At 43.6% G+C, this 57671-nt stretch carries 42 protein-coding genes; 16 read left to right on the forward strand and 26 right to left on the reverse strand.

Annotation, left to right across the window (positions count from 1 at the left end; genetic code table 11):
• Positions 1-130 precede the first annotated feature (130 nt).
• Positions 131-871: a MerR family transcriptional regulator gene (locus tag PCY07_RS05880; protein WP_301355963.1), complete on the reverse strand. Its 741-nt coding sequence runs from the start codon at positions 869-871 to the stop codon at positions 131-133.
• 126 nt (positions 872-997) lie between these two features.
• Positions 998-1942 (reverse strand): mannose-6-phosphate isomerase, class I, encoded by a 945-nt coding sequence (manA, locus tag PCY07_RS05885; RefSeq protein WP_301355961.1) that lies wholly within the window; start codon positions 1940-1942, stop codon positions 998-1000.
• A gap of 115 nt (positions 1943-2057) precedes the next feature.
• On the opposite strand from manA, the gene queG reads away from it, so the two are divergent.
• Positions 2058-3197, forward strand: coding sequence for a tRNA epoxyqueuosine(34) reductase QueG (gene queG, locus PCY07_RS05890; RefSeq protein WP_301355959.1), 1140 nt, complete (start codon positions 2058-2060; stop codon positions 3195-3197).
• Between the two features lie 21 nt (positions 3198-3218).
• On the opposite strand, the gene PCY07_RS05895 is transcribed toward queG, so the two are convergent.
• The 8 genes from PCY07_RS05895 to PCY07_RS05930 form a co-directional block, all read right to left on the reverse strand.
• Positions 3219-3845 (reverse strand): GNAT family N-acetyltransferase, encoded by a 627-nt coding sequence (locus PCY07_RS05895; RefSeq protein ID WP_301355956.1) that lies wholly within the window; start codon positions 3843-3845, stop codon positions 3219-3221.
• 83 nt (positions 3846-3928) lie between these two features.
• Positions 3929-4444 carry a phosphatase PAP2 family protein gene (locus PCY07_RS05900; protein WP_041818498.1) on the reverse strand — a complete coding sequence of 172 codons (516 nt, stop codon included), beginning with the start codon at positions 4442-4444 and terminating at the stop codon, positions 3929-3931.
• 251 nt (positions 4445-4695) lie between these two features.
• Positions 4696-6456, reverse strand: a complete 1761-nt coding sequence (locus PCY07_RS05905) for an ABC transporter ATP-binding protein (RefSeq protein ID WP_301355954.1) — start codon at positions 6454-6456, stop codon at positions 4696-4698.
• Positions 6449-8251 carry an ABC transporter ATP-binding protein gene (locus PCY07_RS05910; RefSeq protein ID WP_301355951.1) on the reverse strand — a complete coding sequence of 601 codons (1803 nt, stop codon included), beginning with the start codon at positions 8249-8251 and terminating at the stop codon, positions 6449-6451. Before PCY07_RS05910 ends, PCY07_RS05905 begins: the two co-directional genes overlap by 8 nt.
• Positions 8248-8694: a MarR family transcriptional regulator gene (locus PCY07_RS05915; protein ID WP_301355949.1), complete on the reverse strand. Its 447-nt coding sequence runs from the start codon at positions 8692-8694 to the stop codon at positions 8248-8250. The genes PCY07_RS05910 and PCY07_RS05915 overlap by 4 nt, the downstream gene beginning before the upstream one ends.
• Before the next feature lie 135 nt (positions 8695-8829).
• Positions 8830-9240 carry a peptide deformylase gene (locus tag PCY07_RS05920; protein WP_301355948.1) on the reverse strand — a complete coding sequence of 137 codons (411 nt, stop codon included), beginning with the start codon at positions 9238-9240 and terminating at the stop codon, positions 8830-8832.
• Positions 9241-9487: 247 nt separating this feature from the next.
• A complete protein-coding gene (gene scrK / locus PCY07_RS05925) occupies positions 9488-10387 on the reverse strand; it encodes a fructokinase ScrK (protein WP_003016958.1) in 900 nt (299 codons plus the stop codon).
• 160 nt (positions 10388-10547) lie between these two features.
• The gene (locus tag PCY07_RS05930; RefSeq protein WP_301355946.1) at positions 10548-12440 is read right to left on the reverse strand and encodes a sucrose-specific PTS transporter subunit IIBC; all 1893 of its coding nucleotides are present in this window, start codon (positions 12438-12440) and stop codon (positions 10548-10550) included.
• Between the two features lie 378 nt (positions 12441-12818).
• Between PCY07_RS05930 and PCY07_RS05935 the strand changes: the two genes are divergently transcribed.
• Together PCY07_RS05935 and PCY07_RS05940 are read left to right on the forward strand one after the other, a co-directional pair.
• Positions 12819-14273, forward strand: coding sequence for a sucrose-6-phosphate hydrolase (locus PCY07_RS05935; RefSeq protein ID WP_301355943.1), 1455 nt, complete (start codon positions 12819-12821; stop codon positions 14271-14273).
• A complete protein-coding gene (locus PCY07_RS05940; protein ID WP_003016955.1) occupies positions 14254-15219 on the forward strand; it encodes a LacI family DNA-binding transcriptional regulator in 966 nt (321 codons plus the stop codon). Before PCY07_RS05935 ends, PCY07_RS05940 begins: the two co-directional genes overlap by 20 nt.
• A 350-nt stretch (positions 15220-15569) precedes the next feature.
• Here PCY07_RS05940 and nusB read toward each other — a convergent pair whose 3' ends face one another.
• The 5 genes from nusB to uvrA all read right to left on the reverse strand — a co-directional run bounded on the left by nusB (position 15570) and on the right by uvrA (position 21160).
• Positions 15570-16001 (reverse strand): transcription antitermination factor NusB, encoded by a 432-nt coding sequence (nusB, locus tag PCY07_RS05945; protein ID WP_175742651.1) that lies wholly within the window; start codon positions 15999-16001, stop codon positions 15570-15572.
• Positions 15994-16383 (reverse strand): Asp23/Gls24 family envelope stress response protein, encoded by a 390-nt coding sequence (locus PCY07_RS05950; protein WP_003005404.1) that lies wholly within the window; start codon positions 16381-16383, stop codon positions 15994-15996. The genes nusB and PCY07_RS05950 overlap by 8 nt, the downstream gene beginning before the upstream one ends.
• A gap of 36 nt (positions 16384-16419) precedes the next feature.
• Entirely contained in the window at positions 16420-16980 is a 561-nt protein-coding gene (gene efp, locus PCY07_RS05955; protein WP_003005479.1) for an elongation factor P, read from the reverse strand.
• Positions 16981-17270: 290 nt separating this feature from the next.
• Positions 17271-18338 carry a Xaa-Pro peptidase family protein gene (locus PCY07_RS05960; protein ID WP_301355940.1) on the reverse strand — a complete coding sequence of 356 codons (1068 nt, stop codon included), beginning with the start codon at positions 18336-18338 and terminating at the stop codon, positions 17271-17273.
• Positions 18335-21160, reverse strand: coding sequence for an excinuclease ABC subunit UvrA (gene uvrA / locus PCY07_RS05965; RefSeq protein WP_301355938.1), 2826 nt, complete (start codon positions 21158-21160; stop codon positions 18335-18337). Before uvrA ends, PCY07_RS05960 begins: the two co-directional genes overlap by 4 nt.
• Positions 21161-21281: 121 nt before the next feature.
• Here uvrA and PCY07_RS05970 point away from each other — a divergent pair, with 121 nt between their 5' ends.
• Both PCY07_RS05970 and PCY07_RS05975 read left to right on the forward strand, forming a co-directional pair.
• Positions 21282-22226, forward strand: coding sequence for a magnesium transporter CorA family protein (locus PCY07_RS05970; RefSeq protein WP_003005422.1), 945 nt, complete (start codon positions 21282-21284; stop codon positions 22224-22226).
• A gap of 27 nt (positions 22227-22253) precedes the next feature.
• The gene (locus PCY07_RS05975) at positions 22254-22931 is read left to right on the forward strand and encodes a DUF1129 family protein (protein ID WP_223344914.1); all 678 of its coding nucleotides are present in this window, start codon (positions 22254-22256) and stop codon (positions 22929-22931) included.
• A gap of 34 nt (positions 22932-22965) precedes the next feature.
• On the opposite strand, the gene PCY07_RS05980 is transcribed toward PCY07_RS05975, so the two are convergent.
• From PCY07_RS05980 to rpsF, 4 genes are all read right to left on the reverse strand, one after another.
• Positions 22966-23487, reverse strand: coding sequence for a GNAT family N-acetyltransferase (locus PCY07_RS05980; RefSeq protein WP_156671817.1), 522 nt, complete (start codon positions 23485-23487; stop codon positions 22966-22968).
• Between the two features lie 279 nt (positions 23488-23766).
• Positions 23767-24006: a 30S ribosomal protein S18 gene (gene rpsR / locus PCY07_RS05985; RefSeq protein ID WP_000068664.1), complete on the reverse strand. Its 240-nt coding sequence runs from the start codon at positions 24004-24006 to the stop codon at positions 23767-23769.
• A gap of 41 nt (positions 24007-24047) precedes the next feature.
• Complete coding sequence (locus PCY07_RS05990) at positions 24048-24545, reverse strand: single-stranded DNA-binding protein (RefSeq protein WP_003008622.1); 498 nt, start codon at positions 24543-24545, stop codon at positions 24048-24050.
• A 20-nt stretch (positions 24546-24565) separates the two neighbouring features.
• Positions 24566-24856, reverse strand: a complete 291-nt coding sequence (gene rpsF / locus PCY07_RS05995) for a 30S ribosomal protein S6 (protein WP_003005040.1) — start codon at positions 24854-24856, stop codon at positions 24566-24568.
• A 303-nt stretch (positions 24857-25159) separates the two neighbouring features.
• Here rpsF and PCY07_RS06000 point away from each other — a divergent pair, with 303 nt between their 5' ends.
• The 3 genes from PCY07_RS06000 to PCY07_RS06010 are packed head-to-tail and all read left to right on the forward strand — an operon-like array spanning position 25160 to position 27489.
• On the forward strand, positions 25160-26212 hold the full coding sequence (locus PCY07_RS06000) for a bifunctional glycosyltransferase family 2/GtrA family protein (protein ID WP_049498524.1): 1053 nt from the start codon (positions 25160-25162) through the stop codon (positions 26210-26212).
• Positions 26199-27101 (forward strand): phosphodiester glycosidase family protein, encoded by a 903-nt coding sequence (locus PCY07_RS06005; protein ID WP_031576920.1) that lies wholly within the window; start codon positions 26199-26201, stop codon positions 27099-27101. The genes PCY07_RS06000 and PCY07_RS06005 overlap by 14 nt, the downstream gene beginning before the upstream one ends.
• Positions 27082-27489, forward strand: a complete 408-nt coding sequence (locus PCY07_RS06010) for a hypothetical protein (RefSeq protein WP_301355965.1) — start codon at positions 27082-27084, stop codon at positions 27487-27489. Before PCY07_RS06005 ends, PCY07_RS06010 begins: the two co-directional genes overlap by 20 nt.
• A 64-nt stretch (positions 27490-27553) precedes the next feature.
• Here the strand turns inward: PCY07_RS06010 and PCY07_RS06015 are convergent, their stop codons facing one another.
• From PCY07_RS06015 to hutI, 5 genes are all read right to left on the reverse strand, one after another.
• Complete coding sequence (locus tag PCY07_RS06015; protein ID WP_301355933.1) at positions 27554-32044, reverse strand: SGO_0316/SGO_0317 family LPXTG-anchored serine peptidase; 4491 nt, start codon at positions 32042-32044, stop codon at positions 27554-27556.
• A gap of 85 nt (positions 32045-32129) precedes the next feature.
• On the reverse strand, positions 32130-36518 hold the full coding sequence (locus tag PCY07_RS06020) for an SGO_0316/SGO_0317 family LPXTG-anchored serine peptidase (protein ID WP_301355932.1): 4389 nt from the start codon (positions 36516-36518) through the stop codon (positions 32130-32132).
• Positions 36519-36763: 245 nt separating this feature from the next.
• Complete coding sequence (locus tag PCY07_RS06025) at positions 36764-38857, reverse strand: 5'-nucleotidase C-terminal domain-containing protein (RefSeq protein ID WP_301355930.1); 2094 nt, start codon at positions 38855-38857, stop codon at positions 36764-36766.
• A 391-nt stretch (positions 38858-39248) separates the two neighbouring features.
• On the reverse strand, positions 39249-41633 hold the full coding sequence (locus PCY07_RS06030) for a phosphoketolase (RefSeq protein WP_301355927.1): 2385 nt from the start codon (positions 41631-41633) through the stop codon (positions 39249-39251).
• Between the two features lie 290 nt (positions 41634-41923).
• Complete coding sequence (gene hutI, locus PCY07_RS06035) at positions 41924-43171, reverse strand: imidazolonepropionase (RefSeq protein WP_195227466.1); 1248 nt, start codon at positions 43169-43171, stop codon at positions 41924-41926.
• Positions 43172-43370: 199 nt separating this feature from the next.
• On the opposite strand from hutI, the gene PCY07_RS06040 reads away from it, so the two are divergent.
• The 8 genes from PCY07_RS06040 to hutG all read left to right on the forward strand — a co-directional run bounded on the left by PCY07_RS06040 (position 43371) and on the right by hutG (position 53522).
• On the forward strand, positions 43371-45401 hold the full coding sequence (locus PCY07_RS06040; RefSeq protein WP_003005205.1) for a urocanate hydratase: 2031 nt from the start codon (positions 43371-43373) through the stop codon (positions 45399-45401).
• Between the two features lie 83 nt (positions 45402-45484).
• Complete coding sequence (ftcD, locus tag PCY07_RS06045) at positions 45485-46384, forward strand: glutamate formimidoyltransferase (RefSeq protein WP_003008641.1); 900 nt, start codon at positions 45485-45487, stop codon at positions 46382-46384.
• Positions 46385-46395: 11 nt separating this feature from the next.
• Positions 46396-47025: a cyclodeaminase/cyclohydrolase family protein gene (locus tag PCY07_RS06050; protein WP_301355922.1), complete on the forward strand. Its 630-nt coding sequence runs from the start codon at positions 46396-46398 to the stop codon at positions 47023-47025.
• A 31-nt stretch (positions 47026-47056) separates the two neighbouring features.
• Positions 47057-48730, forward strand: a complete 1674-nt coding sequence (locus PCY07_RS06055) for a formate--tetrahydrofolate ligase (RefSeq protein ID WP_301355920.1) — start codon at positions 47057-47059, stop codon at positions 48728-48730.
• 15 nt (positions 48731-48745) lie between these two features.
• Entirely contained in the window at positions 48746-49324 is a 579-nt protein-coding gene (locus PCY07_RS06060) for a HutD family protein (protein ID WP_049483794.1), read from the forward strand.
• Between the two features lie 21 nt (positions 49325-49345).
• Positions 49346-50689: an APC family permease gene (locus PCY07_RS06065; protein ID WP_049474092.1), complete on the forward strand. Its 1344-nt coding sequence runs from the start codon at positions 49346-49348 to the stop codon at positions 50687-50689.
• 215 nt (positions 50690-50904) lie between these two features.
• A complete protein-coding gene (gene hutH / locus PCY07_RS06070) occupies positions 50905-52446 on the forward strand; it encodes a histidine ammonia-lyase (RefSeq protein WP_301355915.1) in 1542 nt (513 codons plus the stop codon).
• Between the two features lie 83 nt (positions 52447-52529).
• A complete protein-coding gene (gene hutG / locus PCY07_RS06075; RefSeq protein ID WP_014713826.1) occupies positions 52530-53522 on the forward strand; it encodes a formimidoylglutamase in 993 nt (330 codons plus the stop codon).
• 142 nt (positions 53523-53664) lie between these two features.
• Here the strand turns inward: hutG and PCY07_RS06080 are convergent, their stop codons facing one another.
• Together PCY07_RS06080 and metF are read right to left on the reverse strand one after the other, a co-directional pair.
• The gene (locus PCY07_RS06080) at positions 53665-56601 is read right to left on the reverse strand and encodes an AAA family ATPase (protein WP_301355913.1); all 2937 of its coding nucleotides are present in this window, start codon (positions 56599-56601) and stop codon (positions 53665-53667) included.
• 132 nt (positions 56602-56733) lie between these two features.
• Positions 56734-57609, reverse strand: coding sequence for a methylenetetrahydrofolate reductase [NAD(P)H] (metF, locus tag PCY07_RS06085; protein WP_061604487.1), 876 nt, complete (start codon positions 57607-57609; stop codon positions 56734-56736).
• Positions 57610-57671: the final 62 nt, after the last annotated feature.

A 57671-nucleotide genomic window follows, 5' to 3' on the forward strand; every position in this document is an offset into this window, starting at 1 on the left:
AGACGCAGTGGTTGAGTGGGCTCTACTACGCTGATTTCATCAGCTTTTACAGCCCTACTCAACTGTGCGGAGGTGGGACGACGAAATCGAATTCTAACGAATTACCGATTTCTGTCCCACTCTCACTTTTTTATTTTGCTTGATTTTCGACATAAAAGGCAATAACATCCGAAGTGTACTGGGCTGTGCCAGCTCCAAACTTGTCGATGTTTTCCTTGAATTCTGGATTATAGACATAGCCTTTGCCGATATGGCCAAAAACCTCTATAGAGCAGTCAAATCCATACGTTCGAATCGCGTCTAAAAGTTTGGCTGCTTCTTCTTGGTTTTCCGATGCTGTTACTGGCAAACCTGCTTGGAGGTTTTTCGCCAAGGCTTGAAAGACTTGATTAAAGGCTCTTGTCGCCTCATCTTCACGCCCCTTTTGGCGCTCGAGAGCCTGGTCCATGACTTCTTGACCATATTTCTCTACTGCTTCTTGGTGGTATTTTTGATTGTCTTGATAGCTAAATCCAGTGAATTTTTCCTCAATGGTCATTTTTCTTTCTCCTTTTTGTTCTTGAATGGTATTTTGCAAGGTAGAAATCAAGGTATCCAGACGTTGTCTTTCTTGAGTCAAATAGTCCAACTGTTTGGTCAAATGGGGCAATAAGTTAGATTTTTCTTCGGCTAAGAGTTCTGCTATTTGGTCTAAGGAAAATCCTAGATACTTGTAGTAGAGAATCACCTGTAATCGTTCTAAATCTTCTTGACTGTATGTCCTATAGCCATTTTCAGATTTGCCAGGAACGAGAAGTCCTATCTTGTCATAGTGGTGCAAGGTCTTGACAGAGACACCTGACAGCTCTGCAGCTTCTTTGATATGGTACATGATTTCCTCCTTACAAGGATAGTATAATCCCTCCCCTTAGGTCAGAGTCAAGGCTTAACATAAAAAAAGTTTTCAGATAAAAAAGGCTTGAGTTATTCCACAGCTTTTAACTCAAACCCTTTCTTTTTATGGATGACTCACGATCAATTCTAAACCTTGCCCTTCCAAAGTCCAGGATTCAACATCGCTCGGTAAGATAAAGTGGCTTCCTTTTTGAATAGGATAATCCTTTCCATCTACAGTCAATTTCCCTTCTCCGGCTAAGACGCTCAATAAGCTGTAATCGGCAGTCTTTTCGAAATCAGCTTTTCCAGTAAGTTCCCACTTATAAACGGTGAAGAAATCACTTGCAACCAAGGTGGTCATTCGAAGATCATCGACAACAACTGTATCTGGATGACTATTTGCCGGCTCACCGATGTTTAGCACATCAATCGATTTTTCCAAGTGAAGTTCCCGCAAGTTTCCTTGGTCATCCTTGCGATCAAAATCATAAACCCGGTAGGTGGTGTCACTCGACTGTTGGGTTTCAAGAATCAAAATTCCAGAACCAATGGCGTGCATGGTCCCACTTGGCACATAGAAGAAATCTCCAGCCTTGACAGGAACTTTGGTCAGCAAGGCATCCCAGTTTTTATCTTCGATTTGCTGGCGGAGTTCTTCTTTTGACTTGGCATTGTGTCCATAGATAATCTCAGATCCTTCATCAGCCGCAATCACGTACCAACACTCAGTTTTTCCAAGTTCTCCTTCATGCTCCATTGCATAGGTATCATCTGGGTGCACCTGTACACTGAGCCAATCGTTGGCATCCAAAATCTTTGTTAATAAAGGAAAGACAGGCTCTTTACGATTACCGAATAATTCCCGATGCTCTTGATAGAGCTGATCCAATCCCATTCCTTCGTATGGACCATTGGCTACTTTAGAAACTCCATGCGGATGGGCTGAAATCGCCCAAAATTCACCGACATGGTCGCTCGGAATTTCGTAACCAAATTCTTCTTTCAGACGAGTTCCTCCCCAAATTTTTTCCTGCATGACTGAATGTAAAAATAATGGTTGTCCCATAATATCCTCCTCGTATTTCATGTTTCTATTATACAAAAAAAAGAAAATTTTTGAAAGCCCTTTCTATTGTTTTCCTCTCTCGCCAGAAACTTCATTTTTGTGTATAATGAAAAGGATGACACTAAAAGAAAATATTATCCAACTGGCGCATTCCATTGGGATTTCAAAAATTGGATTTACAACCGCTGATGACTTCGCTTATTTGGAAAAATCGCTCCGCTTGGCCGTTGAGGAAGGACGGAACTCTGGATTCGAGCATAAGAATATTGAAGAGCGCATCCAACCCAAATTAAGTCTCTCCTCCGCCAAGACCATCATCTCAATCGCTGTCGCCTACCCCCACAAACTTAAGCAACAACCTCAAAAAACAGCCTATAAAAGAGGAAAATTCACTCCCAACAGCTGGGGATTAGACTACCATTATGTCCTTCAAGACAAGCTCAACCGTTTAGCTGCTGGGATTGAAGAAATGACGCAAGATTTTGAATACAAGGGCATGGTCGATACTGGAGCACTGGTTGATACGGCTGTCGCCCAACGAGCTGGTATTGGCTTTATCGGAAAAAATGGCTTGGTCATTTCAAAAGAATACGGTTCTTACATGTTTCTGGGGGAATTGATTACCAATCTCGAAATTGAACCAGATCAGCCTGTCGACTATGGTTGTGGAGACTGTCGACGTTGTTTAGATGCATGCCCAACCTCCTGTTTAATCGGAGATGGCTCTATGAATGCCAAACGCTGTTTGTCCTTCCAAACTCAGGACAAGGGCATGATGGACCTAGAATTTCGTAAGAAAATTAAAACGGTCATCTATGGATGTGACATCTGTCAGATTAGCTGCCCTTATAACAAAGGCCTAGATAATCCCCTGGCAACAGAAATCGATCCTGATCTGGCTCATCCAGAGTTGATTCCCTTTATAGAACTGTCCAACGGTCAATTTAAAGAAAAATTCGGACATGTTGCTGGAAGCTGGCGAGGCAAGAATATCCTCCAGCGCAATGCCATCATTGCACTAGCCAATGCCAATGACCGCTCAGCCATCCCTAAACTCCTGAACATCATCGAGACCTCGCAAAATCAGATCCATATTGCAACGGCTATCTGGTCTTTAGGGCAACTGCTCCGTGAAGTCACACCGGACCTTGTTGAGCTCTTACGGAATATCAAAAATCCGACCGATGCTATCATAGAAGAACGAACAGCTTTCTTTGAAAAATTCGGCATTCAAGCAGATTCACAGCTACAATGAAAAAACACTAAGATTGTAACCTTAGTGTTTTTTTAGTTCCTTCAAAAAATACCAACTTCCCATTTCTACTTGGTTAAAGCTAATCTCACTTGAATAGATTTCCTTGTAACCATTTTTCGTGTAAAAATAGACATTTCCTTTGGTATTGGTATAAAAGGCCAGTTTTTCCCCTTGGACCCCTTCCAAGAAAGGTTCAATTCCTTCTGTCATAAAGCGACTGCCATAGCCTTGACGTTGGTGTTTAGGGGCAACTGCGAGAAGCATCAAATACCAATCAAAGTCTACATTTTGCTCCAATTCCTTATCCGTGTCCTCCATAAATTTAAAGTAGGCCAGCATATTTTTCAAGGAAATAAACTTGAGTAAACCAAAGCCGCCATTTAAGAGATAGGCCCGAAAAGGAATCGGTCCTTTTTGCAACAAGGCAACTGCATAAATTTCATTATTTTTTTCTGCCACAAGGCACATATGGTGCTTGAGAAAAACCTTCACCAAGATGCGCATCATTTTCTCAACAAAAGCAGGGTATTGTTTCGGATCTCGAACTAAGTCTTTGATCACTCTTAAAAATAGGTACTCTTCAAAGGCGGCACTAGCCACTTGAACTACCCGATCCAGATCTGCTTTTTCGGCTTTTCTGTACTTCATCGCCTCTCCTCTTCTATGTTATCTTACTAGTATACAATACCAGCTGCCATTATACAAAGGTCATTTTTAAGCAATTTGTTCATTTAAACCAGCCAAAAAAGTCCTCCCCAGGCGAGTCCCAGTCCCCAAGCGACGAGGACATCCTTGGGATAATGAACCCCTCCAAGAACTCGGACAAGGGCTAATAGAAGAGATAGAAGCATGGAGCACATTCCTAGCGGAAGAGACAACTGACAGACACACATGGAGATAATGGTCGCCGAAAAAACATGTCGGCTAGGAAAGGAATGACCGGATGAATTTTTTTCTAATAAGGGTTGAATGTCCCATTTCTCATAAGGTCTCGGAACATTGACCCAATGACGAAAGAGGCTAAATAAGACAAAACCCGACGCAGGAATCCAGATGAAAGACCAGATTCCTCCCATTGAAGTTTTCTTTAAAAACAGCCAACAAAAGACCAGGACGTAGATGCCTGGCATGGCAAACGTCAAAATTCGATTCATCCTTTGAAGGACCTGTACAAGATATGGTTCTCTCGAAAAGGGCAGGGTTAGCCAACGATAAAATTTCGGATAATCTCGAAGGTTCGTTTTCATATTGGTCCCCCTGTCTTTTATCATTTTTGCGTACTACTAGTATACGCGATCCTTAGAAAACCTGTCAAGCAAGGCTTCTTTTTTCTTATTTCTAGCTTTTTTCTCACTATCAGGCATCTGAAGTCAATCTTATTCTCAACAAGATTCGTCTTTTCCATTCCTTCTTCCAGCATAAAAATAGGATAGAAGCACTCAGAATTGCCTTCTATCCTATTTTTCACTTTGCATGTTACGCCCTTTGTATCTTGTTGTTACGCCACTTCTTCTGTGAATTGGCTATTATAGAGATCAGCATAGAAGCCATTTTGGCTCATGAGTTCTTGGTGGTTACCCTGCTCGATAATATTTCCATCTTTCATCACGAGAATCAAATCCGCATTACGGATAGTGGACAAGCGATGGGCAATAACAAAGGAGGTTCGGCCTTCCATGAGTTTGTCCATAGCTTTTTGAATCAACTCTTCCGTACGGGTATCGACAGAAGAGGTTGCTTCATCCAAGATGAGGAGTGGGGCATCCTTCAAGAGGGCACGCGCAATGGTCAAAAGTTGCTTTTGACCAACGGACAAGGTCACTGAATCATCTAATACAGTATCATAGCCATTCGGCAAGGTCCGAATAAAGTGATGGACCCCAACCGCTCGAGTTGCCGCTTCGACCGCTTCATCTGAAATATCAGTTTGATTGAATACCAGATTCTCCCGAATGGTCCCCTCAAAGAGCCAGGTATCTTGTAAGACCATAGAGAAAGCATCATGAACTTCTTCACGGCTCATGGCCTTAGTATCCACACCATCGATGGCAATTTTACCAGCTTGAATGTCATAAAAGCGCATCAAGAGATTGACCATAGTGGTCTTACCAGCACCTGTCGGACCAACAATAGCCACTTTTTGCCCCGGTTTGGCTTCAGCAGTAAAGTCATGGATAATAGTCTTATCTGGTGAATAACCAAAGCGCACATGCTCAAAGGTGACATGACCTTTTGGCGCTTCCAATTGGCGTGTTTTTTGGGATTCATCTTCCATTTCTTCTTCGTCTAAGAATTCAAAGACACGCCCCATAGCAGCACTGGCTGATTGCAATTGGGTAATTCCTTGCGCCATTTGACCAATTGGTTGGGTAAAGATGCGGACATAGGTCATAAAGGCCACAATGGTCCCGATGGTAATATCCCCATTAATGGTGAGGACAGCCCCAACGATACAGACCATGACATATCCGAAATTCCCTACAAACTGCATCAAGGGCATCATGATACCAGAGAAGAATTGGGATTTCCACATGCTATGGTACAAATCTTGGTTGATAGCATCAAAATGATCTTTGGCCTGATGACGGCCATTATAGGAAATGACCACATTGTGTCCACTATAGATTTCTTCAACATAGCCTGAAACTTTGGCAAGATTATCTTGCTGCTGTTTAAACAAAGGCTGACTCTTGACCATAATGATGCTAGAAAGAGCAAAGCCTGCAAAGACGGAAAGGATAGCAGTCAAAGCTAGATGCCAGTCCGTCTTAAACATCATAAAGATGGAGCCAATCAATAAGACAATAGAAGAGACCATTTGAACCAAACTTTGGTTAAAGGATTGGGTCATGAGATCCACGTCATTGGTCACACGAGACAAAGTATCTCCTTGTTCATGGCTATCAAAATATTGGAGGGGTACACGATTGATCTTTTCAGCGATGGCATTGCGCAAGCGTTCCGCGAAGCGCTGAATCATGGTTGAGATAATGAAACTACTGCTGTAGGACACCAGTGCTCCAACTCCATAAAGAATGGCTAAGGTCAGGGCAATTGAAGTGATCTTGTCAATATCAATGGCGCCTCCCATCCCTTTTGTGATAGTATCCGTGATTTCTTTTAACTTATCCGGTCCAATAACCGTGATAATACTCGATACGACCGAAAAGAGGATAGCAATTCCAAAAAATAGGTGGAAGCCCTTCAAATAAGGAGAAAGTTGTCTCCAAAGGGACGATTCTTGTTTTGTTTTATGCATGTTCCAACTCCTCCTTAGACAATTGTGAATAGGCAATTTCTTGGTAGACTTCATTGGTCGCAAGCAATTCCTTGTGGGTACCTTGACCGACGACCTTCCCTTGATCCAAGACCAAAATCAAATCCGCATCCATAATGGTCGAAATCCGTTGGGCAACGATCAATTTGGTCGTATCTGCCAACTCTTCTTTTAGGGCTTGTCGCAAGATACGATCCGTTTTATAATCCAGGGCTGAGAAGGAATCATCAAAGATGAGGATCTCGGGCTTGCGTGCAAGGGCACGCGCAATGGCCAAACGTTGACGTTGTCCTCCAGAGAAGTTGCTTCCTCCTTGCGCTACTTCTGTATCCAAGTCCTTCTCTTTTGCGGCAACAAACTCTTTGGCTTGGGCCAATTCAAGAGCTTTCCAAATAGCTTCATCCTCTAATTTTCCTTGACTACTTTCTCCAAATTCCATATTGGAGCGAATAGTGCCACTGAAGAGCACTGCTTTTTGGGGAATGTAGCCGACTTTATTGTTCAATTCTTGGTGGCTATAGCCCTTGACATTGACGCCATCCACTAAGATCTTTCCTTCTGTCGCATCGTAAAAACGTGGGATTAAATTGACCAAAGTGGATTTACCAGAACCAGTTGATCCGATGAAGGCAACAGTTTGTCCTTTCTGAGCTGAGAAGGTCACGTGTTCAATCACAGCACGAGAAGTCCGTCCATAGCGAAAGGAAACATCTTGAAATTCTACACTTCCTTTTTCTCCAGACTCAGTATTGGACTCAGATGGAAAATCAACAGACGGCTCTAGAGCCAAGACCTGATTAATCCGTTTTGCGGATACCAAAGCACGAGGAAGAATAATCAAGATGGCCACCATCATCATAAAGCCAATGACAACCTGCATGGCGTAAGAGGAGAAGGTGATCATATCGGAGAAGACCTTGGTCCGATCCGCTAATGCAGGACTGGTGAAGATCTTTGTAGGATCTTTTGGCATGGCGATATCATTGATCAAGTGCGCCCCAATCCAGTAGATAGCAAGGGTCAACCCACTTGATACCACTGTCATGACAGGGTTCATCAAAGACATCAAACGGTAAACAAAGAGATTTAGACGGGTTAAGCCCTTGTTTTCAGCCTGGAATTTTTCATTTTGATAAGCTTCCGCATTGTAAGCACGGACCACGCGCACTCCTGTCAAACTCTCCCGTGTCGTTGCATTCAAGGCATCGGTCAAGCCCTGAACCTTTTGCTGGCGCGGAAAGGCAATCAGAACCAGAACAGAAAGCAGAATCAAGACCATCAAGACTGCTATCCCAACAGACGTTGTCCAAGCATCGCTCTTGCCCCAAATCTTGGTCAAAGCCCAAATTGCCATAATGGGACCACGCGTCACGACTTGCATCCCCATGACGATCATGATTTGTAACTGGGTCAAATCATTGGTCGTCCGAGTCAAAAGAGAGGGAACGGAGAATTTCTTGATCTCGGCATCAGAGTAATCCATCACTTGATGAAAAATCTCTCCTCGAAGTCGCGTCGTAAAGCTGGCAGCGACTCTTGAAGCTAAAAAGCCCACAAAAACTGCCATCAAAAAGCTTCCAAAAGAGAAGAGCAACATCTTGCTTCCCGGATCCATGATATCCGAAACCTTGGTCCCCTCCTTGGCTAAGAGGGTCGTGATATCGGATAAGTATTCAGGAGTCTTTAAATCCATCCAAACAGCCAGACAGATAAAGACCGTACTAAGGGCAATCATGCCCCATTCTTTGGCGGTTAACCGCCGAAACATATTGATCATTCCTCGCTCCTTTTTTTCATATTCTCATAAAATTGATGCATGACCTTGAAAAAGATGGCCAATTCTTCTTCTGATACACCAGCCATCATCTTCTGGTCCACTTCCTCAAAGAATTGTTTCATGTCACTCAACTTGTTTTTCACACTGTCTGTTAGGTAGACATACTTGGCCCGTTTATCGGTCGGACTAGGCTCTAAATAAATAAAGCCATTTTTCTCCATCCGCTTGATCAGGTTACTCGTCACGGATTTTGCGATATGAAGTTCCTGCTCAACATCCCGAATCAAGGTCACTTTTCCCTCCTTTTCACGATGAGATAAGAAGCTCAATACCTGACCTTGGGGTCCTGCACTAAATTCAAGCCCCTGCTTCTTGGCCTCTCTTTCTACCATGAGGTGAATGAGATGGCCGATCTTTTTAAATTCTTGTAACGGTTTGTCCATCATTCCTCCAAATAGTTCTCTTAAGAACTTTAAAGTTACTATGAGAACTATTTTAACACGAAAAAGATCCCTGTCAAGAAAAAAGTTTCCATAAAAACTAAAAAAATGGAGCCGAATCGACTCCATCCTTCATCTTTAGATAATAATGCCTTCTAGATGATCCATTTCATGCTGACAGATCTGGGCTGGAAAGCCTGACAAATGAATTGTTTTTGCTTTCCAAGTCACATCTCGATAGGCCACTGAAATCTCCTCATAACGAGTGGTCGGCCGACTCCCTACCAAGGACAAGCATCCTTCCTCTGTTTGATAAGGCTTTTTCTTTTCAAGGAGAACCGGATTAAACAGGACCAGATTTTCATTGCCCATTCGGATGATAATCGCCCGTTTTTTCACCCCGATCATATTAGCCGCTAAACCAACACACTCAAGGAGATGAGCATTTAAGGTGTCCTGCAAATCCAAAGCCAAAGTGCGATCCTCAGGTGTCGCTTCTTCTGACTTTTGACCCAAGAATAAGACATCTTTTACAATATTCTTTTTCATTCCTTCCTCACTTCTTGATAGATAGACGAAAGAAGAGAGTGGGACAGAAATCGGTAATTCGTTTGAATTCGATTTCGTCGTCCCAACTCCGCACAGTTGAGTAGGGCTGTAAAAGCTGATGAAATCAGCGTAGTAGAGCCCACTCAACCACTGCGTCTTACTCGACAATCCAAAAATAATTGAGAGGCTAGGACTTTTGTCCCAGCCTCCTTGCTCTTGTTTCTAACCTCTAAGAGACAATTGCTTCTTATTTTTTAAGCTTCTCGCTCACTTCTTTTGCAAGGACAAAGTTCCCCAAGGTCGCTGAACCATTGCCGGCAACTGCAGGTGTCACAATATAATCTCTCACATCAGGTACAGGGAGGTAACCGTTTAAGAGGGCGGTAAATTTCGTGCGAACACGATCTAACATATGTTGTTGAGCCATGACTCCTCCTCCAAAGACAATGACGTCTGGGCGGAAGGTAACTGTCGCATTCACTGCTGCTTGTGCGATGTAGTAGGCTTGAATGTCCCATACATTGCTATTGAGTTCAATGTTTTCCCCACGAATACCCGTACGAGCTTCCAGACTAGGACCCGCCGCAAAGCCTTCTAAACAGCCATTGTGGAAAGGACAAACACCCTTGAATTCTTTTTCCACATCCATTGGGTGTTGAGCCACATAGTAGTGTCCCATTTCTGGGTGTCCAGCTCCCCCGATAAACTCACCACGTTGGATGACACCAGCTCCGATTCCTGTTCCGATTGTATAGTAAACCAAGTTTTCGATATGACCACCCGCGTTATTGCGTGCGACCACTTCTCCATAGGCAGAACTATTCACATCTGTCGTGAAATAGATAGGTACATTCAAGGCACGACGGAAAGCCCCAACGATATCTACATTGGCCCAATTTGGTTTTGGAGTCGTTGTGATGAAACCATAAGTGTTTGAATTTGGATCGATATCAATTGGTCCAAATGATCCAATCGCAAGCCCAACTAAATCCTCAAATTTTGAGAAAAATTCAATACACTTATCAATAGTCTCAATTGGCTTGGTTGTTGGAAATTGTACTTTTTCCACAACATTATAGTTTTCATCACCAACTGCACAAACAAATTTTGTACCGCCAGCTTCCAAACTTCCATATAATTTTGTCATGTTGGCTCCTTTTTTATTATGAAAAATATCCTGTATTTATTATAGCATATTTTGTGGTCAATCTTTTTCTCTTCTCTAAAGAAAAAACACACCTTTTTTTGAGAAATAAAATTCAAGGACTGGAGATGATAGACCAGTCCTTGAGAACTTATTGTTTCGATTAAGCTTTGACTTCGATGATCGCATCACCCTTCGCAACAGATCCAGTTGCAACAGGTGTGACAGAAGCAAAGTCAGCTGTGTTAGTGACGATCACCATAGTTGTGTCTTCAAGACCAGCTGCGGCAATTTTCGCTGCATCAAATGTACCAAGGACATCACCAGCTTTGACTTTATCGCCTTGAGCTACTTTTTGATCAAATCCTTCACCATTCATTGATACTGTATCAATCCCAACGTGGATCAAGATTTCAGCACCATTAGCTGTTTTCAAACCGTAAGCATGTCCAGTCGCAAAAGCAATAGTTACTTCAGCATCTGCTGGTGCATAGACAACGCCTTCAGTTGGTTTGATGGCAATCCCTTTTCCCATCGCTCCACTTGAGAAGACAGGATCATTCACATCAGCAAGCGCTACAGCACTACCAACGATAGGTGAGATGATCGTTTCATCTTGAAGAGATGCAGGAACATTTCCAGTTGTTTCTTCTTCAACCAGACGTTCAGTTGTCGCATTTTCAGAAGCAACCACAGGAGCTTCATCTTCATAACCAAACATGTAAGTCAATGCAAATCCAAGCGCAAATGAAACTGCTACCATAAGCAAATATTGAGCAAGTTGACCATTACCAATATAAAGCATTGTACCAGGAATGATAGTGATACCATTACCTGTTCCAGCAAGTCCAAGGAGAGATGCCAATCCACCACCGATTGCACCTGCGATCAATGAAAGGAAGAATGGTTTACGGAAACGCAAGTTAACCCCGAAGATAGCAGGCTCAGTGATACCGAGGAAGGCAGAAAGTGCTGCTGGGAAAGCTAAAGCTTTCAATTTTGCATTTTTAGTTTTCACAGCTACTGCAACTGTCGCAGCACCTTGGGCTGTCATTGCTGCAGTAATGATCGCATTAAACGGATTAGCATGATCGGCTGCTAACAATTGAACTTCAAGCAAGTTAAAGATATGGTGGACACCAGATACGACAATCAATTGGTGAACTCCACCAATAAGCAATCCACCAAGACCAAATGGCAAGCTAAGAATTGCTTTTGTACCAATTAAGATATACGTTTCAACTACGTGGAAAACTGGCCCAATAACGAATAATCCAAGAATTGACATCACGAAGAGTGTCACGAATGGAGTAACCAAAAGATCTAATACATCCGGAACTACTTTTCGAAGTGATTTTTCAAATTTTGCTCCAAGAACCCCGATAATAAAGGCTGGAAGAACAGACCCTTGCAAACCTACAACCGGAACGAAGCCAAAGAATTTCATGGCAGTCACTTCACCACCACTAGCAACAGCCCAAGCATTTGGAAGTGAACCTGAAACAAGCATCATACCAAGTACAATACCCACTGCCGGATTTCCACCAAATACACGGAAAGTTGACCAAACAACAAGACCTGGCAAGATAATAAAGGCTGTATCTGTTAAGATTTGGGTGTAAGTTGTGATATCTTCTGGTAGAGTCACACCAAGGGCATTCACTAAACCACGAACACCCATGAAAAGACCAGTCGCTACAATAACTGGAATAATTGGTACAAAGACATCACCGAAAGTACGGATCGCGCGTTGGAACCAATTTCCTTGTTTAGCTGCTTCAGCTTTCATCTCAGCCTTAGTTGAGGTTGGTAATCCAAGAGCTACTACTTCATCGTAGATCTTGTTTACAGTACCAGTACCAAAGATGATTTGGTATTGACCTGAGTTAAAGAAAGCACCTTGTACTTTTTCGATATTCTCAACAACATCTTTGTTGATTTTTGATTCATCTTTTACCATCACGCGAAGACGAGTCGCACAGTGAGCAACACTGCTAACGTTCTCAACCCCACCGATTGCATCGATGACCTGCTTTGCAATTTCTGTATTTGACATTTTGCAAAAATCTCCTTGTTTTTTGTAATGTAAACGGTTAAACCGTTTCTACGTTTTCAATTGTACCACGTATTGAAAATATGTCAACCGTTTTGCAGGATTTTTTTGAAACTTTTTAAACTATTTTGACAGCTTTTGATAGGATGTAAGAATTTTCATTCACATAATCGCTTTAGTAGCGCTGTCAAAGGGTGCTTCCTAGTTTTTTTGTTTTCAAAAACTTTCATATTTTCATTCGTTTTCATTTTTAATCCTCTTTAAAACTCCTTCTTGCAGGTGTCAAGCGTTTGACATTTTTAGCTGTTTTTTCCATTTATCACTTGCATTTTTAATGGGAAATCTGTACTATGGAAGTAAGAAAAAATTCGGAGGAATAAAATGGAATGGACAACTGAACGTCGTTACCGACGTTACGAAGACTGGACAAGGGAGGAAAAGCAAGCCATCCAAGATCTTATGGCGAAATCTCCTTGGCATACACACTATCATGTTGAGCCAAAAGCTGGTCTCTTAAATGATCCTAACGGTTTTTCCTACTTTGATGGAAAATGGATCTTGTTTTACCAAAATTTCCCATTTGGTGCAGCCCATGGGTTAAAATCATGGGTACAAACAGAAAGTGAAGACTTGGTTCATTTCAAAGAAACTGGGGTAACGCTTCTTCCAGACACAGATCTGGATAGCCACGGAGCTTATTCTGGTTCTGCTATGCAGTTTGATGACAAACTTTTCTTATTCTATACTGGAAATGTTCGTGATGCTGAATGGGTCCGTCATCCCTACCAAGTCGGTGCTTTGATGGACAAAGAAGGAAAGATTGAAAAAATTGACAAAATCTTGATTGATCAACCGGCTGACTCCACTGATCACTTCCGTGACCCACAGATTTTTATCTTTAAAGATCAATACTACGCCATCGTTGGCGGGCAAGACCTTGAGAAGAAAGGATTCATCCGTCTCTACAAGGCTGTAGATAATGACTATACCAACTGGGTTGCAGTCGGTGACTTGGATTTTGCAAATGACCGGACAGCTTATATGATGGAGTGTCCCAACCTCGTCTTTGTTGGAGACCAACCCGTTCTCCTCTACTGTCCTCAAGGATTGGACAAATCAGTCCTCGATTATGACAATATCTATCCAAATATGTACAAGATTGGGGCAAGCTTTGACCCAGAAAAGGCCAAAATGGTCGATGTATCTGAATTACATAATCTTGACTACGGTTTTGAAGCCTATGCCACTCAAGGATTCAATGCACCTGATGGGCGTGCCTATGCTGTTAGCTGGTTAGGTCTTCCTGACGTTTCTTATCCAACCGATTCCTATGACTACCAAGGTGCTCTTTCGCTGGTCAAAGAATTAACCATCAAAGATGGCAAGCTCTACCAATACCCAGTTGAAGCAATCAAGGACTTGCGCGCTGAGAGTGAGGAATTTGCCAACAAGGCACAAACCAAGAACTGCTATGAATTGGAATTGCAGTTTGAAAAAGATAGCCTGAACGAAATCGTCCTCTTTGCAGATGCAGAAGGAAAGGGCTTAGTTCTCACATTTGATCTAGCTAAAGGATTGGTCACAGTGGATCGTAGCCAGGCAGGCGAGCAATATGCCCAAGACTTCGGTACGAGCCGTAGTTGCACGATCGCTAACCAAGCGACAACTGCTAATATTTTCATTGACAATTCGATTTTTGAAATCTTTATCAATAAAGGAGAAAAAGTATTTTCTGGTCGGGTCTACCCACATGCAGATCAAAATGGAATCTTGATCAAGTCTGGAACCCTTACTGGAACTTACTACGAACTTGATTATGGTCGCAAAGCTAACTGATGTCGCCAAACTTGCTGGCGTCAGCCCTACTACTGTCTCACGGGTGATCAATAACAAAGGGTACCTGTCTGAAAAAACGATCCAAAAAGTCCAAGAAGCCATGAGAGAATTGGGCTATAAACCCAATAATGTCGCACGTAGCTTGCAAGGAAAGTCAGCCAAGTTAGTTGGCCTAATCTTTCCCAACATCAGTCATGTTTTCTACGCTGAATTGATCGATAAATTAGAACACCAACTTTTTAAACATGGCTATAAGACCATCATCTGCAATAGTGAACATAACTCTGAAAAAGAGCGCGAATATATTGAAATGTTGGAAGCGAATCAAGTAGATGGTATCATTTCAGGAAGTCACAACTTAGGAATCGATGATTATAACCGGGTGACCGCTCCCATCATTGCCTTTGACCGCAACCTCTCCCCAGAAATCCCTGTTGTCTCTTCAGATAACTACGCCGGCGGGGTCCTAGCTGCAGAAACCTTAGCTAAAACAGGTTCCCAAAACATCATCATGATCACAGGAAATGATAATTCGAATTCCCCGACAGGTTTGCGTCATGCTGGCTTTGCTTCCGTCCTTCCTGATGCTCCAATCATTAATGTTTCCAGTGATTTTTCTCCTATTCGCAAAGAAATGGAAATCAAACAGATCTTAACCCACCAAAAACCAGATGCTATTTTTGCATCAGATGATTTGACGGCTATCTTGATCATGAAAGTTGCAAAAGAGTTAGAACTCCAGATTCCTCAAGATCTTAAAGTAATCGGCTATGATGGCACTCAATTTATCGAAAATTATACTCCTGAACTGACAACCATCCAACAACCTCTTAAAGATATTGCGATCCTCATGGTTGATCTTTTACTTCAAAAAATTGAAGGAAAAAAAGTAACGACAACGGGTTATTTCTTACCTGTTAGCCTCCATTCTGGAAAAAGTGTCTAAAACAACCCCTACAGTTCTATACTGTAGGGGGTATTATTCGTCAAAAAAAGGCTGGGCAAAAACTGTCTAGCCTTTTATATTTAATAGAAATAACTGTATGACGCAGTGGTTGATTGCTCAAAGCACTGCTTTGAGGTGGTGGATAGGACTTGCGAAGCAAGTTTCCTAAGTATTTGTTCGCCTTTTAAGCTCCAAAGATGACCTAATGAGGGAAACAAAGTTTCCTTTATCCACAACCTTCAACAGTCTCCCAGACTGTTGAAGCTATGCGTGGGTGGGAAAATTGAAAAGGTTTGGGGAACCTTTTCAACCTTATTTAATTTTAAGAGTTCTTTCCCACTCCCTTTTCATTATTCTTCTGTCACAAATTGACTGAGGACACCATTGACAAATCGTGAAGAGATTTCATCTGAAAAGGCTTTGGCCAATTCAACTGCCTCATTGACTGCGACGATCTGTGGTGTATCAAACTCTGTTATTTCATAAATTCCAAGACGAAGGATGTTTTTCTCTACCAAGGTCAAGCGCTCTACTGTCCAACCTGCTTTTAAATGTTGACCGATTTGTTGGTCCAATTGATCTTTAGACTGATAAACACCAGTCACGAGGTTCATAAGAAAGGCAGGAAGATCAACTTCTTTGTCTTCTGCAATATCCTTGTCATGTAAATAAGCAAAGCGACAAGCTTCAACAATGTCTCCATCGTATTCCAAGGCCATCAAGGCTTGAAAAGCACGCTCGCGCAGCTCTCGACGTGATTCTAATAAAATTTCATCAGTCATTGAGAAAGTCCTCGTTAAACAAGTCTTTCAAGTCTGGTTTTGGAGATTTTTCGGTTGCGATCCCAACAACGTGAATGTTGACAGCATCCAAGGTTACATCTGCCATATCATAAACCGCAGACTTGACCGCTTTTTGAATCGCTACCGCGACAGATGGTACAGCCACTCCGTATTCTAAATAGAGATAGATGTCTACTGAAACTTGACCATCTTCCTCGGTATGAAGGTATACGCCACGTCCAAGCGAACGTTTTGATAAGCTATCTGAAACACTTTTATTTTCAAGTGAATAGACACCCTCTACTTTTGCTGTCGCAATCGCAATAATTTTTTCTAATACACGTGGTGCAATAACGATGTCACCAAATTGTTCAGTTGCCATAGAAGTTCCTTTCTATTTGACACCCTGAGATGTCTCTTATGCACGAGAAACGTAAGTTCCTTCAGTAGTGTTAATGACCAATTTTTGTCCAGCTTCGATGAAGTCAGGAACGTTTACGACCAAACCAGTTTCCATTGTAGCAGGTTTACCAGAACCAGTCACTGTAGCACCTTTGATAGATGGTTGAGTTTCTGCAACAGTCAATTCAACCGTTGTAGGAACTGTTACACCGATTACTTCGCTTCCGTAGAATTGAATTTTTACTTCTGAGTTTTCAAGGATGTAAAGCAATTCTTGTTCTACGTTCACAACTGGAATTTCATATTGGTCATATGTTTCAGTGTTCATGAAGTAGGCTGTATCATCCATTTTGTACAAGTATTGAGCTGGAACTGTTTCGATAATCGCTTGTTCAAATTTTTCTTCTGGACGGTAGCTTGTATCAAATGTTGAACCAGTACGGACATCACGCAATTTCATACGCATGATAGTGTTTCCTTTACCTGGTTTGTGGTGGCTAGCTTCCAAAACGCGGATCAATTTTCCGTCAGCTGTTTCAAAAGTCATACCAGCTTTCAATTTACTTGCTTCGATCATGTTTTATTACCTCTTTTTTAAAAATAGATTACTCTTTATTGTAACACACTATTTGATTTTTCTCAAACAGCAATCTTCTCTTTTTGAGAAGAAAGGATTGCTATGGACTGCCCCTGATCCATCCACATCCAAATTACCCTTTACTTCTTTCGTGTTTTGTTATTGTAGATCCTATACCAAAATGGATAGGACTCCAAATAAGATGTCTGGGAGAAGAATTACTCTACAATTCATTTCATAGTCTTCTCTTCACATCTCTGTCTAAACAGAAGTTAAGAAAAACGTATATCTTAAAGGACAATCAATTCTTTAGGAGCAAGGGTCAAGACTTCACAACCTGTTTCTGTGATCAAGAGGTCATCTTCGATCCGCACACCAGAGAGGCCTTCGATATAAATACCTGGCTCATCTGTTAAAACCATCCCTGCTTGAATAGCTTCTTTAGACGTTTGGCTGAAGTATGGCTCTTCGTGGATATCTAGCCCAATTCCATGACCGATTCCATGAGTAAAGTATTGGCCATAGCCGGCTGCTTCGATCACATCACGTGGGATTTTATCAAAATCACGGAAGCCAAGTCCATCTTTAGCAGCAGCAATCAAGGCTTGATTGGCTTTCAAAACTGTTTCGTAAATTTCTCTTTCCTTGTCGCTGACATGTCCTGCATAGATAGTCCGTGTCATATCACTGACATAGTGGTCATACAAGCAACCAAAATCAAGGGTCAAGGCATCTCCTGCTGAAATGACCCGATCACTTGGAGTCGCGTGAGGCATCGCAGAGCGTTCACCAGCTGCTGAAATAATATCAAAAGATACACCAGAAGCTCCCAACTCCCGCATTCTAAAATCGAGGAAAGTCGCTGCTTCCAACTCTGTCGTTTGCCCTACCTTGATATAATCCAAAATATCGTGGAAGGCTTGGTCAGAGATGCTACAAGCTTTTTTAATGGCCGCAATCTCCGTTTCATCTTTAATCAAGCGCAATTCCATCACAAAGTTCGCTAGGGATTGAAGGGTAATGCTATTGAAAACAGAAGCCATGCGGGCATGGTAGGCTACTGTCACTTCGTCCTCAAAACCAAGTTCTTTGATTCCAAGGTCTTTAACGATCTCTGCAGCTGCAGTCAACTCATCGCGGGTTTCCACAATCTCTACAAAGGGGAAACAAGTCGCATGGGCATGGATGGTGTAGCGCGAATCTGTAAAGAGGACCACGCGTTCTTCTGTCACCAAAGCGGTACCGTTTGAACCCCAGAAATTGGTCAAATAATAAACATTTTTCAAATTGTTAATCAATACCGCTTTGAGGTTTTGGGTTTTCATTTTGTTTCTTAAGTTGCTGATCCGTTGATTCATTGTAATTTTCCTTTCAAATATTGTCCTGTGTAGCTAGCAGGATTTGCTGCTACTTCTTCTGGTGTTCCGGTCGCAATAATAGTTCCGCCACCGACACCGCCTTCTGGTCCTAAATCGATGATATGGTCTGCGGTCTTAATGACATCCAAATTGTGCTCAATCACAAGGACCGTATTGCCATCATCCACAAATCGCTCTAAGACTTTGATCAAGCGAGAAATGTCTTCGGTATGGAGTCCGGTCGTTGGTTCATCCAAGATATAGAAGGATTTCCCTGTAGAGCGCTTGTGCAATTCAGAAGCCAACTTCATCCGCTGCGCTTCCCCACCTGAAAGAGTGGTCGCTGGTTGCCCCAGCGTTACATAGCCCAAGCCCACATCTTGGATGGTCTTGAGTTTGCGTTCAATTTTTGGAATGTGCTTGAAGAATTCAACTGCCTTGTTGACCGTCATATCCAGCACTTCTGCGATATTTTTTTCCTTGTAGTGGACTTCGAGGGTCTCACTATTGTAACGACGTCCGTGGCAGACTTCACAAGGGACAAAGACATCTGGCAAGAAGTTCATTTCAATCTTGATGATCCCATCACCTGAGCAGGCTTCACAACGCCCACCCTTGACATTGAAACTAAAGCGGCCTTTTTTATAGCCCCGAATTTTGGCTTCATTGGTCTGAGCAAAGAGATCGCGAATATCATCAAAGACACCTGTGTAGGTCGCTGGATTGGAACGAGGAGTCCGGCCAATCGGGCTTTGATCAATGTCGATCAAGCGATCGATATGCTCAATCCCCTGAATGGTCTTGTATTTCCCTGGTTTTTCCGAATTGCGGTTGAGCTTTTGAGCGATGGCTTTTTTCAAGATGCCATTAATCAAGGTCGATTTTCCAGAACCGGAAACTCCAGTGACTGCGATAAATTTTCCTAGAGGAAAGCGCGCTGTGATGTCTTGTAAGTTATTCTCACTTGCTCCAGTAATTTCAATAGAACGACCATTTCCTGAACGGCGCTCTGTTGGAACCGGAATCTTGCGCTTGCCGGACAAGTACTGTCCAGTGATGGATTTACTGTTGCGCGCTACCTGCTTTGGAGTTCCTGCTGCAACGATCTCTCCCCCAAAAACACCGGCACCTGGGCCGACATCGATCAGGTAGTCTGCCTCTCTCATGGTATCTTCATCATGTTCGACGACGATCAAGGTGTTGCCTAAATCACGCATCTTCTTGAGACTGGCAATCAGACGATCATTGTCCCTTTGATGGAGGCCGATAGACGGCTCATCCAAGATATAAAGGACACCAGAGAGGTTGGAACCGATCTGGGTTGCCAAGCGAATGCGCTGGCTTTCTCCACCTGATAAGGTCCCAGCCGATCGTGACAGGGTCAAGTAATTGAGCCCCACATTGTTTAAGAAGGTCAAGCGATCCTTAATCTCTTTTAGGATCGGTCTTGCAATCGTAGCTTCATTGTCCGTTAAGACCAGCTTGTCCACGGCTTTTAAGTGGTCCGCAATCGATAGATCCGACACTTCCCCGATATGCATCCCCTTCTCTCCTCCAACACGAACAGAAAGAGCCTGGTCATTGAGACGGTAGCCATGGCAGGTCGCACAGGTCAATTCGTTCATATAAGAACGCATTTGGTTGCGGGTAAAATCGCTATTGGTCTCACGAAAACGACGGTGAATATTGTTTACGACCCCTTCAAAAGGAATTTCGATATCCCGAACCCCACCAAACTCATTTTCATAGTGGAAGTGGAATTCCTTGCCATTTGAACCATAGAGGACCAAGTCCTTTTCTTCTTGAGAAAGATCGGAAAAAGGCTGGTCCATATCAACGCCAAAATGGATCATGGCCTGCTCCAACATCTGTGGATAGTAGTTGGAAGAGATCGGATTCCAAGGAGCAAGTGCTCCTTCGCGAAGGGTTAAGCGATCATCTGGCACCACCAAATCCAAGTCTACCTCTAGCTTAATACCCAGCCCATCACAGTCTGGACAAGATCCGAAAGGCGCATTGAAAGAAAAGAGACGGGGCTCTAATTCAGGAACGGTAAAGCCACAGACTGGACAAGCATAATGCTCAGAAAAGAGTAGCTCTTTGCCATCCATGGTATCAATCACGACATAACCATCCGCAATCCGAAGGGCTGCTTCAATCGAATCAAAGAGCCGCGAGCGGATGCCCTCTTTGATCACGATTCGGTCCACCACCACTTCAATCGTGTGCTGCTTGCTTTTAGACAGTTCTGGAACCTCTGTCACATCATAGATCTCCCCATCGACCCGCACCCGGACATAGCCGTCTTTTTGCACTTTTTCAATGATATTCTTATGCTGGCCTTTTTTCTTCCGAATAATAGGAGCTAGAATTTGCAGGCGTTGGCGCTCTGGTAATTCTAAGACTTGATCGACAATTTGCTCAACCGAAGAAGCTGTAATCGCTCCATGCCCATTGATACAATAAGGCGTCCCTACACGCGCATAGAGCAAGCGCAGGTAGTCATTGATCTCTGTTGCCGTCCCCACTGTAGAACGGGGGTTTTTACTGGTTGTTTTTTGGTCGATGGAAATAGCTGGACTCAAGCCGTCAATGGAGTCCACATCTGGCTTTTCCATATTTCCCAAGAATTGCCGGGCGTAGGCCGATAAGCTCTCCACGTAGCGGCGCTGGCCTTCTGCATAGAGGGTATCAAAGGCCAGACTGGACTTCCCAGATCCAGACAAACCTGTCACCACGACTAATTTGTCCCGTGGAATTTCCACGTCTATATTTTTTAAATTATGGGCGCGTGCCCCATGAATGACAATTTTATCTTGCATGTTCTTACTCTAATCACCTTTTTGTTAACCTCCATTATAACAAATTTTTTAGTATTCTTTTATCCAAAACCGTCCTTTTTCTGATATAATGTTAAGGTGTAAAAAAACAAGGGGAGGCACCATGAAACAGGTCTTTTTATCGACAACGACTGAATTTAAAGAAATAGAGACGCTGGAACCTGGTAGCTGGATCAACCTTGTTAACCCTTCTCAAAGTGAATCGATGGAAATCGCCTCTGCTTTTAATATCGATATTGCCGACTTACGGGCACCACTCGATGCGGAAGAAATGTCCCGTATGACCATCGAAGATGAGTATACCTTGATCATCGTAGACGTTCCCATTAAGGAAGAGCGGAACAATCAGACCTACTACGTGACCATTCCGCTAGGGATTATCCTGACAGAAGAGGCTATTATCACGACTTGCTTGGAGAAATTGCCACTTCTCGATATCTTTATCAACCGACGCTTGCGGAATTTCTATACCTTTATGCGGTCGCGCTTTATCTTTCAGATCCTCTATCGCAACGCTGAACTTTACTTGTCTGCGCTTCGTACCCTGGATCGCAAAAGCGAACAGATTGAAAGCCAATTGCACAAATCAACGCGTAATGAAGAGCTGATTGAGTTGATGGAGTTGGAAAAAACCATCGTCTACTTTAAGGCCTCTCTGAAAACCAATGAGCGCGTGATCAAGAAATTGACCAGTGCTACTAGTAACATCAAGAAATACCTAGAAGACGAAGATCTGTTGGAAGATACCTTGATCGAAACCCAGCAGGCCATCGAGATGGCAGATATTTATGGAAATATCCTGCACTCCATGACCGACACCTTCGCATCGATCATCTCCAACAACCAGAACAATATCATGAAGACCCTGGCACTCGTTACCATTGTCATGTCCATTCCGACCATGATCTTTTCGGCCTACGGGATGAACTTCAAGGACAATGAGCTTCCGCTCAATGGCGAACCCCATGCCTTCTGGCTGATTATTTTCATCGCCTTTGCCCTGACCGGGTCTCTCGTCGTCTACCTCATCCATAAAAAATGGTTCTAACCAAACTTGTACATCAAAGGAGTAACTATGTCTCACACCGACCTTCATCAACTTAGTAAGAAAAATCAAGAATTTATCCGGATCGCCAAACACCAATTGCTTGAAAACGGAAAGACAGAGGAAGAAGCAGAAAGCCTCATCCAAGAAATTCTTCCAGCTATCCATGAAAACCAAGGAAAAGGAATTCCAGCACGGACACTTTTTGGAGCTCCAACTGTATGGGCGAACTCTTTCAGCGAGAAAGAGCGCTATGAAAAAGAGCATCCGAAATTAAACGATGCTCCCTCTCTCATGATTTTGGATTCCTTCCTCTTTATCTTTGGTGTTTTTGCTGCGATTAGCGCCTTTATGAACTTGGTTGCTCCGCGTCGTACTGGCTATGGGTTGATCACCTTGATCCTTGGAAGTTTGACAGGGGCTTTGCTCTTATACCTTATGTACTACTTCTTCTATCAGTATATGGATGGCACCAAAGATCGCAGCGAGCGTCCTTCTCTTTGGAAATCTATGCCGATTCTTGTTGGAGTCATGTTCCTTTGGGTCATTGTCTTGTCCTTTACTTCCCTACTCCCACAGGTTCTCAACCCAACTATTCCAGATGTCCTTGCCATCGTTTTAGGAGCTTTAGCACTTGTCCTTCGCTTCTATCTCAAGAAACGCTTTAATATTAAAAGTTCGAGCACAGCACCCGCAACTCGACGCTAAAAAGAAACGGATGAAGTCTTCATCCGTTTTTGTTTTACTGTATTTCCCTGTTCAACCTTTTTGAAAAATAGAGGACTAAGTCATCATTGTTTTCACAAGAACTGTAAGGGGCCAAGGGCTGATCCCTAAACCAAACTCCAGATCCATCTGGGATATAGCCCCGTTTGACATACAGTCTTTGAGCTGGGCCATAACCCGAGTGTAAACCAACCCCTAAAGTAACAATCTCTGATAGTAGCCGGACTCTTTTTTCTGCCTCCTCTAAGAGTTGATTCCCAATCCCTCGATTTCTAAATGGTTCAAAAACATTAAAATCAGATAGTTCAGGATAGACTCCCACAAAAGGACCGTGCTTGGCAACAGGTAATATAGTGATATAGCCTGCCACAAATCCATCCGACTCAGCTACTAATACGTCCCTCTCTCTATTCTCCTGCTCCTGAAAATAGCTAGTCAAGATATCCTCTCTACCTGGCCACCCTTGGTGGATAAAGGCTTGAGAGATGTGCTCAATATCTGCCTTGATCATCCTCCTGATGATTACACCTTCCTTCATGTTGCGCTCCTTGATACCTTTCTCTTCATCATTATAGCATAATTAGAGCTTGGGAAAAGTCAAAGAGCTTCACACGGACCTAGCTCACTATCACATTTCTATGCTCGCAAAAAAGACCCATAAGGGTCTTACTCGCTTTTTTATTTTCAAGCTCATGAAAAAGAGGTCCACCGGACCTGAAAAAAAGACCCATAAGGGTCTTACTCGCTTTTTTATTTTCAAGCTCGTGAAAAAGAGGTCCACTGGACCTGAAAAAAAAGACCCACCCGGGTCTTTTTTTTAATCTTCGTTTACGAAAGGCATCAAAGCCATTACGCGAGCGCGTTTGATAGCTGTTGTTACTTTACGTTGGTTCTTCGCTGAAGTTCCAGTTACACGACGAGGAAGGATTTTCCCACGTTCTGAAACGAAACGGCTAAGAAGCTCAGTATCTTTGTAATCGACATATTCGATTTTGTTTGCTGCGATGTAATCAACTTTTTTACGGCGTTTGAATCCGCCACGACGTTGTTGAGCCATGTTTAATTCTCCTTTATAGTTTTAATTCGTTAAACCCATTCTTAGAATGGAAGATCGTCGTCTGAGATATCCATTGGATTCGCTCCAAATGGATTTTCTTCACGACCAAAGTTTGGCGCTGCATTGCTTGGTTCAGATCCACCAAAACTTGGGGTTGCATTTCCAGCAAAACCACCGTTGCCTGATGAATAGCCACCACCTGCATGCCCTTCGCGTGCTGCACGGCTTTCCAATAGTTGGAAGCTGTCTGCTACGACTTCAGTGACATAAACACGTTGACCTTGCTGGTTTTCGTAATTACGTGTTTGAATGCGACCGGTAATCCCAATCAAAGCACCTTTCTTAGCCCAGTTGGCTAAGTTTTCTGCTTGCTGACGCCAGATCACACAGTTGATGAAATCGGCTTCGCGCTCTCCATTTTGACTCTTGAAGTTGCGGTTGACAGCTAGGCTGAAAGTAGCAACTGCTTGATTGCTTGGAGTGTAGCGAAGTTCAGCATCACGGGTCATACGACCGACAAGTACAACATTGTTAATCATAAGTCACCTCTGATGATTTCTTACGCGTCAACTTTTACGATCATGTGACGAAGAATGTCACCGTTGATTTTTGAAAGACGGTCGAACTCGTTAAGAGCTACAGCGTCGTTCGCTTCAACGTTTACGATGTGGTAAAGTCCTTCACGGAAATCTTGGATTTCGTATGCAAGACGACGTTTTTCCCAATCTTTTGATTCAACAACAGTTGCACCGTTGTCAGTCAAGATAGAATCGAAACGTGCTACCAAAGCGTTTTTAGCTTCTTCTTCAATGTTTGGACGAATAATATAAAGAATTTCGTATTTAGCCATTGATAATGTTCCTCCTTTTGGACTAATGACCCCAAGTCTTTACAAGGGGTAAGTGAGGTTTACTCACAAGAAACTATTATACCAGACTTTTCGAACAAAGGCAAGAATTATCTTTAGGATTTGAAAAATGATTCTGGACGTCCCCTTCGAGAAAAAAGAAAGAAATGTCCTAAAAAATGACATTTTATAGAAGAAACCCCTCTCCTTCTTTCTCCTCTTTCCTTAAAGAAATCTGATATCAGTTAGCTTTAAGCTTGAGTCTTTATACTAGCTACAACAAATCTCAAGAAACGAGGAACGATTATGAATTATCTTATCATCCCCGCCTATCAACCGGATCTGAATCTTGTCAAACTGGTTCGCTTGGTCCACGCTAAGAGCGATCTCCACATCATCGTGGTCGACGATGGGAGTGACGCTGACAAGAAAGCGATTTTTGACAAATTAGAGGGTCTTGCGACAGTACTGACTCATGAGCACAACCAAGGAAAAGGGCAAGCTCTCAAGACGGCTTATGACTACATTCTAGAAAGAGGCACCTATGGAAGCATTGTTACAGCTGATGCAGACGGTCAGCACAAAATTTGGGATATTTTCAGGGTTGTTAACCAATCTCAAGAGCATCCTGGAGCACTTATTCTAGGAGCCCGCGCCTTCTCTGGAAAAGTTCCTTTGCGTTCTGCTTTCGGGAATAAATTGACCCGCTTCTTGTTTAAGCAACAAACCGGAGTGGCGGTCAGCGATACCCAAACAGGCTTACGAGCTTTCACTACGAATCTCTTGCCTTTCATGCTTGAGGTTGACGGACAGCATTATGAATATGAAATGAATGTGCTCCTTGCAGCAAGCAAGTCCTTCCCCATCGTGGAAGTTCCCATCGAGACGGTCTATATCAATGACAACGAAGGCTCCCACTTCCGACCTATTCGAGATGGCCTCATGATCTACAAGGACATGTTCAAGTTTGCCCTCTCCTCTCTGAGTAGTTTTATCGTTGACTATCTGGTCTACGCCTTCTTCCTCTTCGTGATGATGGCCGTGCCCATTAGTCTACGTATTCTCCTAGCGAATGGGATCGCTCGTGTGACGAGTTCCATCTTTAACTACTCGACCAATAAGCACTTGGTCTTTAAGAACAAAGACAGCGTTGCTAAAACCGGAAGTGGTTACTTTGGTCTAGCCCTTGGCCTCTTTATTCTTGATACGCTCTTGATTCGACTCTTCTATACTGCTTTCGGGCTCAATCTCCTGATCAGTAAGATTGTCGTCGGCTTCCTCCTCTTTCTGGTCTCATGGGTGATCCAGAAAAAAGTGATCTTCAAAGAAAGGACTGCACCCCACCATGAAATTCTTTAAAAAATCCTACACCTATGCTGCCTGCTTTGGCCTTCTTTTAACCAGCAGTTTTAGCTACTCGATGCTCAAGACCTTCGTCTTATCCGATGCCATCCAAACCGTAAAAGCTACGACTACGGACACCAAGGCAGCCAAAAAAGCAGCTGCATCGGCTACAACGACCGATACCAGCTATTCAGATGACAATATCCAGGTGACTTTAACAGAAAAAACGGTTGAAAATACCCAGGTTTACATTGCAGATATCACAGTCAGCTCATCTGACTACCTCAAAACGGCCTTTGCACAAAACACTTACGGAACCAACGTGACTGCTAAGACCTCTGTCACAGCCGCCAACAACAGTGCCATTCTAGCAGTCAATGGTGACTATTACGGAGCTAACAGTACAGGATACGTCATCCGAAATGGAGTGGTCTACCGTGATACCGTTCGGGAAGATTCAAGCAATGGTGACCTAGCCATTTACAAGGATGGATCTTTCAAAATTATCTACGAAGATGAGATCTCTGCAGATCAATTGGTCAAGGACGGGGTCGTCAATCTCCTCGCTTTCGGTCCTTCCTTAGTTGAAAATGGAGAAATTACTGTCGATACCAATTCAGAGGTTGGGCAATCTATGGCGTCAAATCCACGGACAGCGATTGGGATCATCGATGAAAACCACTACATTATCGTCGTGTCAGACGGACGAACTTCAGAAAGTGAAGGCCTGTCTCTCTACCAATTAGCAGAAGTGATGAAATCGTATGGCGTTAAAACAGCCTACAACTTGGATGGTGGTGGATCTTCTACCCTTTACTTCAATGGCCAAGTTATTAACAAACCAACAACAAATGGTACTATCTCAGAAAGGGCGGTGAGTGACATTGTCTACATCGGTTACTAATCCTATTAAACAACGCTTGAAAAAGACCATCCTATGGTACATTCTTATCTCGGCTTTCTTCTTTGTCGGAAGTCGCATCTACGAACACTTTAGTTTTGGCGAAACCTCTGCCTTCATGCACTACCTCTTCTTGATTCCTTTGATCGGTGGCGCCTTACTAGTGCTTCTACAGTTGATGGTGAAAGGCTTCTCTCGCCTGAGCCTCAATCTTTGGAATTCAGGAGTGGCTACGCTCACAGCCGGGGCCCTCTACCGAGGGATTGTCAACCTCTCTGGTCGATCTACTACAATGGATCAACCCTATTATTACCTTGGAGTTGCCTTTCTAGCACTAGCTCTGATCAGCCTCTTCTTTGTCCGCAGTGTCTGGGTGGAGAAAACAACCTAAGATCAAAAACGTCCGTTTCTTAAAAGAACGGACGTTTTTTAGGGTCAGTTAACGGATGAACGACTTAACCTTCACGTTTTTTGCTGGCTACAAATCCTGCTAAAGCTAGTGAGGTCATGCCAAAGAGGCTAAGGACGGTTGAAGCCAATTCATCTTGACCTGTTTTTGGAAGACCAGTTGCTGGTGTAGCAGCTACTTCAGCTTGACCGCCTGTATGATAAGTGACAGCGACTGGTTTGTTTGTTGCCACTTCTTTTGTTTCGCTTGCAGCTGGTTGAGCTGGAGTTACTGGAGTTTCAGGTTGAGGAGTTGGGGTAGCCGGAGTAACTGATTGACGACTTGGCACTTCATCTATCACCAGTGTCGGATTTTCTGGTTGAATCCATGGTTCTACAATCGCTCCACTGTGCACCTCTGGGTTTGGCTTGATAACATCTTTGACCAAAGAAAGAAGATGGTAGTTGATCCGATTGCTCACTTCATAAAGGAAATCATTTTCCGCAACACGATAGCCTGCCGGGAGATCCACATGGACACGATAGGAACCGTTCATCAGCATGGTCTCAAAGCGCAGAAGATCATAGATGCTTTGTGGGAGAAGTCGGCTGATACCGTCATTCCCTACCACTTTTACAACCGTTCCTGCAGGGACCGGCTGATCAAATCCAATGGTCAATTTGTTTTCATCTAAATAATGGAAAGCAAAGGTTACTTTTGGATGTGGATTTTCAGGTGAAACGGTCACCTTCTTCACCAGCTCCGTTCCCCAATCATAATGGTAATCAGATAGGGTGATCTTAGCTGTATAAGTACCAAAAGGCAAGTCTGGGAAGGTACCACCATTGTAAGAAGCATTGAACTCTCCTTCCACTACACGTCCTTGGTCGTCCACCACTTGGTAACGAACGACGGATGGATAATAAGAAATGACTTCGCCACTGCTATCTGTGAAGACGACTTCTAAGGTACCCTTTTCAGCCTTCGTTTTTTCAGACTCTGTCTCACTTGGTTGTTCATCTGAACCGGTTTCATTCGTCGGAGTCGTTTCCTCTACTTTCTTTCCTTCAATGTCCATCTCAGTGGTATTGTAGACCTTATCCCAGATGGTATAGCGAACAGTAGAAGGGTCCACCCCTTCTGGAAGAAGATAGCTACCGTCCTCTTGGGGTTCCAAGGCCACTGTTTCCCCGTCCTTGACATAGGACAGATAAGTCCCTGCTAAGCCACTACCGGTTTCAAGTACCTTACCTGGGCGGAAAATCCGTGTTGCTGGATCGTACTGAGCACTTCCAGACTCGATACTTGGAGCCGTATTGTCAATCTTAACCTTGAAGTTAAGCTCTTGTTGCTTGGCACCTGAAGCAGTTGGACGGTAGGTGATCACAAATTGGTATTCCCCATCTGGTAATTGCTTGCCGTCTTTGTCCAAGCCTTCCCAAGAGATTTCATAAAACTCTTCACTGCGATTCCCAATCCGGTAACTCCAATCTGTCTTACGGTGGACTTCGTTTCCGACCTCGTAAATCGGGTTGGTACGAGTTGTGTCCTCCTTCTTGTAGACTGATAGGTGTACATTTTCAACATTGCGAAGCATGACGGCTTTTACCTTGATACTATCAAAGCTGGAATCGTTGTTTGGAGAGAAGTAGAGTTGATCCCCGTCAAAGCGATCCCCATCCTGACCAAGAGTTTTGGCTACGGATTCTCCATTTTCATAGACATAACTAATCAAAGAGGTAAAGTGATTGTCTGGATGACGCTCTGGAGTTTCTGGGACTTTTCCATCTGGATAATCGGTCTTATCCTTGTAGTAGTAAAACGGCTTGTCGCTACCTGTATATTCGTAGATAGGCTTTTCAATGCCACGAAGATTTTGGTAATCCCCATGGAAACCAACATATGGGAGGCTGACCAGATGTTTTTGACTGCTGGCATCTTTAACCAGTACAAAACCTTCTAAGAAATAACCATTTGGCATTTGCTTGCTGAGCTCTTCCTTGTACTTGCTTGCATCAACTGCTACGTGGATGGTCCGCTGACCATTGGCTGGGATAGTCACCGTTTCCTTACCGTCTAAAGTTTCTAATAGACGAGGATGGAGGGTGAATTTGCCATCTTGAACTTGATCTGTCTGAAGAGTGGTTTCATATCGGACAGACTTATCTTGATTGGAAAGATTGTGGATGGTCACATCAAATTCAAAGGTATCAGTGACATTGCCAAGTGTCAGGCTACTTTTAGCATCTTTTGCTGTCACATAGAGGTCTCCTAGAGCTGCTGCTGTGACGTCCATGACCCCCGCTCCTTGCTGACGAACAGAGGAATAGGCATGCGTTTCCTCATCTACATGAGGGATCGCTGTACTCATAGTCATTTGTTTGACTAGAACCTGTAGTTGTTCTGGGCTAAGATGAGGGAAGCGCTCCTTCAAGGCTTGTTTCACCAGTGCAGTGGCTCCCGCAGCATGAGGAGAGGCCATGCTGGTTCCCCTATCCATATAGTACTCTCCATTATTAACAGATGAGTAGATCATTCCTCCTGGAAGGGTGACATCCGGTTTGAGATCCCCATCAGCTGATAGCCCCCAAGATGAGAAGTCAGATAGTTGATTGGCTGCATCGTAAGGCACACGTTTGAATTTATTGGCAATATGGAGCTGGTAATCATTGGCATGCTGAGCCAAAACAAGTCCAGCAGCGTGGCCAATAACCCCAACTGGGAATCGTTCTCCGAGCCCTTCTAAATCAAAGCCTACAGGATTATTTCCCTGTTCCTCTGTTTGGTAAAAGATCACACCTGTAGCACCAGCTCTTTTGAGCTCTTTGACCTTGTCCACATCCGAAACTTCGCCGCCTCGCTCAGTAAGAACTAAGTGCCCATTGATACTATCTGCTTGGTAGTGGTCGATCCCTCCCTTGTCCACATGGAGATAGCTTTGAGGGATGGTTGTCCGAAAAGCGTCGCGTTCTACAAAGGAATGCATCGGAATCTTGCCATCTGGGAAGTCCACGGAACCTTTTAACGCATCTACGGTCAGGCTTGCTTCTGTCGACTCATGCTTGGTGAGACTATTAATAGACGCGACTGAGATGACATTTGGATTGACGGATGGCGTCCCTGTCATTCCGTAATCTGGTGTGGTGGCCAGTGGCTTGCTGTGCCAGAAGCCATTGGTCGCCATATTGGTAGAGGCAACTGTAATGGTTACCCCCGCCTTTCTTGCTGTATCAAAGGCCTGGCGGGTGATCTCTCCAACATCATAAACAGAACCTGATGCTGTTCCCAAACTCATATTGATGGAATCCGCCCCTAATTTGACCGCATCTTCTACCGCCTTAGTGTAGATGAAATTTTGAACTTGACCGCCCTTGGTATCTGAGAAAACACGTAAAAACATCAGTTGGGCTTCTGGAGCAACACCACGGATAATTTCACCATTTGGAGAGGGTTGAGAGGCGTTTCCCACAGCAGTTCCTGCTACGTGAGCTCCGTGTGAAATTGGATCGTCTTCTTTGACATTGTCATCCATATCACTGTAGTTGTGAACGTAGACGATTTTATTGTTGTACCATTTACCGTAAGTGATCCCCGCTTTTTTCTTAGCCTCTTCAATTTCCGCCTCACTCTTGTACTTGGCCTTACTGATATCTGTTAGACGGAAAACATCATGGGCAGGGTCCACACCGGAATCAATGATCGCAACTACCTGCCCTTGACCCTTGATTCCCTTATCCCAGAGTGGTTGTAAATTGATCAGACTATTTTCTTCACTGACCTTGGTCGTAGTTGAAGTCGGTGATGCAGGTGCGGGCTGTGTTTCCGCCACTCTGGTCCGACCAAGTGGAGCATAATCTACAGCATCCACACGCGCTAGTCCTCGAATCTTTTTAGCATCTCCATAAGTCGTCTCTAGAGCCAAGCCGTTAAAAAGCAGATTAAAGTCATACAATTTTTTGAATTGAATGGATTGCTTTTCGAGCTCTTTCAAAAACTGTTCATGATCCTGATTGGTTTTTTCAATGCGAGTTTCTTTTGAAGTCGGAGATACCTCTCCAATCCCATCAGAAACCTTTTCTTTCAAGCGAACCATGATCTCAACTGGGCTTGTTTCTTCTAAATTTTCCTTTACTGGTTCAATAGGGGTCGTAATTGGAGCAGCAACCCCATTTTCGTTTGGTGCTTCCGCAACTGAAGGTGAAGCCTTCTCTGCCTTTACTTGATTTGTAGTCGAACTGCTTGTATCGATTGAAGATGAAGGTAGAGACTGATTTGTCTTTTCCTTACTCTCAATCTCAGCTGTAGCAAGGTTCTTAGAAGCAACATCTTCTATAACTGAAGCGGGCGTACTGTCCTTAGTAGCCGAAAGTGGTTCTGCTGTTTTCTCATCTGTTACTGCGGTTTCTGGCACCACTACAGAAGGCTCTACGACAGAGGGTGTTGGTACGATCGTATCAGCTGAAACGGCTGAACCCATTAGAAAGGTACCAATCAAAACAGAAGCGACTCCAATTGCGTATTTACGAATGGAAAAACGCTGTTGTCGATGAAATTCCATAAAAACTCCTTTTTACACACTAGGTTAAGGTAGCTTCACACTACCTTAACCCTTATTTTATCCTTGCAACTAAACTAATAGAAGATTATCCTTGATCTGGACGATTTTTCTTCAAGCGGATAGCACCAAAAGTGAGAAGAAGAACCATCAAACCGATCATTCCTGTTTGTTCATTTTCTTGTCCTGTATTTGGAAGAGAAGGTGATGATTGACTTGTAACCTCCTTAGTCGACGGATCCATTTCTGATACTCTTTCAAGATCTTTCTGGAACATTGGACGGATATCTGTCTGTTTCGCGACTATTGGATGTGTCTCGTTTTCATCTGGCCGTTTTCCTTTTTCACCTTCTTGCGTCGTCGTTGACGGTTGAGGAGATGGAATAGGAGAAGATGGAACAATCGGATCCTCTACCTGATCATCTGAAACTTCGACAAAACTAGTTAAGTAGCGATTAATGCGCTCACCTACTGTATAGAAGAAATCATTCTCTACTGCGCGATAACCTTTTGGCAAATCAATATGGATCTGATAATCTCCATTAACTAGAATCTTTTCAAAGGTCTTTGGTTCGTAAAGGGTTTGATCCAACTCCACTTTTTGCCCCGTCCTTTTATCGATGGCAAAGACACGGGTTCCGTTTGGAAGCTCTTTATCAAAGACAAGATCAAAGCGATTTTTATCAATATAATGATAGACAAATTTGACCACACCTTCTGGATGCTCTTTGCTCAATTCCACCGTTACCGTTGTTGGAGATACCCAAGAGTAGTTTTGGTCTTGACCGACAACTTTTACAGTATAGGTTCCAAATGGAAGAGTTGGTAGTGGATCTTCATAATAAATATTAAATTCCTTATCAACCCGATTTCCTCGACTATCAAATACTTGGTAACGCATCATTTCTGGATATTGATTGGTCGCTTCTCCTTTTTCATTGACAATTTGTACCTCTAAGCGTCCCACTGTAGCTTCACTAGTTTCATGTGTCGGACTTGCTTCCTCTGTTCCAGTATTTTCTGTCGTCACCTCGTCTGAAACGGTCTTTCCATCCAGAGTCATGGTATTGGTATTATTGACCCGGTCCCAAATATAGAAGCGTACTGTTTCTAGATCCACTCCGTCAGGGATAAGATAGGTTCCATCTTCGTTTGGAGTGATTTCTACTTCCTGACCATCTTTTTGGTAAGAGAGGTATTTACCAGCTAGCCCACTACCCGTTTCAACAATCTCACCTGGCTTAAAGAGGCGGGTTGTTGGATCATACAGATCCTTGGTATTAGCCAATTGTGGCACTTGCTTATCGACCTTGACCTTTAAGACAATCTCTTGAGGTTTGGCACCAGGTGTGCTTGGACGATAAGTGACCACATATTGATAGTCCCCATCTGGCACAAGCTGATTGTTTTTATCTTTTCCACTCCAACGTGTCGCATACAGAATCTTACTACGATCATTGATTCGCCAGCCATAATCTGATTTCTTCTGGCTCTCATTGCCTTTTTCAAAAATTGGATGTTCTCTCTTGACGTCATCCGCACGATAAACCGTCAAATGAATATTGTCCACATTTCTTAAGACCACTGCATTGAGTTTAACACTATCATAGGATCCATCCCCATTTGGCGAGAATACGAGACTATTTCCATCATAGTGCCCGTCTTTTTCTCCCAAGACAACTTGTACTTTTTTGCCCCCTCTCCAAATAGAGCTGACTAAGGCAGTAAAGTGATCCCCTGGGTCTTTTTCAGGGTGCTCCGCTTTTTCATTTGCGTAATAATAGAATGGTTTTTCATCCCCAGTGAAGGCATAGATTGGTTTTTCAATTCCTGGTAAATCTTGATAGTTCCCTTTAAAACCAATATATGGAAGACTCACTAGGTCTTTCTTAGTTTTGGCATCTTTAAAGAAGACAAAACCTTCTAAAAAGTAACCGTTTTTCATTTGATTCGTGAGCTCACTTGTATAGTTACTGGTATTCACAGAAATCGGAACCGTCACACTTCCCATAGCAGGAACATGAATGGTTTTTTCTCCTTCTTGATCCAGTAGTTGACGCATCTTCAAGGTAATACGTCCATTCTCCACTTGATCGGTATTGACGACCGTATGGTAAGTGAATTCTTTTGCTTCTGAACTAAGATTATGTACAGTGACATCAAACGTGAAGGAATCTTTAACATTTCCAAGGGTCAGACTGCTATTTGCTCCTTTTCCACCTGTTACAAAGACATCGCCAAAAGCTGCAGCTGCAGCATCCATAAGACCAGATCCTTGTTGACGAACCGAGGAGTAACTGTTGCTTTCCTGATCAAAATGAGGCTTGGCTGTACTCATGACTAATTGTCGCAAAAGCGTATGGATTTGCTCTGGGCTATAATTTGGGAATCGTTGTTCTAAGGCTTGCTTAATCAAGGCTGTCGCCCCTGCCGCATGTGGTGTCGCCATACTCGTACCTGCATCTAAGTCGTACGAACCATCTGGGATAGCAGAGTACACATTTCCACCTGGCAAGGTAACATCAGGCTTCAACATTCCTTCAGCGGTTAATCCCCAGCCTGTAAAGTAGAGCATCTTATTCGCTTCACTATAGGGTACTTTCTTGACTTCTTGATGGAAAGTGATCGTATATTCCCCAGCATGTGTGGCTAGCTCTTTCCCGATAGAATGACCAAGTACACTGACAGGATAGAAGGATCCCCAATACCCCATGGAAAGATTTTGAAGGGTATCTCCTTGTTCTTCATTTTGATAAACAAGGACCCCTTTTGCTCCAGCTTGTCTGAGGGCATTGACCTTATCTTCATCTGATACATCGCCACCACTTTCAACCAGTGCAATTTGGCCTTTTACAGTAGCATTTCGATAAGTATCTTCTCCCCCCTTCGGTACATAAACATAAGACTGTGGTCCTTCTACTGGAAAGATCAAGCGATAGACAGGAAGGTCAATCAGACCATTCTGGAATTCTTCCTTATTTTTTAGAGCTGGAACTTCTAAACTAATTTTTGTTTCATGTGTAATGCTATTATTGAAAGCACCAATCGCTAAAACTCCCTTTTCAACAGCTGGTTCATCCATTGTTCCAGTATCCGGTGCATCTGCTTTTGGCTTAGCCTGCCAGTATCCACTCACAGCATAATTCCCTGCTGCGGCATTAATGATAACACCTGATTTTCTTGCAAACTCAAAAGCTTGACGCGTCAACGGATTGGTATCAGCTTCTGCCCCATTGACACCCCCAAAACTCATATTGATAGTATCTGCCCCCAACTTCACAGCATCTTCTACAGCCTTTGCTACAATAAAACCTTGTTCAGTCATCCCTTTCTTATCTGAGAAGACCCGCATAAAGATGAGTTGTGCCTCTGGAGCTACCCCCTTAAGTAGTTCTCCTGTTGGCACTGGTTTTGTTGCATTTCCTACTGCAGAGCCCGCCACGTGGGTCCCGTGCGAACGCGGATCATCCTCCTTGATCTCATCATTCATATCCGAATAGTTATAAGCATAAATCACCTTATCGTTGTACCACTTACCATAAGTAATTCCGGCCTTCTTCATGGCCGCTTCCATCTGCTCTTTATTCTTGTATTTGGCTCTACTCTTATCCGTTAAACTAAAGAAATTATGATCATAGTCTAGGCCAGTATCTAGGACAGCAACCACGCTCCCTTGCCCCTTGATTCCCTTATCCCACAATGGTTGAAGATTAATCAATTCATTTTCATCACTCACCTTGGTTGGGACCAGGGTCGTCTGCTTCTTCGGAAGACTCTGGTTTTCTATAGTTGTAGAAAGAGGGGTAATCTCAACGTTTTCAACTCGAGCTATCTTGCGAATCTCCATGGCATCCTTGTAATTCGTCTCCAAGACAAATCCATTAAAGACCAAATCAAAATCAGCTAATTTTTTATATTGAATTCCCTTTTCATCCAGCTCTTTTAAAACTGCTGTTTTGATTGGGAGATTATTCCGAATTTGGTCTGCAATACTTGGAGAAGTTGCTACATCCTGTTTTTTCGTCTCCAAACGTACCAAGGCCTGAACACGTGCTTGATCTGTTACAGTTTCCGAAACACCTTCTTTATTGGCTACTGAAGAGTGTTCTGCTGCTGTTTTCTCCAGTTCCTCTTTCTTTTCGACTCCCTTCTTTTCAGATTTAGGATTAGAAGCGGAATCTACATTCCCATTTGAATCTGCTGTTTCAGGAGATTTCTCAGGTGTTGGTTGCTCTTGCAAAAAAGTTTCCTTACTTGATTCGTCAGTTGGAAGAGCTTCCTCCGAATTTTTTTCCAAACCAGATAACGGTTGAACCTCTTCTTTCCCTTCTTGCGCTACAATTGCAGGTGGTTCTACCGTCCCCTCCTGTTCCTGCGCTAAAACAGCCGGACCAAAAAAAAGGCACCCGACTACCACTGATACTAAACCAACGGCATATTTACGGAAAGAAAATCGTTGTTGTCTGTCATTTCTCATAACCAGACCTCCTTGTTTATTGTAAGCGTTTACTACGCCTTCATTTTAGTCCTTCTTTTATGTAAAGTCAATGCGGTCTGTCAAAATCTAAAATAAGTATAATATTTAGTTTATTTCTGACAATTTTCCTAATCAATAGTGAAAGTAAGCGATTGGTTTTGAAGATGAAACCTTTTGGTAAAGACACCCCTCTCAATGAAAAACAAAAAGGAAGCCCTCTTAGAGAGGATGCTTCCTAGTTTTGATTAATTTTCTTCACGTTTTTTGCTAGCTACAAATCCTGCTAAAGCTAGTGAGGTCATGCCAAAGAGGCTTAGGACGGTTGAAGCCAATTCTTCTTGACCTGTTTTGGGAAGACGAGTTGCTGGTGTAGCAGCTACTTCTGCTTGACCACCCGTATGATAAGTGACAGCGACTGGTTTGACACTTGCAACTTCTTTCGTTTCAGGTGTAATTGGTTGAGCTGGGGTAACTGGGCTTTCAGGTTGAGGAGTTGGGGTAGCCGGAGTTACTGGAGCTACAGGATGGACTGGATTTTCAGGACTGACTGGATCGACTGGCGCTGGCTGTGGTTGTGGAGTTGGTTCTGGAGCAGGAGTTTCTTCTTCCACTTTTTCTACAAATGTCTTGTTGCCTAAAATAGAAGCAGACAACTTCTTCCCTGCCTTATCCAAATCTTGGATGTACTGGATAAAGACTTCTGTATCCGGATTGATAGCCCCGATCAATTTGGTATCACGGAAGACTGAGAAGCCATCTCCACCCCCATACAAGAAGTCGTTGATAATCGCCTTGTAGGTTTTGTTGCGATCAATTTCAGTTCCATCTGCCTTGTAAGCTTTCACGACCTTATATGGATTTTCTTCCGTTGCATCGGCTGGTTTGGTATAGGTGTACTTGATCCCTGCCATTTGTAAGAAGTAGAGCTCTTTCTCATCATATTGTTGGTCCAAAGCTTTATAGATTTGGTCCCCAGTAATTTCAACTACTTGAAGGATATTTCCAAATGGTTGTACCGCTTGAGCCGCTCCCCACGTTACAGTTCCGTCTGGTTTCACCACGAGATCTGCACGGATTCCTCCATTATTGGTGAAGGCAAAGTCAACATCTGGATAACCTGATTTTTTGGCAATATCTAGTTGCGCTGCTGTGACCAAATCTCCAACAGCACTTTCTTTTTGTGCATTCAATTCACGGGTAATATTTTCAGCCTTGTCTGCTGTACCGATTTTTGCTTCTGTTACTTTTTTAACCGTCGCATTGGCATCATCGATGATCGCTTGAACCTTGGCATCTTTTGCTTTGCCTTTCGATGGATCTACCGCAATAATTTTAGCAGTTGGAGCTTTGACAAAGTCAGCTGTATCTGTATCTAGGACTCCACGGACATCCGAGTAGGCTTTCCCTTGAGACGTACCTTGAACGATCAAGGTATTTCCGACCATCCCGTTTGTATATTGGTGGTTATGACCTGCAAAGACAATATCCACTGAGTTTTCAGGATAGATTTGATTTAATTTTTTGATCATGTCTGCAGCCGGACCTTCTGCGACACCGTTTTTACTTGTTGCAGCGACGTGAGCTAAAACGACGATCGCATGAACCCCTTGGTCATTCAATTCGCGGGCATATTTAGCAATTGATTCCGCTTCATCTAAAACACGGTATTGTTCATGATTTTTACGCAAGACGAGATTTGGGAATTCTGTCGTAACGACCCCAATAAATCCAACCTTAACCGTCTTGTCATTCACTGGGATTTCTTTAATTGCATATGGTTTCCAATCAAATGGAATTTTATTGGTATCTTTGTCCACCAAGTTGGCAATGACAACTTCCTGTTTGGAAGCTTCATGATGATAATCATCCACAATTTTGTTGAATTGACCAGGCGTTGGGGCTTCTCCCTTCATGATCCGGTTGAATTCACCAAGTCCTTCGTCAAACTCGTGATTACCAAGGGTTCCGTATTCAAAGTTCATTTCATTGAAGACTTTTACAGTTGGTTCATCTTGAAGCAAGGCAGAGTTAGCTGGACTAGCTCCGACCATATCTCCAGCTTGTACACGGATGCTGGCATTTGGCGTTCCTGCATTCTCCGTTTCAAAGTCTTTTTGTGAATCATTCAGATAGGTTGCCAAAAGTGGGGCTGTTCCTGCATTCTTCACAGTTTCACCTTCTAAACGAGCTGTCCCAGTTTGTTCCAAGGCGCCGTGGAAGTCATTGACCCCCATGAACTGCACTGGCAATTCATCCGCAAAAACGCTATTAATCGTAAAAACACTGAGACCCGCAACAACCGCTAGGATACTGCTTTTCAAGATAACTTTTTTCTTCATAGAATACTCCATTTTCTAATTTACGCTACTCCTCTAATCAAAAGGAGAAAGTAGAAGAATTGATTTGCTGCAATCAGCTCTTCCATTTTACTATTTTTTCGACTTTACTTCAATGTTTCTCTGAAAACTCTTTCATTTTTTAGAAAATATGTGTTTTCCAAACATCTTTTTTCATTCTTTTTCCTTTTGTTACTTGCTGTTCATCACAAAAGAGGCTGGGACAAAAGTCCTAGCCTCTCAATTATTTTTGGATTGTCGAGCAAGACGCAGTGGTTGAGTGGGCTCTACTACGCTGATTTCATCAGCTTTTACAGCCCTACTCAACTGTGCGGAGGTGGGACGACGAAATCGAATTCTAACGAATTACCGATTTCTGTCCCACTCTCTTTTCTTATTTATTCACGTTTTCCCATTTCCAGTTTTGAACTTCTGGAATGTCGTCTCCGTTTTCACGGATGTAGTCATGGTGGAAGGCGATTGTTTCATCCATCTTCGCTGCAAATGCGCTTGCTGCTTCTCCAAGAGCTGCATTAGCTGCATCTTGTGCCAAGTGGAAGCGATCCAACTCAGACATCACACGCATATCAAATGGTGTGGTGATATCCCCGTTTTCACGGTAACCATGTACACGAAGGTTATGATTGTGACGGTTAAAGAAGATATCACGGATCATGCCTTCGTAACCATGGAAGGCAAAGATGACTGGTTTATCAGTTGTGAAGACTTTGTCGAACTCTTCATCTGAAAGTCCACGCGCATCAACGGATGGGTGACGTAATTTCAAGATATCCACAACGTTGACAAAGCGGATCTTCAATTCTGGGAAGGCTTTGTGCAAGATTGTGATAGCTGCAAGAGCTTCTAAGTTTGGCTCAGTACCTGCAGCTGCAATAACAAGATCTGGCTCTTCATCTACTGAAACAGTTGATGCCCAATCGATCACCTTGTATCCTTCACGAACCAATTCTTCTGCTTCAGCTGCTGAGTAGAATTGAGGACGTGGGTGTTTAGAAGAAACGATCAAGTTGATCATATCTTCTGCCTTGAAAGCTTCATCCATCACCGCAAGCAAGCTATTGGTATCTGCTGGCAAGTACTCGCGGATATATTCAGGAGTTTTTTCTGCCAAGTGAGTCAAGATACCTGGATCTTGGTGAGTGTAACCATTGTGGTCTTGTTGGAAGACAGTTGAAGTTGCATTCAAGTTCAAGGCTGGGTAGTTTTTACGCCATGTTGTATGTGTCTTAGACTTACGCAACCATTTGAAGTGTTGAGTAATCATAGAATCCACGACACGAAGGAAAGATTCGTAAGAAGCAAAGAATCCATGACGACCTGTCAAGACATATCCTTCAAGCATACCTTCTGCTTGGTGCTCTGACAATTGAGAGTCAATGACACGACCAGCAGGGCTCAAGGCTTCATCGTAGTCTGGTTTCATACGTCCTAACCATTGACGGCTTGTACGAGTGAAGACTTCTTGAAGACGGTTTGATTTGGTTTCGTCTGGACCAAAGATACGAAAGTTATCTGGGTTCGCATCTACCAAGTCTGCCGCATACTTACCAAATTCGATCATGTCTTGAGCCATGATTTCACCTGGTGTGTTGAATTGAAGGGCATGTTTCTTCCAATCAGCTGTGTTCATTGGTTTGATCACACCAGCATTTGTGATTGGGTTCATAGCCATTCGACGGTCACCTTTTGGTGCAATTTCAGCAATTTCAGGAACTAGTTTACCAGTTTCGTCGAACAATTCAGCTGGACGGTAAGATTCCAACCATGAAAGAAGGGCATCGACATGCTCCATGTGGTGAGCATCTACTGGGATTGGAACTTGGTGCGCACGGAATCCACCCTCGATTGGTGTTCCTTCCCATGCTTTTGGACCAGTCCAACCCTTAGGAATACGAGCAATCAAGACAGGATATACTGGTTGAGTTGCTTCTTCAGCAGAACCTTTACGAGCTTCTGCTTGGACTTTCTTGATTTCTTCAATTGCTTCATCCAATTTTTCAGCGAACAAAGCGTGGGCAGCTTCGTGGTCTTCTGAAATCGCAGTGACATTCGCAAAGATTGGTTTCCAACCAAGACCTTCAAAGAAGAGGCCCAATTCTTCGTCTGTTTTGCGCTCGAAGATCGTTGGGTTGTGGATCTTTCCACCATTGAGGTAGAAGATTGGAAGGATAGCCCCATCGTTGACTGGATTCAAGAAGGTATTTGACAACCAACCAGCCATCAATGGACCTGTTTCTCCTTCGCCGTCACCGATAACTGTGGCAGCAATCACATCTGGATTATCCAATACAGCACCTGCAGCGTGAGAAAGGGCATAACCAAGTTCTCCACCTTCGTGGATAGATCCTGGTGTTTCAGGCGCCGCGTGAGAAGCGATTCCTCCTGGGAATGAGAAGATCTTACATAAGTGTTTGAAACCTTCTTCATTTTGTGGGATGTTTGGATTTAATTCAGTATAAGAACCATCTAAGTATGAGTTAGATACCATTACTTGTCCACCGTGACCTGGTCCTTCAATGTAGAACATATCCAAGTCGTATTTGTTGATGGTACGGTTTAAGTGAGCATAGATAAAGTTTTGCCCTGGTACAGTTCCCCAGTGTCCGATTGGGTGAGCCTTCAAGTCATTTTCAACGACTTCGCGCTTCAACAATGGGTTATCTTTCAAGTACATTTGAGCAGCTGAAATGTAGTTGGCTGCACGCCACCAAGCGTCTACTTTATCCAAGTAAGCTTTGCTGTTATAATCGACAGTCATCTTGTCTCCTCACAATTTCTAGACAGGTCTGTTGAACAACCTGTTCGTTTGATTAATAGTTTAAACAATCTGTTTTCGAGTCAAACAGATGATATTGAAGAAAATATTCAATATTACCTCTATTCTATCAAGAATTTCCCTTTTTGTACATTAGAAAGTAAGAAAAATATTCTTTGAACATCAAATTTTATTTCCCCACTAAAGCGGTACCATTCCCTAGAATGATACAATTGAAAAAAGACTTCGCTGATTTTTACAAACCAACAAAGTCCCAAATGAAATGGAGTCGGTTAAATGACTTTTTGACCTTTCTTGTAGACATCTGTCACTAGATTTGTCGCAAAGAAATAGAAAAGATAATCTAGATTTGGTGCATCAAAGATGGTAATGTCAGCCTGTTTGCCAACATCGAAAGAGCCGATTGTTTTAGCACGATCAACTGAATAGGCTGCATTGATGGTCACCGCATTGAGAATTTCTACTGGAGTTAGGCGCATCATGAAGCAACCCAGATGCATGGCAAACTGGAGATTGGCTGTCGGACAAGACCCTGGGTTGCTGTCCGTTGTTAGGGTAATGGCCATCCCAGCGTCCAACATCTTACGAGCCGGTGCATAAGTATCTTCCATCAAGCTAAAGGTTGTGGCTGGTAATAGATTGCCAATCACTTTTGCTGCAGCTAGTTTTTGAATACCTTCATCCGTAATCACCATCAAGTGTTCTGCGCTGGTAGATTCCAATTCAGCCGCCACATCAACACCACCAATGGACTCGATCTCATCAGCATGAATCCGCAGTTTGAATCCCATCTCCTTAGCTTTAGAAAGAAGATAGCGAGATTCATCTGCTGTAAAGACACCTTTTTCACAGAAGATATCACAGAACTCTGCTAGCTTTTCTTCCTTCACTTTCGGAAGCATTTGTTCCACAATGAGATCTAAATATTCTTGGGAACGACCCTTGTACTCTGTGGGAATCGCATGGGCTGCCATAAAGGTTGATACCAAGTCTATTTGATGATCCCGATCCAGTGCAGCGACAACATCCAACTGACGTTTTTCCGTTTCCCAATCCAAACCGTAACCACTTTTGGCTTCAACAGTAGTCACCCCATGACGCAACATGTAATCCAACAGTCGTTCGGACTTGTCATAGAGATTATCGAAGGAAGCTTCTCGTGTCGCCCGAACCGTGCTCAGAATCCCTCCGCCTTGGGCGAGGATGTCTAAGTAAGAAACACCCGCTAATTTTTTAGCAAATTCATGCTCCCGACTGCCTCCATAGACCAGGTGAGTATGGCAATCGATCAATCCAGGAGTCGCAACTTTTCCTTCACAGGATTTCACTTCCGTATGGTCATCGATCAGTTCTGGGTCTGGTTGACCTGTCCCAACTGCAAGAATCTTTCCATCTTTAATGGCGATATAAGCATCTGAAAGAATTTTTGCCTCTGCCATCTCCTTGCCATAGAGAGGATGCCCCAGATCATTCGGACAAAACAATTGGTTAAAGTGGGTTAATAGGATATCAGCAGACATATGAAACATTCCTTTCTATTTCCATTGTTATTCATTTTACAATTCTACAGGAAAAGCGTCAAAAAAAAGTCAAAAAGTTTTTCCCTCATTTTTTTTTGCTTTATTAAAAATTATATTTTTTTTTGACTCTTTATTGACGTTTCTTCGATACAATAAAGAAAATATAAATTCACAGTCCAACTATAAGGAGGGTTCTGCTATGTCATTTATAGACGAGAAAGAAATTGCAGCTGCTATGTCTGTCAAACTTGACTTTGATGTCCTACCTGAAAAGGCGACTTTTCAAGAAGGAATCCGTCGTGCACCTGATAGAGGCTTCCGCTTAACGCAAGCTCAGACTGAAATTGCCCTTAAAAATGCTTTGCGTTACATTCCTAAAAAATTCCACCAAGAGTTGATTCCAGAATTTCTGGAAGAACTAAAAACTCGTGGTCGGATCTATGGCTATCGCTTCCGTCCAAAAGATCGCATCTATGGAAAACCAATCGATGAGTACAAAGGAAAATGCACCGCTGCTAAGGCTATGCAGGTCATGATTGACAACAACTTGAGCTTTGAAATTGCTCTTTATCCATATGAATTGGTCACTTATGGGGAAACAGGATCTGTCTGTGCCAACTGGATGCAATACAACTTGATCAAGAAATACTTGGAAGTCATGACAGAAGACCAAACCTTGGTGGTTGAATCTGGTCACCCTCTGGGTCTCTTCAAGTCTAAACCAGAAGCTCCTCGTGTCGTCATTACCAACGGTCTCTTGATCGGTGAGTATGATAACATGCGCGACTGGGAAATTGCTGAAGAAATGGGAGTGACGAACTACGGTCAGATGACGGCTGGTGGCTGGATGTACATTGGTCCTCAAGGGATCGTTCACGGTACTTTCAACACCCTTCTCAATGCCGGTCGTCTCAAACTTGGTGTGCCTGATGACGGCGACTTGACCGGTAAACTCTTCATCTCGTCTGGTCTCGGTGGTATGAGTGGAGCTCAAGGGAAAGCAGCTGAAATTGCAAAAGCGGTTGCCATCGTTGCAGAAGTAGACCGCTCTCGGATCGAAACCCGTCACTCTCAAGGTTGGATTAGTCAAGTAACCGACAGTGCCGAAGAAGCTGTGAAATTGGCTCAAGCAGCACTGGAAGCTGGTGAATCAACTTCGATTGCCTACCATGGTAATATCGTAGACTTACTCGAATATGTCAACGAACACCAAGTCCATGTTCATCTTTTGTCTGACCAGACCTCTTGCCACAACGTTTATGATGGTGGCTATTGCCCAGTTGGCATTAGTTTTGAAGAACGGACACGTTTGCTGGCAGAAGACAAAGAAACCTTCCATCGCCTGGTTGATGAAACCTTGGCTCGTCACTTTGCAGTGATTAAAGCTTTGACGGCTAAAGGTACTTACTTCTTCGACTACGGTAATGCCTTCATGAAATCTGTTTACGACTCAGGCATCAAGGAAATTTCTAAGAATGGCTTGGATGACAAGGACGGCTTCATTTGGCCATCTTATGTAGAAGATATCATGGGACCTATGCTCTTTGACTATGGATACGGTCCATTCCGTTGGGTCTGCCTCAGCGGTAAACACGAAGACTTGATTGCAACTGACCATGCAGCGATGGAAGCGATCGATCCAACTCGTCGCTACCAAGACCGCGATAACTACAACTGGATTCGCGATGCTGAAAAGAACCAATTAGTCGTTGGTACACAGGCTCGTATCCTCTATCAAGATTGTATGGGCCGTGTCAACATTGCATTGAAATTCAATGAACTCATTCGCCAAGGCAAGATCGGACCTGTCATGATTGGACGTGACCACCATGACGTATCTGGTACAGATGCTCCATTCCGTGAAACATCCAATATCAAAGATGGTTCAAACGTTACCTGTGATATGGCCGTTCAATGTTACGCTGGTAACGCTGCTCGCGGTATGAGTCTCGTCGCTCTCCACAATGGTGGTGGTACTGGTATCGGTAAAGCTATCAACGGTGGATTTGGGCTCGTCCTAGACGGTAGCCACCGGATCGACGAAATCATCAAATCTGCCATTGCCTGGGATACCATGGGCGGAGTTGCTCGTCGGAACTGGGCACGGAATAACCATGCCATTGAAACAGCGATCGAGTACAACCGTCTCCATGCAGGAACAGACCACATCACCATTCCTTATCTGGCAGATGAAGATTTGGTCAAAGAAGCCGTTCAAAAATTGTTTTAACATCAAAAAATAAAAACTGAGAAAGGGGAGGAAAATACAAAGACTTCTCCTCCCCACCTTCTCCTATAAAAAGAGGTAATCATATGGCAAAAATTGTTGAGTGTATTCCAAACTTCTCTGAAGGACGCAATCAGGCTGTGATCGACGGATTAGCCGCAACAGCAAAAAGTATTCCAGGTGTCACTTTACTAGACTACTCGTCTGATGCCAGCCACAACCGTAGCGTCTTTACACTCGTTGGGGATGAAGAAAGCATTCAAGAAGTGGCTTTCCAATTGGTGAAATACGCTTCTGAAAACATTGATATGACCAAGCACGAAGGCGAACACCCTCGTATGGGGGCAACGGACGTTTGTCCATTTGTTCCTGTCAAAGATATCACTACAGCTGAATGCGTTGAGATCGCTAACAAAGTGGCCGAACGCATCAATCGTGAATTAGGTATTCCAATCTTCCTTTATGAAGATGCTGCAACTCGCCCAGAACGGAAGAACTTGGCGAAAGTGCGTAAAGGACAATTTGAAGGAATGCCAGAAAAATTGTTGGAAGAAGACTGGAAGCCAGACTACGGTGAACGCAAGATTCACCCAACTGCAGGGGTTACAGCTGTCGGTGTCCGGATGCCACTCGTTGCTTTCAATATCAACCTTGACACAGACGACCTAGAGATTGCCAATAAGATTTCTAAAATCATTCGTGGATCAAGCGGTGGATACAAGTACTGTAAAGCGATCGGTGTCATGCTAGAAGATCGCAACATCGCCCAAGTCTCCATCAACATGGTCAACTTAGAACAATTCCCATTGTATCGTGTCGTTGAAACCGTTCGTTTCGAAGCACAACGTTACGGTGTTCGCATCATCGGAACAGAACTCATTGGACTGGCTCCTGCTAAAGCTTTGATCGACTCTGCTGAATACTACTTACAATTAGAAGACTTTGACTACAGCAAACAAGTCTTGGAAAATCACTTGTTGGGTTAGAAAGGGGATCTATGAAACTAGTTGACTTAAGTATTACGGAGTTTGCCAAGGTTCTTGGTTCAGATGCTCCAGCTCCAGGTGGTGGCTCTGCTGCGGCTCTATCTGCTGCGAATGGGATTTCCCTTACAAAAATGGTCTGTGAACTGACCATTGGAAAGAAAAAATACGCAGAATTTGAAGACCACATTAAAGGGGTTCACGAAAAAAGTGCCCACCTCCAAGACCAATTACTAGAAGCCATCGATAAAGATACAGAAGCTTTCAACGTCGTATCAGCTGTCTTTGATCTTCCAAAAGAAACGGAAGAAGAGAAGGCTGCTCGTCGTGAAGCCATGCAACAAGCCTTGAAACATGCAACAGTATCTCCCTTCTCTATGATGGAGCTTATCGTTGAGGCTCTTGAAACCACCAAAGAAGCTGTTGGCAAGTCCAACACCAATGCGGCGAGTGACCTAGGGGTAGCTGCTCTGAATCTTAAAGCTGGCCTTCAAGGGGCTTGGCTCAATGTCTTGATCAACATTTCAGGAATCAAGGACCAAGACTTCGTCCAAGAATACCACAGCAAGGGACTCAAACTCCTCCAAACAGGTTCTGATCTTGCCGATAACATTTACCAAACCATTTTAGAAAGTCTATCATAAACCTACCAAACAAAAAGAAAGAAGGGATTCTATGGTTTTATCGGATATTGAAATTGCCAATTCTGTCCAAATGAAGCCCATCACCGCTATCGCTGCTGAACTTGGATTGACCGAAGACGACATTTCGCTCTACGGAAAATACAAGGCAAAAATTGATAGCAACCAACTGGAACAACTCAAGGATAAGGAAGATGGAAAGCTGATCCTCGTGACAGCCATCTCACCAACACCTGCTGGAGAAGGAAAGACAACCACCTCTGTTGGCTTGGTCGATGCTCTTTCAGCTATTGGTGAAAAAGCCGTCATTGCCCTACGCGAACCTTCTCTTGGCCCGGTCTTTGGGATCAAGGGTGGAGCTGCCGGTGGCGGGTACGCCCAAGTGGTCCCTATGGAAGACATCAACCTTCACTTTACAGGTGACTTCCATGCCATTGGGATTGCCAACAACCTCCTTGCAGCCGTGATTGACAACCACATCCATCACGGCAATGAGTTGGGCATCGATTCTCGTCGGATTACCTGGAAACGGGTGGTCGATATGAATGACCGTCAACTCCGTCATATTGTCGATGGCCTACAAGGAAAAACAAACGGGGTTCCTCGTGAAGATGGTTTTGACATCACAGTGGCTTCTGAAATCATGGCCATTCTCTGTCTCTCAGAAAATATCCTTGATCTCAAAGAACGTCTTGATCGCATCATTATCGGGTACAACTACCAAGGACAACCGGTCACAGCCAAAGACCTCAAGGCTGGAGGGGCCATGGCAGCTGTCCTCAAAGATGCCATCCATCCGAACTTGGTGCAGACTTTAGAACATACTCCTGCTATTATCCACGGTGGACCATTTGCCAATATCGCTCATGGCTGTAACAGTGTGCTGGCTACTAAATTGGCCCTCAAATATGCAGACTATGTCGTGACAGAAGCTGGCTTTGGAGCTGACCTCGGTGCTGAAAAATTCATCGATATCAAGTGCCGCATGGCCGGACTAAAACCTGCTGCCGTTGTCCTCGTCGCAACCATCCGTGCCCTCAAAATGCATGGTGGGGTTGCCAAAGCAGACTTGGCTACTGAAAATGTCCAAGCCGTTATCGATGGTCTACCAAACCTAGACAAACACTTGGCCAACATCCAAGAAGTCTATGGTCTACCTGTGGTCGTTGCCATTAACAAATTCCCACTGGATACAGAAGCCGAACTAGAAGCTGTCTATGAATCTTGTAAGAAACGTCACGTAGATGTCGTCATTTCGGATGTCTGGGCAAAGGGTGGGGCTGGTGGCCGTGACTTGGCTGAAAAAGTCATTCAACTGACTCAAGAAGAAAACCACTTTTCTTATGTCTATGACGAAGAAGACAGCATTGAAACAAAATTGACCAAGATCGTCACAAAAGTCTATGGTGGTAAAGGCATCAGCTTAACACCAGCGGCCAAACGCGAACTGAAAGAATTAGAAGCTCTTGGCTTCTCAAACTACCCAATCTGTATGGCCAAAACCCAATATTCCTTCTCAGATGATGCGAAGAAGATGGGAGCACCAAAAGATTTCACAGTTAAAATCAGTAACCTTAAGGTGGCTGCCGGAGCTGGCTTCATCGTAGCTCTCACTGGTACCATTATGACCATGCCTGGTCTACCAAAAGCACCTGCCAGTGAAAAGATTGATATCGATGCCCACGGCAATATCACTGGTCTCTTTTAAGAAAGAAGGCGTCCTATGGTGACTCTCCTTCATCTTACCCCCGCAGATTATCAAATTTCTACCTGGTCCGGTGGCCAAACCACCCAACTCTTTCTCTCCCCAGAGGGAGGAAGCTATCCAGATCGGACCTTTGACTTCCGCCTCTCTACTGCAACGGTAGAGGTTGAAAAAAGTAACTTTACCGATCTTACCGGCTACCACCGAATCTTGATGCCCTTGAATGCCTCCATTAGGCTCACCCATCACCATAAAGAAGTGGTTTTGAACCCTTTTCAAAGCTACTTCTTTGATGGGGGAGATCCTGTATCTAGCCAAGGGACTTGTCAAGACTTTAATTTGATTTACAAACCTTCTTATCAGGGGCATATGAGTGCTATATCCCCAAAAGAGAGTGTCAAAAGTCAGAGTCGCTATCAATTGATCTATGCTCTCTGTCCGCTAACACTCAAATGGGGAACCAATCATTCTCAAACCCTCCAAACTCACGAGCTCCTGGTGATCGAACAAGCATCTCCTCTTCAAGAGATGACAATCACGTTTTTACCCCATCAGTCTGGGGAGCAACCGATTGCTATCTGGACTGGACTACAATAATGTTCACAAAGGAGAAACATTATGAACGGAGCACATAAACAGTCGATTGAGGAACAAGAAAAAGCGAAATTCAGCTTTAGCGGTGCCACTCTTTACGGTATCAATGCCGTGATCGGATCTGGTATCTTCCTCCTCCCTCAAAAAATTTATTCTGGCCTCGGACCAGCTTCTCTAGCTGTCATGTTCGGAGTAGCCATTCTCGTCATGCTACTATCAGCCTGTCTGGCTGAAACAGCTGGCTACTTCGACAAAAACGGTGGAGCCATGCAATACTCAAAAGCCGCTTTCGGAGACTTCGTTGGCTTTAACGTTGGGATTCTCGGTTGGGCCGTTACTGTTATCGCTTGGGCTGCCATGTTAGCCGGCTTTGCTAAGATCTTCATCATCACCTTCCCAGCATTTGAAGGCTACAACCTTCCGATCAGTATCGGTATGCTGATTCTCTTGAGTCTGATGAACATTGCCGGTCTGAAAACCTCTAAGATGTTTACTCTGACAGCTACTGTTGCAAAATTAATTCCAATTGTCCTCTTCTCACTCTTTGCCATCTTCTTCATTTCCGGTGGCGTGAGCAAGGGCAACTTCACACCTTTCCTTCAATTGGAAAGTGGAACAAGTCTCTTCAGTTCTATTTCTAGTACAGCCGTCTACATCTTCTACGGTTTCATCGGATTTGAAACCATGTCTATCGTTGCAGGGGAAATGCGCAACCCTGAAAAGAACGTTCCCCGCGCTATCTTGGGATCCATCAGTATCGTATCTGTCCTCTACATGTTGATCATCGCTGGAACAATCGCCATGCTTGGTGGTCGCATTATGCAAACCGGTGCACCAGTACAAGACGCATTTGTCGAAATGATTGGCCCTATCGGAGCTCCCCTCGTTTCTTACGGAGCCCTTATTTCAATCGCCGGTCTAAACATCGGTGAATCCATCATGGTCCCTCGTTTTGGTGCCGCATTAGCAACTGAAAAACTCTTACCAGAAGGGCTTGGAAAAACAAACTCTAAGAATGCCCCTGTCATTGCCATTATCATCTCTGGTATCTTCGCTTTCTTACTCTTGTTATCTGGCTCTTTCGAATCATTAGCAACCTTCAGTGTTGTCTTCCGTTTCTTCCAATATATTCCAACTGCTTTGGCAGCCATCAAGCTCAGAAAAATGTACCCAGACAAAAAGGTTACCTTCCGAGTACCATTTGGTCCCGTTATCCCAGTTCTAGCCGTTGTGATCAGTATCTTGATGATTGCAGGGGACAACCTAATGAACTTTGTTTGGGGAGCCATCGGTCTCGTGATTGCAAGTGGACTTTACTTTGTTTTCCACGGCGATAAACTACATAAATCTAAAGCCCTTCCTCACTAATTTTCTTTACACACTAGATGGGAACAGAGACGGGAGCGAGGCTTGGTTTTGCTCCCTAACCCATCTAGGACTCCACGAATATCAAACCTGAGCCCTTTTCTCTATGACTCCTTTCAATTTTTTAGATCCATAGACAATGGGCCCATGTTTGGTATTCAAACCGAAGTAAACAACACTACTTCCACAGAACAACTATTCATAATCGGAGGTTTTATATGACTCAATTGATTCATTTAGATGGTAATAGCTTAACACTCGAAGAAGTCATCGCTGTAGCTCGGCACGGTGCCCAATGTGAGCTTGATGAACAAGCCAAAGAAGCCGTTATCGCATCCCGTAAAATCGTTGATGACATTGTCCGAGAAAAACGAGTCGTCTATGGTGTAACCACTGGCTTTGGTTCCCTCTGTAATGTCAGCATCTCTCCAGAAGATACTGTTCAACTGCAAGAAAACCTGATCCGAACTCACTCATCTGGCTTCGGTGATCCACTTCCTGAAGATGCCGTTCGTGCCATCATGCTGATCCGTATCAACTCACTCTTGAAAGGTTATTCTGGCATTCGTCTGTCAACTGTTGAAAAACTGTTAGAATTGCTCAACAAAGGAGTCACTCCTTATATCCCTGAAAAAGGCTCTCTCGGAGCTTCTGGAGACTTAGCACCACTTGCTCATATGGTTTTACCAATGTTGGGTCTTGGACATGCCTACTACAAAGGAGAACTTCTCAGTGGTCAAGAAGCCCTAGATCGTGCTGGAATTGAAAAGATCCAATTGGCTGCCAAAGAAGGGCTTGCCTTGATCAACGGTACAACCGTCCTAACCGGTATCGGTGCTCTTGCGACTTATGATGGTATCCAATTGCTCAAACTCTCTGATATCGCTGGTGCTCTCTCAATGGAAGTCCACAATGGGATTACCAGTCCATTCGAAGAAGATCTTCATACCATCCGTCCTCAAAGTGGACAACTGGCAACTGCTCGCAATATCCGTAACCTCCTTGAAGGAAGCAAGAACACAACCGTTGCAACCCAACAACGGGTCCAAGATCCTTACACACTCCGCTGTATTCCTCAAATTCATGGAGCCAGCAAGGATTCAATCGCTTATGTAAAAGAAAAAGTTGAAATTGAAATCAACTCTGTAACAGATAACCCAATCATTACCAAAGAAGGCCACGTCATCTCCGGCGGAAACTTCCACGGTGAACCGATGGCGCAACCATTTGACTTCCTAGGGATCGCCCTTTCTGAAATCGGGAACGTATCTGAACGTCGGGTGGAACGCTTGGTCAACGGCCAACTCAGTAAATTACCATCCTTCTTGGTTAAACACCCTGGACTCAACTCAGGCTTCATGATTACCCAGTATGCTTGTGCATCCCTTGCATCGGAAAATAAAATTTTGGCTCACCCTGCTAGTGTCGATTCTATTCCATCTTGTGAAAACCAAGAAGATTTCGTCAGCATGGGAACGACTGCCGCTCGTAAAGCAGCAGAAATTCTTAAAAACTCACGTCGCATCGTTGCTACTGAAATCATGGCAGCTTGCCAAGCCTTGGATCTCAAACCAGAAAATCATGAACTTGGTAAAGGGACAAAACCAGCTTATGAGCTGATTCGTCAAAAACTGAACTTTATTGAATTTGACAAAGATATCGAAATCTTCGAAGAACTCAATAAAGCATCTGCTGTTGTCGAAAGCGAAGAATTCTTAGCAACCATCGAAAAAGCAGTTGACTTAAGGATTCAATACTGATACAGTAAAGATAAAGCAAAAACAGAGGCTGGCGATCTTCTCAGCCTCTGCCTGCTTTCAGAAAAATAAGGGAGGCGACAAGCTTGCTCACAAACTACTATCCAATGACCTATAGCTACTACCAAGGTAGTATCGAGGACAATCCCTACACGGCCAAATGGGGAATGGTCACCAAATTTTTAGACCTGAACGACGAGACCCTCACTCCATTTGAGGGGATGACCTTTGGGATCATCGGCTTTAAGAGCGACAAAGGAGTCTATATCAACAATGGGCGCGTAGGGGCGGTCGAGGGTCCTACAGCCATCCGTTCTCAAATTGCCAAACTTCCATGGCACTGGGGAACCAATGTAACGGTGTATGATGTGGGAAATATTGACGGGCCCAACCATTCACTAGAAGAACTCCAAGAAAGTCTCTCACAAGCGATCCAGCGCATGTACCAATTAGGGATCCAACCTATTGTCCTAGGAGGCGGTCACGGAACTGCTTACGGCCACTATCTAGGGATTCAATCCAGTTTGGAAAAAGATGAACAACTGGCTGTAATCAATCTGGATGCCCACTTTGATTTGCGTCCTTACGACCAAACCGGGCCCAACTCTGGAACAGGTTTTCGTCAAATGGCTGATCATGCGAAAGACAGGGGGCAGGACTTCCCTTATCTCATCCTTGGGATCCAAGAGCACAATAATAACCTCTTCCTCTTTAATTACGTTGCTAAAACACCAAGCATTGATTTCTTAACCGGGCAAGACCTCTTCCAGATGAGCCACCAAGCCATTCTGGATCGAATCGATCAATTTTTAGAAAACCAAACCGCGATCTATCTGTCTATCGATATGGATTGCTTTGCGGTCGGCTCTGCTCCTGGTGTTAGTGCCATCCAATCACTTGGTGTCGATCCAAAACTAGCCCTCCTGCTTCTCCAACACATTGCTGCCAGTGGCAAACTAGTCGGATTTGATGTCGTGGAAGTTTCTCCTCCTCATGACATTGACAACCATACTTCAAACCTTGCTGCGACCTTTATCTTTTACTTGACCCAAATATTGGCGCAACAAAAACTGAACTAAGAAGATTTCTACACACATAAAAAGCATAGAAACACTCATTGCTAGGGTATTTCTATGCTTTTTCTTCATTTTCAGCACAATGATCTTTGCCTGAAAGGAGAACAGACCGCTTAGCCTTCTCTTATGATTTAGGCAAGAGACACTACAGGTCTTTTAATTTCTTAAGAAACTGACGATCTCTATAGGGATTTAAGTGTTGCTCTGCCACCTTTTTGTAGTAATTCTTATCTTCTTTCAAGAAGGTGCTCAGGGCAGGATCGAGCTCTTCCCCCTTCTCCTTTTGATTAGATAAGAAAACTAATAGATAATGAACCATCCCCTTATCCCGTGAATTAGCAGATGGATTCATCGTCCTTTCTTTTCGAGCCAGATAATCCGCAACCTTCTCCTGATCCCCTTGCTGACAAGCAATTAAAGATTGGTAAAATTCGAGCAATTCTTCCTTCCAAGGGAAGCGAACACTGGACAAAATCTTCTGAGCTCTGTCAAAACAGCGGCGAGCTTGAATCAAATCTCCCTTCCAATAATAGGCGATACCAAGATCAATATCAAAGACAACACGGACGGAATCAACAGCTTGATCTCCTACCAAACGCAGAACCTCTTCTAAGTGGGTGACCGCTACTTGGAAATGGCCTCTAATTTGCTCGATTTCAGCGAGGTAGGCCAAAGAAGCCGCAATTTGAATGGCATACTTGGCCTGCATGCTATTGGTCAAACTAAAGCAATCAATAGAACGATACAGATGCCGGGTCGCCTGCTCCTCATCCCCAACCATCAGGTGATACAAGCCCTTCAAACGCAACTGGATCGCGATGACCTCATGATTATTAGCTTGGATGGCATCTTCCAAAGCCAAATCTGTATAATAGGCCATCTCAGGGATATTTTCAGTTTGAATGCAATAATAAATGATTTGCCGATAACCCTCTAAGAGGAAGTCGGATTGTTTGAGTTCCCGCGCAAAGGAGATGACTTTTTGGATATCATGTATGCCCTTTTGATACTCCCCACTTCGAATAAAATAGCGACCTTCTAGGTACAAGTAACGCAATTGTAAATACTTGTATTCTCTATCTCTTTGGTGCCTTGAAAAGAGGTTATCTAATTCTTGGCGTAGGCGAGATAGCTCTCCCAAAATGTCCAAATGGCTATTTGTACCGTCTGATAGGACCCCCTCATCTGCCTTGGAATAAATCGGAAACAGTTCATGCTCCAGTTGAAGAATTTCTTCTAAGTAGATCAACTCAAACGATAAGGAGCGCAAGAGATTTTGGGATTGCTTGTATTGGTAGGCAATTTCCTTATAAAGAAGAAGGTCCGTCGAATCTTCTAAAGTTTCTTCCAATTTTTGCGCAATTTGTTGATGGAAGAGCCGCCGTCTAGCTGGCGAAAGAAGATGGTAAAAGTACATGGCTACCAATTGCTTGCAAAATTGAACCGAGAGATCCTCCCCTTCTTCTACGATTGAGACGATTGCTCTTTCAGATAAAGGCTCGATTAATTCTGTCAAAACAGGAAGTTCAGTAGCTGTCAATTCCGCCAGGATGGACAGGGAGATCGGCTTATGAAAACAAGATAAGTAGTGAAGAAGGGCCTCTCCCTCACTGCTCATGTCCCCGAGTTCCTGAGAAAGATAAGCTTGAATGATATCCGGCAAGGGCTCTAAATTTTCATTTTCTTTCCACTCTTCGATATAGCTGGACAGCAAGAACGGACTGCCTTCACTCCATTCGACCATCTGCTCCATCACTGCCGGCTCTATTGCTCCCAGTTCCCCTTTCAAGAGAGCACGACTTTCACTAGGATCAAAATTGGTCAACTCTAGTTGAGACAAGCGTTTCTCTACCTTCAAGCTCCCCAAGAAGTTGACGAAGAAATCTAGTAGAGGCTCTTCAGCTGTAAAAATTAGTTGCCATTTCTCCTGGTTTCTTCTCTCCTCTAGTTGTTTCACTTTTTCTAGAGACACTGCATCGATCCACTGGGCGTTTTCAAGCAGAATCAGGAGCGGTTTTTCTTTGCTAAGGCCTTGAAGCTGATTCCATACAGAAAAGAGATCATTCTCCTCTTCCAGAAATGAAATCCCCATCTCATCCCCCAGTTTCTCTAGAGCTTGTCTGAGATCATTCCAGCTGCTTCCTTCGTAGCTCTGACTACTGGCTCTTCCTTCTACCTTAATAAAATTAAAACTACGATTGGACATCAAGACCAACTGCCGCAAGAGACGTTTCTTACCTGTTCCAGATTGCCCCATCACGAGAAAAGGACCTACCGCCTCACCCGTCTCGACTAAGGAAAGGTATTCCTCGAGTTGCGAGAGTTCTTGTTTCCGACCAAAGAAGGAAAGTTCACGGATATTCAAGCAATTGGTCAGTTTATGAGTTCGTTTGGCTTCCAAAACGGAGTGATAAAGTTCCTCAATCGCTCGACTGGGACGCACACTGAGCTCGCGATCCAATAAATCAACTAGCTTATAATAGGTCTCGAAAAATTTTCCTAGCTGGTGATGAAAGCTATAATACTCCATCAAGAGCTGGTAGTTTTTCTCTTCATATTCATCCAGCTCTACCAAATGATGGAGTAACCGTTCTATACTAGGATCTGCAAAACCGACCTGCTCAATTTTTTGATAGCAACTTTCGACATAGAGCTTCCTATAAGCATCTCGTTTGCGAGAAGCCCACTGATCAAAGTCTTCATCATCCTTGACATAGAAGCCCTCTAAAAAGTCTCCCCGATAAAGATCCAAGGCACTTAGTGGATCTCTTTCAAAAAGCTGAACATCCAAAGAAAGACTCAAGTCGGGATTAAGGGCCAAACTGCTCCGACTTGGAGAGACAATGATATCTCCTTCAAAGATTTTATTGGCTTGGTAAACCGTATTCCGTAAGTTTTTGCGAGCTACTTGGTTTTCCTTATCTCCCCAAAGAATACCAGCGATTTCATCGCGGTTGACCTGGCCCATGACTGCCAAGTAATAAAGCAAGGCCTCCATCTTTGAGAAAGAAAATCGAATATCTTTCTGATTGAAAACAACCTTAGGGGGTCCAAATAACTTTAACGTGAGATCTTTCTTCATTGCAAGCGCCTCCAAAAACTTCATATTAATACTATAAAAAAAAAGTTGGCTTTTAGCAAGTGATTTATCCAAATAAAAAGAGACTGAGAACGATTCTTTCTCAATCTCTACACTTCCTACTAAAAGTGTTGATTAATTCCCTTCAAGATTCGGTTGATGAGCAAATAAAGCCTTTGTTGCTTGGTAGACGTGGTAAGCGACATCTTCATTGTTCATGGTGTAAAGATGGACACCTGCCACATCTTGCGTGACCAAATCAACGATTTGATCGACTGCATAAGCCAAGCCAGCTGCGCGAAGAGACTTTGGATCATGCTCATACTTGTCTAGAATCGCTTTAAACTTCCGTGGGATATGAACATTTTCACAAGTCTTAAGGAGACGAAGGGCCTGATTGCGATTGAGAATCGGCATCACTCCTGCATGAATAGGAACATTGATCCCAGCTAAAGTACACTTATCTTGAAAATCATAGAAACGCTCATTGTCAAAGAAAAGTTGAGTGACCAAACTAGAGCACCCTGCATCTACCTTCTTTTTAAGATTTTGAATATCTGAAATTTGGTTCGGAGAATCTGGGTGTCCCTCAGGATAGCAAGCACCAATCACCTCAAAATGAGGAGCTTCTGTTTTAATAAATTCAATCAGATCCGTTGCATAACGAAAGTCTTTTAAAGGTTCCACACCAGGGATAATATCCCCACGCAGAGCTAAAATCCGATGAACCCCCACTTCATCTAACTCATGAAGAGTATCGGCCACTTTTTCCTTGCTCAAATAGACGGCTGGCAAGTGAGCAATCGTCGGAATAGACAATTCATTTTGAATGTAATTGGCTAAAGCAACCGTCGTCTCTTTGATATTGTATTTATTATTGCTAGCAGTCACACTAATAAAGTGAGGAGCTAGCTCCTGCATATTTGCCAAGGCACGTAAGAGCTTGGCATTGCCTACTTCAGGATTTGGAGGAAAAACTTCAAATGACAGAGACGGTGTGTGTTGTGACATATTCTATCCTTTTCTTTTGTTTCGTTGATCAAGAACTCTGAGCCACTATTTCTAGGATAAGG

The sequence above is a fragment of the Streptococcus sp. SP1 genome (assembly GCF_030440005.1).
GTDB classification, from domain to species: domain Bacteria; phylum Bacillota; class Bacilli; order Lactobacillales; family Streptococcaceae; genus Streptococcus; species Streptococcus parasanguinis.

Bases quoted from the DNA above. Each gene is read 5' to 3' on its own strand.
- PCY07_RS05880 (WP_301355963.1), bottom strand. From the start codon at position 871: ATGTACCATATCAAAGAAGCTGCAGAGCTGTCAGGTGTCTCTGTCAAG.
- hutH (WP_301355915.1), top strand. From the start codon at position 50,905: ATGACTCAATTGATTCATTTAGATGGTAATAGCTTAACACTCGAAGAA.
- PCY07_RS06055 (WP_301355920.1), top strand. From the start codon at position 47,057: ATGGTTTTATCGGATATTGAAATTGCCAATTCTGTCCAAATGAAGCCC.
- ftcD (WP_003008641.1), top strand. From the start codon at position 45,485: ATGGCAAAAATTGTTGAGTGTATTCCAAACTTCTCTGAAGGACGCAAT.
- metF (WP_061604487.1), bottom strand. From the start codon at position 57,609: ATGTCACAACACACACCGTCTCTGTCATTTGAAGTTTTTCCTCCAAAT.
- PCY07_RS06065 (WP_049474092.1), top strand. From the start codon at position 49,346: ATGAACGGAGCACATAAACAGTCGATTGAGGAACAAGAAAAAGCGAAA.
- PCY07_RS06060 (WP_049483794.1), top strand. From the start codon at position 48,746: ATGGTGACTCTCCTTCATCTTACCCCCGCAGATTATCAAATTTCTACC.
- PCY07_RS06015 (WP_301355933.1), bottom strand. From the start codon at position 32,044: ATGGAATTTCATCGACAACAGCGTTTTTCCATTCGTAAATACGCAATT.
- hutI (WP_195227466.1), bottom strand. From the start codon at position 43,171: ATGTCTGCTGATATCCTATTAACCCACTTTAACCAATTGTTTTGTCCG.
- PCY07_RS06080 (WP_301355913.1), bottom strand. From the start codon at position 56,601: ATGAAGAAAGATCTCACGTTAAAGTTATTTGGACCCCCTAAGGTTGTT.
- rpsR (WP_000068664.1), bottom strand. From the start codon at position 24,006: ATGGCTCAACAACGTCGTGGCGGATTCAAACGCCGTAAAAAAGTTGAT.
- uvrA (WP_301355938.1), bottom strand. From the start codon at position 21,160: ATGCAAGATAAAATTGTCATTCATGGGGCACGCGCCCATAATTTAAAA.
- rpsF (WP_003005040.1), bottom strand. From the start codon at position 24,856: ATGGCTAAATACGAAATTCTTTATATTATTCGTCCAAACATTGAAGAA.
- PCY07_RS06000 (WP_049498524.1), top strand. From the start codon at position 25,160: ATGAATTATCTTATCATCCCCGCCTATCAACCGGATCTGAATCTTGTC.
- PCY07_RS05920 (WP_301355948.1), bottom strand. From the start codon at position 9,240: ATGAAAAAGAATATTGTAAAAGATGTCTTATTCTTGGGTCAAAAGTCA.
- PCY07_RS06025 (WP_301355930.1), bottom strand. From the start codon at position 38,857: ATGAAGAAAAAAGTTATCTTGAAAAGCAGTATCCTAGCGGTTGTTGCG.
- efp (WP_003005479.1), bottom strand. From the start codon at position 16,980: ATGATCGAAGCAAGTAAATTGAAAGCTGGTATGACTTTTGAAACAGCT.
- PCY07_RS06040 (WP_003005205.1), top strand. From the start codon at position 43,371: ATGTCATTTATAGACGAGAAAGAAATTGCAGCTGCTATGTCTGTCAAA.
- PCY07_RS05980 (WP_156671817.1), bottom strand. From the start codon at position 23,487: ATGAAGGAAGGTGTAATCATCAGGAGGATGATCAAGGCAGATATTGAG.
- PCY07_RS05930 (WP_301355946.1), bottom strand. From the start codon at position 12,440: ATGTCAAATACAGAAATTGCAAAGCAGGTCATCGATGCAATCGGTGGG.
- PCY07_RS05915 (WP_301355949.1), bottom strand. From the start codon at position 8,694: ATGGACAAACCGTTACAAGAATTTAAAAAGATCGGCCATCTCATTCAC.
- PCY07_RS06050 (WP_301355922.1), top strand. From the start codon at position 46,396: ATGAAACTAGTTGACTTAAGTATTACGGAGTTTGCCAAGGTTCTTGGT.
- scrK (WP_003016958.1), bottom strand. From the start codon at position 10,387: ATGACAAAATTATATGGAAGTTTGGAAGCTGGCGGTACAAAATTTGTT.
- PCY07_RS05975 (WP_223344914.1), top strand. From the start codon at position 22,254: ATGTCTCACACCGACCTTCATCAACTTAGTAAGAAAAATCAAGAATTT.
- queG (WP_301355959.1), top strand. From the start codon at position 2,058: ATGACACTAAAAGAAAATATTATCCAACTGGCGCATTCCATTGGGATT.
- PCY07_RS05895 (WP_301355956.1), bottom strand. From the start codon at position 3,845: ATGAAGTACAGAAAAGCCGAAAAAGCAGATCTGGATCGGGTAGTTCAA.
- PCY07_RS05940 (WP_003016955.1), top strand. From the start codon at position 14,254: ATGGTCGCAAAGCTAACTGATGTCGCCAAACTTGCTGGCGTCAGCCCT.
- PCY07_RS05990 (WP_003008622.1), bottom strand. From the start codon at position 24,545: ATGATTAACAATGTTGTACTTGTCGGTCGTATGACCCGTGATGCTGAA.
- PCY07_RS06005 (WP_031576920.1), top strand. From the start codon at position 26,199: ATGAAATTCTTTAAAAAATCCTACACCTATGCTGCCTGCTTTGGCCTT.
- PCY07_RS05960 (WP_301355940.1), bottom strand. From the start codon at position 18,338: ATGAATCAACGGATCAGCAACTTAAGAAACAAAATGAAAACCCAAAAC.
- PCY07_RS05900 (WP_041818498.1), bottom strand. From the start codon at position 4,444: ATGAAAACGAACCTTCGAGATTATCCGAAATTTTATCGTTGGCTAACC.
- PCY07_RS05905 (WP_301355954.1), bottom strand. From the start codon at position 6,456: ATGCATAAAACAAAACAAGAATCGTCCCTTTGGAGACAACTTTCTCCT.
- PCY07_RS05970 (WP_003005422.1), top strand. From the start codon at position 21,282: ATGAAACAGGTCTTTTTATCGACAACGACTGAATTTAAAGAAATAGAG.
- PCY07_RS05910 (WP_301355951.1), bottom strand. From the start codon at position 8,251: ATGATCAATATGTTTCGGCGGTTAACCGCCAAAGAATGGGGCATGATT.
- nusB (WP_175742651.1), bottom strand. From the start codon at position 16,001: ATGACTGATGAAATTTTATTAGAATCACGTCGAGAGCTGCGCGAGCGT.
- PCY07_RS06020 (WP_301355932.1), bottom strand. From the start codon at position 36,518: ATGAGAAATGACAGACAACAACGATTTTCTTTCCGTAAATATGCCGTT.
- PCY07_RS06030 (WP_301355927.1), bottom strand. From the start codon at position 41,633: ATGACTGTCGATTATAACAGCAAAGCTTACTTGGATAAAGTAGACGCT.
- manA (WP_301355961.1), bottom strand. From the start codon at position 1,942: ATGGGACAACCATTATTTTTACATTCAGTCATGCAGGAAAAAATTTGG.
- PCY07_RS05950 (WP_003005404.1), bottom strand. From the start codon at position 16,383: ATGGCAACTGAACAATTTGGTGACATCGTTATTGCACCACGTGTATTA.
- PCY07_RS05935 (WP_301355943.1), top strand. From the start codon at position 12,819: ATGGAATGGACAACTGAACGTCGTTACCGACGTTACGAAGACTGGACA.